37 protein-coding genes, 1 tRNA gene and 1 rRNA gene (1 of these 39 cut by a window edge) are annotated in these 41,102 nt (G+C 64.6%); 8 read left to right on the top strand and 31 right to left on the bottom strand.

Annotated elements, in window-relative coordinates; all coding sequences use genetic code 11:
* The 12 genes from QUW00_RS05310 to recJ form a co-directional block, all read right to left on the bottom strand.
* A 16S ribosomal RNA gene (locus QUW00_RS05310) occupies positions 1-74 on the bottom strand; the annotation flags it as partial.
* Positions 75-607: 533 nt separating this feature from the next.
* Positions 608-967, bottom strand: coding sequence for a 50S ribosomal protein L20 (gene rplT, locus QUW00_RS05305; protein WP_289613347.1), 360 nt, complete (start codon positions 965-967; stop codon positions 608-610).
* Between the two features lie 55 nt (positions 968-1,022).
* Positions 1,023-1,220, bottom strand: a complete 198-nt coding sequence (rpmI, locus tag QUW00_RS05300; RefSeq protein ID WP_085830656.1) for a 50S ribosomal protein L35 — start codon at positions 1,218-1,220, stop codon at positions 1,023-1,025.
* A gap of 29 nt (positions 1,221-1,249) precedes the next feature.
* A complete protein-coding gene (gene infC, locus QUW00_RS05295) occupies positions 1,250-1,840 on the bottom strand; it encodes a translation initiation factor IF-3 (protein WP_289613346.1) in 591 nt (196 codons plus the stop codon).
* Positions 1,841-2,086: 246 nt separating this feature from the next.
* The gene (locus tag QUW00_RS05290; protein ID WP_289613345.1) at positions 2,087-2,428 is read right to left on the bottom strand and encodes an arsenate reductase family protein; all 342 of its coding nucleotides are present in this window, start codon (positions 2,426-2,428) and stop codon (positions 2,087-2,089) included.
* Positions 2,429-2,863: 435 nt separating this feature from the next.
* Positions 2,864-2,950, bottom strand: a tRNA-Leu gene (locus QUW00_RS05285).
* Positions 2,951-2,986: 36 nt separating this feature from the next.
* Positions 2,987-4,411 (bottom strand): transglutaminase-like domain-containing protein, encoded by a 1,425-nt coding sequence (locus tag QUW00_RS05280; protein WP_289613344.1) that lies wholly within the window; start codon positions 4,409-4,411, stop codon positions 2,987-2,989.
* A 282-nt stretch (positions 4,412-4,693) separates the two neighbouring features.
* On the bottom strand, positions 4,694-5,560 hold the full coding sequence (fba, locus tag QUW00_RS05275) for a class II fructose-1,6-bisphosphate aldolase (protein WP_289613343.1): 867 nt from the start codon (positions 5,558-5,560) through the stop codon (positions 4,694-4,696).
* A 149-nt stretch (positions 5,561-5,709) separates the two neighbouring features.
* The gene (locus QUW00_RS05270) at positions 5,710-6,390 is read right to left on the bottom strand and encodes a hypothetical protein (RefSeq protein ID WP_289613342.1); all 681 of its coding nucleotides are present in this window, start codon (positions 6,388-6,390) and stop codon (positions 5,710-5,712) included.
* Between the two features lie 304 nt (positions 6,391-6,694).
* Positions 6,695-7,402, bottom strand: coding sequence for an MBL fold metallo-hydrolase (locus QUW00_RS05265; protein ID WP_289613341.1), 708 nt, complete (start codon positions 7,400-7,402; stop codon positions 6,695-6,697).
* 489 nt (positions 7,403-7,891) lie between these two features.
* Positions 7,892-10,189: a RelA/SpoT family protein gene (locus QUW00_RS05260; protein WP_436232156.1), complete on the bottom strand. Its 2,298-nt coding sequence runs from the start codon at positions 10,187-10,189 to the stop codon at positions 7,892-7,894.
* A 98-nt stretch (positions 10,190-10,287) separates the two neighbouring features.
* The gene (gene recJ / locus QUW00_RS05255) at positions 10,288-13,611 is read right to left on the bottom strand and encodes a single-stranded-DNA-specific exonuclease RecJ (protein WP_289613339.1); all 3,324 of its coding nucleotides are present in this window, start codon (positions 13,609-13,611) and stop codon (positions 10,288-10,290) included.
* A 422-nt stretch (positions 13,612-14,033) separates the two neighbouring features.
* Here recJ and QUW00_RS05250 point away from each other — a divergent pair, with 422 nt between their 5' ends.
* Positions 14,034-15,050, top strand: coding sequence for a bile acid:sodium symporter family protein (locus QUW00_RS05250; protein WP_289613338.1), 1,017 nt, complete (start codon positions 14,034-14,036; stop codon positions 15,048-15,050).
* A gap of 46 nt (positions 15,051-15,096) precedes the next feature.
* On the opposite strand, the gene QUW00_RS05245 is transcribed toward QUW00_RS05250, so the two are convergent.
* The 7 genes from QUW00_RS05245 to QUW00_RS05215 all read right to left on the bottom strand — a co-directional run bounded on the left by QUW00_RS05245 (position 15,097) and on the right by QUW00_RS05215 (position 22,249).
* The gene (locus tag QUW00_RS05245) at positions 15,097-15,939 is read right to left on the bottom strand and encodes a Cof-type HAD-IIB family hydrolase (protein WP_289613337.1); all 843 of its coding nucleotides are present in this window, start codon (positions 15,937-15,939) and stop codon (positions 15,097-15,099) included.
* A 17-nt stretch (positions 15,940-15,956) separates the two neighbouring features.
* Complete coding sequence (locus tag QUW00_RS05240; protein ID WP_289613336.1) at positions 15,957-16,649, bottom strand: copper homeostasis protein CutC; 693 nt, start codon at positions 16,647-16,649, stop codon at positions 15,957-15,959.
* A gap of 587 nt (positions 16,650-17,236) precedes the next feature.
* A complete protein-coding gene (locus tag QUW00_RS05235) occupies positions 17,237-17,938 on the bottom strand; it encodes an ABC transporter ATP-binding protein (RefSeq protein ID WP_289613335.1) in 702 nt (233 codons plus the stop codon).
* A complete protein-coding gene (locus tag QUW00_RS05230; RefSeq protein ID WP_289613334.1) occupies positions 17,939-18,814 on the bottom strand; it encodes an ABC transporter ATP-binding protein in 876 nt (291 codons plus the stop codon). It abuts the gene before it with no gap.
* Positions 18,807-19,895 carry a branched-chain amino acid ABC transporter permease gene (locus tag QUW00_RS05225; protein WP_289613333.1) on the bottom strand — a complete coding sequence of 363 codons (1,089 nt, stop codon included), beginning with the start codon at positions 19,893-19,895 and terminating at the stop codon, positions 18,807-18,809. The genes QUW00_RS05230 and QUW00_RS05225 overlap by 8 nt, the downstream gene beginning before the upstream one ends.
* A gap of 9 nt (positions 19,896-19,904) precedes the next feature.
* Positions 19,905-20,786: a branched-chain amino acid ABC transporter permease gene (locus QUW00_RS05220; protein ID WP_289613332.1), complete on the bottom strand. Its 882-nt coding sequence runs from the start codon at positions 20,784-20,786 to the stop codon at positions 19,905-19,907.
* Positions 20,787-20,971: 185 nt separating this feature from the next.
* The gene (locus QUW00_RS05215) at positions 20,972-22,249 is read right to left on the bottom strand and encodes an ABC transporter substrate-binding protein (protein ID WP_289613331.1); all 1,278 of its coding nucleotides are present in this window, start codon (positions 22,247-22,249) and stop codon (positions 20,972-20,974) included.
* 429 nt (positions 22,250-22,678) lie between these two features.
* Between QUW00_RS05215 and QUW00_RS05210 the strand changes: the two genes are divergently transcribed.
* A complete protein-coding gene (locus tag QUW00_RS05210; RefSeq protein ID WP_289613330.1) occupies positions 22,679-24,016 on the top strand; it encodes a homoserine dehydrogenase in 1,338 nt (445 codons plus the stop codon).
* Positions 24,017-24,201: 185 nt separating this feature from the next.
* Positions 24,202-24,579, top strand: coding sequence for a hypothetical protein (locus QUW00_RS05205; RefSeq protein WP_289613329.1), 378 nt, complete (start codon positions 24,202-24,204; stop codon positions 24,577-24,579).
* Between the two features lie 42 nt (positions 24,580-24,621).
* On the opposite strand, the gene QUW00_RS05200 is transcribed toward QUW00_RS05205, so the two are convergent.
* Positions 24,622-25,059, bottom strand: a complete 438-nt coding sequence (locus QUW00_RS05200) for a metallopeptidase family protein (RefSeq protein WP_289613328.1) — start codon at positions 25,057-25,059, stop codon at positions 24,622-24,624.
* A 21-nt stretch (positions 25,060-25,080) separates the two neighbouring features.
* Positions 25,081-25,905: an alpha/beta hydrolase gene (locus tag QUW00_RS05195; RefSeq protein ID WP_289613327.1), complete on the bottom strand. Its 825-nt coding sequence runs from the start codon at positions 25,903-25,905 to the stop codon at positions 25,081-25,083.
* Positions 25,906-26,129: 224 nt separating this feature from the next.
* Here QUW00_RS05195 and QUW00_RS05190 point away from each other — a divergent pair, with 224 nt between their 5' ends.
* Positions 26,130-29,873 (top strand): phosphoribosylformylglycinamidine synthase, encoded by a 3,744-nt coding sequence (locus QUW00_RS05190; protein ID WP_289613326.1) that lies wholly within the window; start codon positions 26,130-26,132, stop codon positions 29,871-29,873.
* 145 nt (positions 29,874-30,018) lie between these two features.
* On the opposite strand, the gene QUW00_RS05185 is transcribed toward QUW00_RS05190, so the two are convergent.
* From QUW00_RS05185 to QUW00_RS05155, 7 genes are all read right to left on the bottom strand, one after another.
* Positions 30,019-30,279: a hypothetical protein gene (locus QUW00_RS05185; RefSeq protein ID WP_289613325.1), complete on the bottom strand. Its 261-nt coding sequence runs from the start codon at positions 30,277-30,279 to the stop codon at positions 30,019-30,021.
* 1 nt (position 30,280) lies between these two features.
* Positions 30,281-30,571: a hypothetical protein gene (locus QUW00_RS05180; RefSeq protein ID WP_289613324.1), complete on the bottom strand. Its 291-nt coding sequence runs from the start codon at positions 30,569-30,571 to the stop codon at positions 30,281-30,283.
* Between the two features lie 256 nt (positions 30,572-30,827).
* Positions 30,828-32,849 carry a PTS fructose transporter subunit IIABC gene (locus QUW00_RS05175; RefSeq protein WP_289613323.1) on the bottom strand — a complete coding sequence of 674 codons (2,022 nt, stop codon included), beginning with the start codon at positions 32,847-32,849 and terminating at the stop codon, positions 30,828-30,830.
* Positions 32,850-32,957: 108 nt separating this feature from the next.
* Positions 32,958-33,869, bottom strand: coding sequence for a 1-phosphofructokinase (gene pfkB, locus QUW00_RS05170; RefSeq protein ID WP_289613322.1), 912 nt, complete (start codon positions 33,867-33,869; stop codon positions 32,958-32,960).
* A gap of 39 nt (positions 33,870-33,908) precedes the next feature.
* Positions 33,909-34,661: a DeoR/GlpR family DNA-binding transcription regulator gene (locus QUW00_RS05165; RefSeq protein WP_289613321.1), complete on the bottom strand. Its 753-nt coding sequence runs from the start codon at positions 34,659-34,661 to the stop codon at positions 33,909-33,911.
* A 290-nt stretch (positions 34,662-34,951) separates the two neighbouring features.
* Complete coding sequence (locus tag QUW00_RS05160) at positions 34,952-35,476, bottom strand: hypothetical protein (protein ID WP_289613320.1); 525 nt, start codon at positions 35,474-35,476, stop codon at positions 34,952-34,954.
* A 5-nt stretch (positions 35,477-35,481) separates the two neighbouring features.
* The gene (locus QUW00_RS05155) at positions 35,482-36,027 is read right to left on the bottom strand and encodes a DUF6036 family nucleotidyltransferase (RefSeq protein ID WP_289613319.1); all 546 of its coding nucleotides are present in this window, start codon (positions 36,025-36,027) and stop codon (positions 35,482-35,484) included.
* A gap of 200 nt (positions 36,028-36,227) precedes the next feature.
* Here QUW00_RS05155 and QUW00_RS05150 point away from each other — a divergent pair, with 200 nt between their 5' ends.
* The 4 genes from QUW00_RS05150 to QUW00_RS05135 all read left to right on the top strand — a co-directional run bounded on the left by QUW00_RS05150 (position 36,228) and on the right by QUW00_RS05135 (position 38,846).
* On the top strand, positions 36,228-36,983 hold the full coding sequence (locus QUW00_RS05150; RefSeq protein WP_289613318.1) for a cyclase family protein: 756 nt from the start codon (positions 36,228-36,230) through the stop codon (positions 36,981-36,983).
* Positions 36,984-37,160: 177 nt separating this feature from the next.
* Entirely contained in the window at positions 37,161-37,889 is a 729-nt protein-coding gene (locus tag QUW00_RS05145) for an AzlC family ABC transporter permease (protein ID WP_289613317.1), read from the top strand.
* A complete protein-coding gene (locus tag QUW00_RS05140; RefSeq protein WP_289613316.1) occupies positions 37,886-38,206 on the top strand; it encodes a branched-chain amino acid transporter permease in 321 nt (106 codons plus the stop codon). Before QUW00_RS05145 ends, QUW00_RS05140 begins: the two co-directional genes overlap by 4 nt.
* A gap of 343 nt (positions 38,207-38,549) precedes the next feature.
* Complete coding sequence (locus QUW00_RS05135) at positions 38,550-38,846, top strand: hypothetical protein (protein ID WP_289613315.1); 297 nt, start codon at positions 38,550-38,552, stop codon at positions 38,844-38,846.
* A gap of 23 nt (positions 38,847-38,869) precedes the next feature.
* Here the strand turns inward: QUW00_RS05135 and QUW00_RS05130 are convergent, their stop codons facing one another.
* The 3 genes in view from QUW00_RS05130 to QUW00_RS05120 are tightly spaced (each overlapping or abutting the next) and all read right to left on the bottom strand, a layout consistent with a single transcriptional unit that may run on beyond the window.
* On the bottom strand, positions 38,870-40,063 hold the full coding sequence (locus QUW00_RS05130) for an FAD-binding protein (protein ID WP_289613314.1): 1,194 nt from the start codon (positions 40,061-40,063) through the stop codon (positions 38,870-38,872).
* Positions 40,060-40,857 (bottom strand): electron transfer flavoprotein subunit beta/FixA family protein, encoded by a 798-nt coding sequence (locus tag QUW00_RS05125; RefSeq protein ID WP_289613313.1) that lies wholly within the window; start codon positions 40,855-40,857, stop codon positions 40,060-40,062. Before QUW00_RS05125 ends, QUW00_RS05130 begins: the two co-directional genes overlap by 4 nt.
* Positions 40,854-41,102: the 3' end of an FAD-binding oxidoreductase gene (locus tag QUW00_RS05120; protein ID WP_289613312.1), read on the bottom strand. Its footprint extends 1,356 nt past the window's final position; 249 of the gene's 1,605 nt are visible here — the last part of the coding sequence; its start codon lies off the right edge, out of view; its stop codon occupies positions 40,854-40,856. The genes QUW00_RS05125 and QUW00_RS05120 overlap by 4 nt, the downstream gene beginning before the upstream one ends.

Below are 41,102 nucleotides of genomic sequence, written 5' to 3'. Positions count from 1 at the left end.
GGGTGCCGTTCGACTTGCATGTGTTAGGCGCGCCGCCAGCGTTCATCCTGAGCCAGGATCGAACTCTCCGTCCAATTGAAGACCCGCGCGAGCGGGTCTGATCGGTCGCAGTGCCCGTCCGGCCGGCGTGACGCCGATCGGATCCATCTGATTCGCGTTCGTTCGTACTGGAAAGTGATGTGGAATCGCGGGGCCTGGCGCTCAAGCCAGACCTCACTTCTTCGCTCATCTGCTTGGTACACGATCGCACCTCGATGGGTGCTCGTCTTCCCTAAGTTCCTCGCAGTATCCGGTTCTCAAGGTGCCCGCCGGCGCGGACCCGGCCGCGCGGCAAGGAGATATATTGCCAGACGCGGGGGCCGGCGGGGGCGGGAATCCAGACATACACATTTCCTCCACATTTAACTCAACTATATAATTAGTTGCGCGCGTGAGAACGGTCTCCCGTTTTGCAATGCGGACGTTCTGCGTAAGCAAGCTCCGGGGCTCCCCACCCCATTTGCATTCTTTGCACTCCCCTGGCGAAAGCCCTCATCGTGCACAGCTCGCTATACAAAACGGGGCGCCCGCAGGCGCCCCGTGATGCAATGCTTTTCAGCTTGAGACCTTACGCCTCGAGCGCCTTCTTGGCGATGGCGGCGAGCTCGTTGAAGGACTCGATGTCCTCGTAGGCCATCTGAGCGAGGACCTTGCGGTCCAGGTCGATGCCGGCGACCTTCAGGCCGTGCATGAACTGGGAGTAGGAAAGGTCGTTCATGCGGGCGGCAGCGTTGATGCGGGTGATCCACAGGCTGCGGATCTCGCGCTTCTTGTTGCGACGGTCACGGTACTGGTACTGCAGGGAGTGCTGGACCTGCTCTTTAGCGTGCTTGTAGGTACGCGAAGCGGCACCGTAGTAACCCTTCGCGCGGCTCATTACGGTGCGGCGCTTCTTCCTGGCGTTCACAGAGCGCTTGACTCGTGCCATATCTGATCAACTCCTCGTCGTAAGTGTTCTTAGGAAAACGGATGGTGCTCGTCGATTAACGACCAGCGAGGCGTGCGGTAACGACCTTCTTGTCGGCAGCGGCGATCTCGCCCTCCTGGCGGAAGTTGCGCTTGCGCTTGGTCGTCTTCTTGGTCAGGATGTGGCTCTTGAACGCCTTGGCGCGCATGAGCTTGCCCGTACCGGTGCGGCGGAAACGCTTCTTGGTGCCGCTGTGGGACTTCATCTTAGGCATGTGCTTCTCCTTAATCGGTTCCTACAACACTAGTTCTTAGCTGCGTCCTCTTTGCCCTCTTCGTTATCGAAGGCGCCCTTGATGGGGGCAAGGAGCATAAGCATGTTTCGTCCTTCGAGCTTGGGAGCGGACTCGACCGTCGCGTACGGCTTCAGGTCCTGAGCGAGGCGCTCCAAAACGTTGAGACCCTGCTCGGGGTGGGCCATCTCGCGTCCACGGAACATGATGGTGATCTTGACGCGCGCGCCCTTCTTAAGGAAGCGCAGAACGTGGCCCTTCTTGGTCTCGTAGTCGCCCACGTCGATCTTGGGACGGAACTTCATCTCCTTGACCTCGACGCGAGACTGGTTCTTACGAGCCTGCTTGGCCTTCATGGCCTGCTGGTACTTGAACTTGCCGTAGTCCATGACCCTGCACACGGGGGGCTCAGCGTTGGGCGCGATCTCCACCAGGTCAAGACCCTGCTCATCGGCGACGCGCTGGGCATCGCGAATGCCGAACAGACCCAGCTGGGAACCGTCGACACCGATCAGGCGGCACGTGGTCGCGGTGATCTCCCCGTTGATACGGGTATCGTCATGATGCTTAGCTATTGTCCCAACCTCCTTCGTAGCGGACAAAACAAAAACCCGAATGCCTACAGGAAGCATCCGGGTACACGGTTCGGATCCACAGGGGCATACGCCCCCAGGCGATACGTTGTACGACCAGACAGCAACCCATGGGCGCCGAAAGGTGGGGGCCATATGCCCCACTTTCAGGCGCTGCTCATCACAGCGCAGCGGCTATAGTACCACAACTCCTCCGCATTCGATTCGCTTCACGGTTTCACCATGATGGTTGTATGGGGGTGCTCGTCACCGTCGCTATTCCCACGACTTCCAGACATCCGGCTCGTAACCGACGGTCGCCCGGCTGCCGTTCCGCACGATCGGCTCGCGAAGCACCTGCTGGTTCTCGAGCAGCTTATCGAACTTCTGGCTCTCGGCGAGATAGGTGATGAGGGCGACGGTATCTTGATCTTTTGCCTTGGGATCAACAGCGGCATCGATGCCTCCGACCGCGCGCAGCACGCTTTGGAGCTCACCTTTGCTCATCTCTTTCTCTTTCAGGTCGATGAACTGGAACTTGATGCGACGCTCCTTGAAGTAGCGCTGCGCCTTTTTGGTGTCAAAACTCTTCTTGGTGCCGAAGATCTGGATATTCATGGGCCCTCACCTGCCATCGGTCGATGCTGTTCAATCGAGACCCAAGCTTATCTGCTGCATGGCGCGATTGCTGCCTCGAAATCCATCTACCGGATAAGAGGATACCGCCGGCAGGGTTCTTTGCCCCGAAAAAGCCCCGAGGCGAGACTCGAAGCGTGCGCCTGCGGCGCCCGCATGCTCCGGGCGCCTACGGCGCGGACCCCCGGGCGCGGGGACGGATGGGCGCATCGCCGACATGGCAGAGAAGCCCGAGGCGAGACTCGAAGCGTGCGCCTGCGGCGCCCGCATGCTCCGGGTGCCTACGGCACCCTTCGCCGCTCGCTGGGAAATGCTCACGCATTTCCACAGTCTCGCGCGCTCTCGCGAGTTCGAGTCTCGCCTGTATAGCGCATCAAAACGAAAGGGCCCCATCGCTGGAGCCCTCACTGTTCTCTATGGTGCCCGAGGCGAGACTCGAACTCGCACGATGTCGCCACCGGTGGATTTTGAGTCCACTGCGTCTGCCAATTCCGCCACTCGGGCACAGCACGCGGACTATAGTAGCATACGGCGCCGCGCTTACACCTCGTGCATTTCGATAAGCTCGATACTGCGGAGCATTTCGTTCTCATCGCACCCGCGGCCCTCTACGCTTGACTCGCCCATCTGGTTGTCGAAGGGGTCGCAGCGCACACCGTTGCAGGCGGGCGTCAATTCAGCCTGATAGCGAGAGTTCGCCACCATGCGCCATGGATCGAGATTGCCGAAGTAGTGCAGGCGGCGTGCCTCGTTGCCCTCACGCCGTGCCGAAGAGCCGAACGAGCAATCCGCCCACAGCCAGCCGAACTCGTCGGTATAAAACATCGCCCAGTCATGCGGGCCGACGTAATCGGGAGACACGTACAAGCCGGACTGCCAGCGCGCGGGAATGCCCGCGATACGGCACATGGTGATAAACGTGAGCGCCATGACGCCGCAATCGCCGCGCAGCGACTTCGCGCAATGGTCCGGGATGCAGTCGAGCTGCGCATAGGAAGGCTGATAGCGGTAGTCCACATTTTGGGTGATGTAGTCGTAGATGGCACGCGCCTGGTCGATCGGGCGCTCGATGTCGCCGACGACGCGCGCGGTCAGCGTGCACAGATACGGCGTAAACACGATATGGGGCGCAAGCTCAGCGAGGTCGTCATCGACAACCGCATCGTCTGCCACGACATGTTCCGCGGGAGCCGGCGCGCAGGTGTCAACATACGGTGCGTGGATGCGGTAGCGGTAGCTCGCCTCAAAGGCGTGAGATTCCCTCGAGCCCCAAAACGCCGTGCGCGCGGGCGCGTCCTCTTTGGCGACGAGCACGCCGGGAGTCCAATCGTAGACGTCGATAGCGGACTGCTGGGGACAGGCCGCCGGCACCGGCAGCCACGCGCGCAGCATCTCGCCCGGCGTCGCCCCAGGGATATCGATGGACGCCTTCAGCGAAATCTCGCAGGTCAGGCCACCCTGCTCATGCATGCGCGCAAGCATGGCGTCACGAAGCTCGAGATCGCGAGACTCGTCCTTCTTGAGTCCGGGCACCTCAGACGGATACACGCGCAGCGAATCGAGGAAGTTGTCGAGGAAGCGCTGCTCGCTCTCGATGAAGCGCCAATCGATACGCTTGCGCGCAATGAGGTCGTCGAGCTGCTCCTCGGTAAACTCCGGCCACTCGGTGCGGATGGCAGCAAGCGCCTCGGCGCGCGTCACGCAAAACTGCTGAGCCAACCTGCCCATGCGATGACGCTCGACACGCAGGCACGCCGCAAGCTCCGGCGTAACGTCGCCCTTCAGCAACTCGTCGCACGCACGAATCGCCTCGCCGAGGTACCCCGCCTGCTTGAGCCGTTCAATCTCGGCAGGCAAGCCCACGACCAGAAAGCGATAATCGTCGTTGGAAACCTCGTCGGCGCACCCGACCGGCCCTTCCACAACAAGCTTGCCTTCCTCAGGCAACGTGGTCTTAACCGTCATCTCTCCCCCTTGTATCCATTGCCGATGGGCCAGGGTCGACAACCCCGAACCATCCCGATTCTACCCCCAACACTCCTGGGCGCGAAGCGCAGCGCAGCGTCAACGACCCCGATTCCCGCCCAGCTTCGCCCGCTCTTCCATCAAGTCGAAACGCCCGGCCCCGTAAACGCAGGAAAGCCCCGGAGGGCTTCCCTAAGCGCGCAATCCCGCAGCCGCGAAGCGGCGAGGACGCGCGCGTGGGAACCCTCCGGGGCTTTCCGAACAGGCACGGGAGAGCAGGCGTTACGCCTTGTTCACAGAGCCGAACTCCTCCATGAGCTCCTTGGTGCGCTCGACGATGGCGTCGCGGCCGGGCTTCAGCAGCTTGCGGGGGTCATAGCCCTTGCCCTGCTGATCCTTGCCGGCCTCGATGTAACCGCGCGTGGCAGCGGCGAAGACGAGCTGCAGGTCGGTGTTGACGTTGATCTTGGAGACGCCCATGGAGATGGCCTTCTGGATCTGGTCGACGGGGATGCCGGTGCCGCCGTGGAGCACGAGCGGCAGGTCGCCGACCTCGGCCTTGATCTCGGCGAGGCGATCGAAGGACAGGCCAGCCCAGTCAGCCGGATACACGCCGTGGATGTTGCCGATGCCGCAGGCGAGGAAGTCGACGCCCAGGTCGGCAATCTGCTTGCACTCAGCAGGATCAGCCAGCTCGCCGTTGGAGGCGACGCCGTCCTCAACGCCGCCGATGCCGCCGACCTCGGCCTCGATGGAGATGCCCTTGGAGTGGGCGAGCTCCACAAGCTCCTTGGTGCGGTCGAGGTTGATCTGGAAGGTCTCCTCGTGGGAGCCGTCGTACATGATGGAGGTGAAGCCGGCCTCGATGCACTTGAAGCAGTCCTCATACGAACCGTGATCGAGATGCAGGGCGACCGGAACGGTGATGTTCAGGGCCTCGACAGCCGCCTTGACCATGTCGGCGCAGACCTTGTAGCCGCCCATCCACTTGGCGGCACCGCCGGTGCACTGCATGATGAGCGGGGACTTGGCCTCTTCGGCGGCCTGAAGGATGGAAAGGGTCCACTCGAGATTGTTGGTGTTGAAGGCGCCGAGCGCGTAGTGACCAGCCTCGGCGTTCTTGAGCATCTCTGCTGCGTTGACGAGCATGGAAAACCTCCCTGTAGGTTTGCTCTGATACTTCGCCATAGTCTACCACTCGATGGACAGGCATCAGCCACCAAATGCACGGATGAGCCATGGAGGTAACAAACCGGGGCGAGGATGTCGCACACGGCATATATGCACCGACCCGACCGTCAGGCTGCACGCCCCCGCACGCGAGCGCTCTTGTGATAGCGTCCATCGATTCCCAGAATATCGCGTAGCAGCCTCAGATAGAAACTCGCATGCTCCGCCTCCGGCTTGCACAGGTAATCCTCCGGATGCATCTCCCCCGGACCATCGATGGCGTTTTCCTGGGCGGGCACGTGATCATAGAGGTACACCTGCCCCACCGGCTGCCACGTGCCCCGCACGCGTGCGATCCTCACGGCAACGGTCCCTGCGCCCCAATGCTCCATCGCGCAGATGTGGGGATCGAGTACGTCGTATCTGCAGTCGGTCCGCACATCCCGCAGGACCGTCATGCCGCTCGCCACATCCTTGTCGCATATCGCGAAACGCGAGAACACCTGGCTCGCAACGACGGCGCGCAGGATATCCGCGAGCCCCTCTGGAGCATCCTGCGGCGGGTCGTCGCGCAGGATCTGCAAGGGCGTCTTCCCTCGACGAAGCGGTCGCTCGAACAGCACCCACTCGGTAAAGCACATGCTGACCGAGGCGACCTCGTCGGGCGTCAGGCATTCCTGGTAGTAGAACGCCGGATCGACGAAGGCGACAAACTCCTCGTTCGCCTCGTTCAGAAACGTCCACTTCCGTTTGATCCAGTAGTCCGCGACATAGCGCATCGCCTGCTGAACATCCTCGAACCCATCCATGACGCCACCTTTCGCATCGATCCGGCTTCATCCCAAGGCTATCGTCCAGCTGGCTTTCAGCGCGTCTGATGAGAAAGATTTTTGCAGGTCGTCCGACATATATCGCATAAAACCCGACGGCCGTCCAACACGGCTCCCTTGCACTTCCGACATCTGCTGGCAGCGACCGTCGGCGCGCAGCGGCACGGCGCCGCGGCACGCACGGCGACCCTAAAAACAACACGGGGCATCGCCTTGAAACGGCAATGCCCCTTCACAACGCGTCCATGATGGCGGAAGCTCGCCTGCTTTGGCAGCAACCCCGTCAGTACCCCAAGCTGAGCGCGCGGCGAACGAACTCGTTGTTCTCGAGCTCGACGGCAACCGTCGTGGAACCGTTGTGCCCGGGAAGACAGCGCGTGTCGTCGGGGAGAATCCTGAACATGTGGGCGAGCGAGTGCATGATCGTCCGCTCGTCGCCCCCCTCGAGATCCGTGCGCCCGTGGCTGCCCGGAAACAGCGTGTCGCCGCAGAAGGCGATGTCCCCGCCCTCGGTGGCGGCAAACAGCACGATGCCTCCCGGCGTATGGCCCGGCGTTGCGATGACCTGGAGGCAGACATCGCCGAACTCCACCGTATCGCCCTCATGGAGGAGGCGATCGGGCTCGGGCGGCGCCGGGGTGTCGATCCCCCAGTTTGCCCGCAGCCATCCCACATGGCGGCGCGCCGTGTCGGCATCCGCCTCGGCGATAACAAAGGGAACCTCATCGCCCAGCACGCGACGAAGGCCCGCCACGCCACCGGTATGATCGGCATGCCCATGCGTGCACACGAGCGCGGTGACGCGCACGCCGGGATGGTATGCAGTGAAATGGCGCGCGAGCTCCTCGCCATCCCACGCCGGATCGATAATCACCGCCTCATCGCCCGAGGCGACGAAGTAGGTGTTCGTCTGAATGGGACCGTTGACCACGCATTCGACAGACAGCGATCCGCGTGCCGTAAGGTCAAGGGAAAACTCGCTGTTCTCCATACCGTTCCTTTCCGACGGGCGCACGAGACGGTGCGCCCAGCAATTGAGCAGTAGCCATCAGATGCTCCGCCGCCCGCAGACATCCCCGGCGTCCGCGGGCGCCTGAAAGCCGAGGGCGCACGCCTTGGCGCAACGCCAGACAATTATAGGACGAGACCGGGTGCCCCCATCGACCTCAGGCCTTCCCAGATGCCCCAGATCGCCGCGAAAGCCGAGGGCGCACGCCTAACACGCGGCGCCGAAGACTCGAGGAGCAAGTTGGATACCCCCATCCCTTCCAGGCCTCCCCAGGTGCCTGAGGTTGCCCCGAAAGCCGAGGGCGCACGCCTAGCGTGCGGCGCCCGAAGGCTTGAGCGGCGAGGTGGGGTGCCTCATCCCCTTCAGGCCTCCCCAGGCGCCCGAGGTTGCCCCGAAAGCCGAGGGCGCACGCCTAGCGTGCGGCGCCCGAAGGCTTGAGGGGCAAGATCGGGTGCCTGGGGAGGCCTGAGGCTAGGCGCGGCGCTTCATGGTGATATTCCCCTCGCCCGGCATGAGGCGGCGCACATCGTAGACGCTCTCCACCGACGAGATCGCGGAGAACAGCGGCTCCAGACCGCTTGCATCGGAGATCTCGACCAGGAAGCGCAAGGTCGCGCCGCCCTCGCGATCGGTCGCGGTCGCAGCGGACAGGATGTTGCCGCCCGCGTCGCCGATGGCGATGGTCACGTCCTTGAGCAGTCCCATGCGGTCCAGGCACTCGACCACGATCTCGACCTGGAACAGGGCGTCTGCGCCGCGATCCCATGCGACCTCGATCATGCGCTCGGGATGCTCCATGAGGCCTTTCACGTTGGGGCAGTTGGCACGATGCACCGACACGCCGCGGCCGCGGGTGATGAAGCCGACGATATCGTCGCCAAACACCGGGTTGCAGCAATGGGCCAGACGCACAAGCAGACCCTTGCTCGCCTCGCCCTTGACCATGACGCCCGAATTGGACTTGGACGAGGAGCGCGGACGGCGGTTCGACCCGCGCGCCGGCTGGGCCTCGTCCTCCGCCTCGGGCCTCTTGACGGGTGCCTCGGGCTTGGGGTCCAAGATCTGCTGGACCTTGTTGCCCACCATGCGCACGGCGAGCTTGCCCCCGCCGATCGCGGCGAACACGTCGTCGATCTGCTTGAAGTTGAGCTGCTCGGCCACGGTGTTGAGCGCGCGCGTCGTGCGCTGCGTGGAGATACCGTAGCCGCGCTTGCGCAGATCGCGTGCGAGCATATCGCGGCCGGCGGTCGCGTTGTCGTCCTTCGTGACCGCGGCGAAGTAGCGCTTGATCTTGGAGCGCGCCGACGGGGTGCGCACGATGTTCAGCCAGTCGTGCGAGGGCCGCGACGCCTTGTTGGTCATGATCTCGACGCGGTCGCCGGTCGCAAGCTCGTGCGTCAGCGGCGCCATGACGCCGTTGACCTTGGCGCCGACGCAGTGGTTGCCCACCTCGGTGTGAACGGCGTAGGCGAAATCGAGGGGTGTCGCCCCGGCGCGCAGGCTCATGACCTCGCCCTTGGGCGTGAACACGAAGATCTCGGTATCGTAGAGATCGGCCTTGAGGGTGTGCAGGAACTCCTTGGCATCGTCGATGTCGTCGGAGGCGGCCCAGTCCAGCGAGTGCTTGAGCATGTTGATCTGGTCGTCCAGGCGCTGCGCCTCGTTGGATTTGGCAGCCGACGAGCCGCCCGAGCGCTTGTAGAGCCAGTGCGCGGCGATACCGTACTCGGCCTGCTCGTGCATCTCGTAGGTGCGAATCTGAATCTCGAGCGGGCGCGCGGTAGGACCGATGACCGTCGTGTGCAGCGACTGGTAGTTGTTGAGCTTGGGCATGGCGATGTAGTCCTTGAAGCGCCCCGGCATGGGATGCCACAGGGTGTGCACGGCGCCGAGCGCCGAGTAGCAATCGCCCACCGAGCCGGTGATGACGCGCAGCGCCACGAGGTCGTAGATCTCGGAGAACTCCTTGCCCTTGCGCTTCATCTTCTGATAGATGGACCAATAGTGCTTGGAGCGGCCGTTGATCTGGTAGCCGGTGATTCCCACCCGCTTCAGCTCGTCGTCGAGCGTCTTGATGGTCTCGGCCAGGAAGCGCTCGCGCACCTCGCGGCTCTCGGCGACCATGCGCGCGATGCGCTGGTAGGCCTCGGGCTCGAGATAGAAAAACGAAAGGTCCTCGAGCTCCCACTTGATCGAGGAAATGCCCAGGCGGTCGGCCAGCGGCGCATAGACGTCCATGGTCTCGCGCGCCTTGAACAACCGGCGATCCTCGCGCAGCGCCGCGAGCGTCCGCATGTTGTGCAGGCGGTCGGCGAGCTTGACGATGACCACGCGGATGTCGCGGCTCATCGCAAGGAACATCTTGCGCAGGTTGAGCGCCTGTTTTTCGTCCATCGTGTCGACGTCGATGTTGGTGAGCTTGGTGACGCCGTCCACGAGCTCGGCAACCGTCTCGCCGAAGATATCCGTCACGTCGGCAAGCGAGGTCTCGGTGTCCTCAACCGTGTCGTGCAGAAGAGCCGCGCACACCACGTCGCAATCCATATTGAGCTCGGCCAAGATGATGGCGACCTCGACGGGATGGTTGATGTACATCTCGCCGCTGCGGCGCTTTTGCTTGGCGTGCTTCTCGGCGGCGAAACAGTACGCCCGCTCGACCTTGACCTGGTCGGCCTCGCCCATGTACTTGCGGCAGAGCCCGGCGAGCTTGTCGTAGTTGTCCGCCATGATCTCGTAGGGCAGATCGTCCGCATGGGTGTAATGCGCCATCGATGCGGTGGGCTGAAGCGACCCCTCCTGATTGGTGTGCACGTGCGACTGCGATCCGGTCGCCTTGTTCGACACAGCGGTATCCATGGTGTCCCCCCCTACCCGATATATGGTGCGATGGGTCTGTTCACTCGATTCAGCATATCAGAAGCCGAAGCGGTGAGCGCCCAGCCCTTGAACGCCGAAAACTCCATGCGCGCATGGATTCCCTCAAGGTAGCGCACGGAGGAAGCGAGGTCGACCTTTCCCGGATGCTCGCTCATCGCGATTCGGCGAGCGGCGCCCGTCGAGGCAACCTGAGCGAACCCGAGTTCCTCGAATACGGCCAGGCCGCAGGAGACGGCGCGCTCCTCCACGGGGCTGCGGGCATCGATCGCCAGACACATCTGCGCGATATCCAGATCGCTGGCCGAAAAACTCGTCTCGCCCGTCCGCGAGCGGTTGGCGCGCCACATGGTCTGCAGGGCCCGGTACAGCGTCACCAGCTCTTCGCGCTTCGGGGCCGACGCGTCGAGCAGGCGCTCGTTGATGCGCGCGTCGCGCGCGGAATAGAGCAGATGGATGCTCGCGGGACGGCCGTCGCGGCCGGCGCGGCCGCTCATCTGGTTGAACTCGATCGACCCGAACGGCATGTGGTACAGCACGACGTGCCTGATATCGGGCAGGTTGACGCCCTCGCCAAACGCCGATGTCGATACGATGCAGGAAAGGGAACCCGCGCGGAATGCCTCCTCCACACGGCGGCGCACGTCGCGGGTCAGACCGGCATGGTAAAACGCAATGGACGGCGCAAGCTCGGGAACGCGACGGCGCAGGACCTGCGCGAGCGAGCGCGCCTGGTCGCGCGAGTTGACGTAGACCACGCACTTCTCCCCGGTCGCCACGATGGAGACGAGGCGGTTCTCCCTGCTGGCAAGGTCGCGCTCGTCCTCGAGGGCGAGGTTCTCACGGATATGGTCATCGATCACCGTGCGGCCGATGGGCAGGATACGGCGAATCTCGGCGCATATACGCTCATCGGCGGTGGCGGTGGCGGCAAAGACGACCGGGTTTCCCAGCGCGGCAAGTATCTCGGGAAGGTCGAGATAGGCGGTGCGCTCGCCCCCGCGGGCAAGGCCCGCGTGATGGGCCTCGTCCACGACCGCGAAGCCGATTCGACCGGCGGTGGCGAAGCGCGCGCGGTTGATCGCCAGGAACTCGGGCGTGGTGAGCACGACGTCGACCCCACCCGCAGCAAGACGCGAAAACGCCGCATCGCGCTCAGGCGATGCCGTCTCGCCGGTCAGGACCGTTGCACGCAGCCCCAGGCTCGCAAAGGCCGACGCGATGTGGAACGACTGGTCGGTCACGAGCGCACGCAACGGATAGATAAACACGCTCGCGCGGTGGCGCACAAGCGCCTCGCGGGCGGCATGGACCTGGAAGATAAGCGACTTGCCGCGTCCCGTACCCATGACGGCCAGCACGCCCTCGCCCTGCGCGAGGGCCTCCAGCGCCTCGACCTGGGCGGGATGCGGGCTCGCGGCACCAATGAACGCATGGACAAGCGAGCGCGTCAGCTCATCGTAGGACAGCTGCGAGAGCAGGGAGCGGCGAGCTGCATCCGGCTGCGGCTCGTCATGGCGCCGACGGGAGACATCGGCCGCATCGGCATCATCCGCAGCATCCAGAGCGTCAAGCGGCGCGCCCTCATGCGATGCGGTGCCGTCCTCGCAGGCATGGCAGAGGATATCTTTGACCATAAGCTTGGGTTTCACCCGGCCCTGCCAGTGCTCGGCGACCGCCTCGAACACGAGGTCGACCACCGAGTCGCAGGACACCTGCCGCTCGATATCGGGTACGCGGAACATGATGGCGGCGACGCTCGATGCGCCATCGGTCGCGGTGAAGCGCATGTGCTCGCCGCACTTGCCCACCGCCGCACGGTCGCACATGGTCACGCCCGTCGCCGCGAGCAGCGGCACCTTGTTGCCCTGCCCAAACGGCTCCAAGGCGGATATCTGCTCGATCGTGTCGATATCGAGCTCGGACAGCGAGGCGATGGCGGCGACCTCACGCGTGTCCTCAAAATCTTCCTCGGGAAGCGCCGCGAGGACCTCGGCCAGGCGCGCACGCAGCGCGTCGAGCTTATCGGCCTCCACGGTGACGCCGACCGCCCCGGCGTGGCCGCCGAACCGGATGAGCAGATCGGAGCACTGCTCGACCGCATCGAAGAGGTTGACCGAACCGACCGAACGGCCCGACCCGCGCGCGATGCCGTCGGATATGGAGAATAGCAGCGTCGGAACGTGATAGCGGCCGGCAAGACGGCTTGCGACGATGCCCTTGACGCCCTCATGCCAGCCCTCGCCGCCGACGACGATCACGCGACTCCCATCGTAGGTGCGCTCGACGAGCTCCATGGCCTCCTCGGCGAGCGCCCCCTCGATATCGCGGCGCTCCTGGTTGATCCGCTCGAGCTCGGCCGCCAGGCGCCCCGCCTCGACGGGGTCGGTCTGCAGCAGCAGGTCGAGCGCGAGCGTCGGGTCCGCCATACGGCCGGCGGAGTTCAGGCGCGGGATGAGGGAGAACGACAGCGCGTCGGCGGTGATCGTGGACAGGTCGACGCGCGCGAGCGCCGCCAGGGCGACATAGCCGGGGCGTGCGCTGGAGCGCATGCAGGCGATGCCGTCAGCGACGAGCGCACGGTTCTCGGGGGTCAGCGGCATCATATCCGAAACCGTGCCGAGCGCCGCGACCTCGGTATAGGAGCGCCAGAGGTCGGGGATGCCGCGCCGCGTGCCCAGCATATGGACGAGCTTGAGGGCAACACCCGCCCCGGCGAGCTCGCGGCTGGGGCTTTCGGCGGCAAGCTTCGGGTCGGCGACCGGCACGCCCTGCGGCACGAGGTCCGCCGGCTCGTGATGGTCCGTCACGGCGACGTCTATGCCCATCGCCGTAAGCGCCGCAACCTCCTCGCGTGCGGCGATACCGTTGTCGACCGTGATGACGAGCGAAGGGCGGCACGCCTCCACCACGCGCTCGAGCGCGATCTCGCTGAGGCCGTACCCCTCGTCGAAGCGATGTGGAATGAACGGATGGACCGTCCCGCCGAGTTCGCGAAGCGCCTCGGTCAAAAGGCAGGTCGACGTGATGCCGTCGACGTCGAAATCGCCGAACACCGCGATGGACTCATGGGCGTCGAGCGCCGCCTCCACGCGGTCGGCGACGTCCGACAGGCCGGGGATGATCGCGGGATCGGCCCAGTCGCGCTCAAGCGAGGGCGTGAGGAACAGGCGACCATCCTCGACCGTCCTGATGCCGCGGGCAACCATGATGCGGGCAACGAGGGGCGCCACGCCGAGTCCGCGTGCAAGCTCCTGCTCGATTGCGGGGTCGCTCGGGGCAAGCGCCCAGCGACGCGTGGTCTTAAGCGATGCCATGGCACACCGCCTTGGCCGGAAGATGGAGCACGCTTGCGGGGCGCACGCGGCGCCAGGCGCACGCGGCGCGCACGGAGTGCATTCTATGCATAGGGCACGTCCTTGGATGTGGGTCCGCTGCGGCGGACCGTGCTGTTGAACATCTCCATTATACGCACCGTGCGGACAGAATCGACAGGCATGCGGGGAGCGGCGACGAACCCGACCGTGGGCGGATATGGCCAAAACGACGGAAAGGCGCAAGGGGGCGTCGCCCCCCTGCGCCACCTACGCCCCCCCGCCGCGCCCGCATCGCTTCCGAACGAATACGCAAGAATGTTCCGTGTGACACTTGTCCCGGTAATCTGTCGGTAACAAGCTTTCAGTAGCATGGCGAAGCGCGCAATGTGCGCGAGCAATCTGCGCATATGAGGGGGAAGAACGTGGCTGTCTTCATGGAACGCTGGAAGCGTATGGGATCGGCAATCGGCTCGCACATGGCATTCATCGTCCCGGTGTGCGTGGCGACCGGCGTCCTGCTCCCCGGCGTATTCGGCCCCCTCAAGGCAATCGTCCCGTTCATCTTCGCCATCATGACGTTCCAAGGCGCCCTGTCGAACACCTTCGGCCAGCTGCTGCAGGTGTTCAGGCACCCCGCGCGCCTGTTGGTCATCCTGGCGATCGCCGAGGTCGCCATGCCCCTGCTCGCCTACCTGATCGGGTCTGCCCTGTTCGGCGACAACGTGAACCTCGTCACCGGCGTGGTGCTCGAGTACAGCGTTCCCATCGCCGTCATCAGCTTCATGTGGGTGGGCATCTACGAGGGCGACGGGCCCCTGTGCCTGGCGGCGATCCTCGTATCCACCGTCATCTCACCCGTGACCATACCGTTCACCCTCTCCACCCTCCTCGGCGCATCGATTCATATCGACGCGATGGGAATGATGACGGACATGATCTTTATGATTGCCCTACCGGCGCTCGCGGGCATCATCGTCAACGAGCTCACGCGCGGCTGGGGCCACGACGTCCTCTCCCCGAACTTAAGCCCGCTGAGCAGGCTTATCACCATTGTGCTCATCACGGCGAACTCGACCTCGATGAGCGAATACGTGCTCAACATGACGTGGCAGCGCCTTGAGGTCGCCCTCTTCATCCTTGTCTTCGCTACGTCCGGATTCTTCTGGGGCATGCTGGCCGCCCGCATCATGCACGGCTCGCAGCCCCTGCTGGCAACGATGAGCTTCACCTGCGGGCTGCGCAATATCTCGTCGGGGGCGGTCATCGCCGCCCAGTACTTCCCGGGCGAGACGGTGTTTCCGGTCATGTGCGGAACGCTGTTCCAGCAGATTCTCGCCGCGGTGTTCGGGCACATCATCGACCGTCTATGCGCCGAGGACACCGGGGAGCGCAAACGCAAGATCTCGGCTGCCAAGGTTCTGGCCAAACGCAAGCGGTGAGGCGAGCGGGCCCGCCCCACGCTTTATCTAACATCCAAATCCTGTGCTAACCGAGCGGATCGATCAGCCCGAAGTCAGCGAGCGCACGGGCGAGACCATCCTCATCGATATCCCCGCAGACGACGTCTGCCGCGGCGCGCGCCTCGTCATCGCAGTTGCCCATAGCCACGCCCGTCCGAACGAAGCGCAGCATATCGGCGTCGTTCTCGCCGTCGCCGAACGCCATGGTCTGCTCGCGCGCGATGCCGAAGTGGTCGAGCAGCGCCTGGATGCCGGAGACCTTGCCTCCGGAGGCCGGAACGACATCGTAGGCGCCACGATGCCAGCGGGTCGCCTTGCAGCCCGGCAGGCGTGCCATGAAATCGTCCTCGCGCGTATCGTCCTCGTAGATGATCGCCTTGAGGACCGGCAGGTCCGCGCGGGGCTCGTCAATCGGTGGCACGGGAGTCGAGACCTCTTCTTCGACTCGGCGGACGTGGTCGTTGACGAAATTCGCGTACATCCGCACGGACTCGTAGAACAGGATGGGACGGCGGCAGGCCCGAAACTCCTCAAGCAGCACGTCGAGGTCGTGTCCGACGATGGGATCGGCAAAGATCACGTTGCCCTCGGCATCGCGCGCCTCCTGGCCACCCACCAAGACGTAGCCGTCGAAAGTGAGCTCGTGGAGGGGCAGGTAGGCAAACTCGGGCATGGAGCGCCCGGTTGCGACAAACACCTTGCAGCCCCGACGACGCAACTCGGCCAGGGCAGCGACCGCGCTCGGCGGCACGCGTTTGGTGCGATGCGAGACGAGCGTGCCGTCCACATCGAAGAAGATGGCGCGGGGCGAAAAACCGCCCTCGCGGACATATGCCGTCATCTCGTCATCCCGCTGCATGTTCGCCATGGTATCGCTGCGCACCATCATGCGAGCTTGACGATCTTGGTGCCGTGGGCCTCGGGTGCGCCGATACCCGCCACGACCTCGGTAACGTTTTCATACGTGATACCGGCGCCCGGCAGGATGATGAGACGCCCCGCAGCGTATTCAGTCAGCTCGCGCAGGCGCTCCAAGTTGCCCAGAATGGGAGTTCCGGCAGGCGCGCCGTGCGTGAGGATGCGCGTGACGCCCAGGTCGGCGAGGGCATCGATTGCGGGAAGCTGCGCCTCGGCGGGAAGCGCATCGAAGGCCATGTGGAAGGTGATGTCGATATGGTCGAGGCAAAACGCATCCGCCGCCGCGATCGCCGCGCCGACGATGCGCTTGCACGCGTCCAGGTCGAGCTCGTAGCCGCCCGCCTCGGTTCCCTTGAGGCAGCCGAACACCACGCCGTCGGTCTCGGCCTCGCACGCCGAGAACACGTCGGATTCCATCATGGCGAGCTCGTCATCGCTGTACACGAAGTCGCCGCCGCGCGGGCGGATCATCGTCATCACGCGGGCGCCGTGCTCGTGGGCGTAGGCGACCGTGTGCTCGATGACACCCAGCGACGGGGTCGTACCGCCGACGGCCAGGTTGTCGCACAGCTCGATACGGTTGGCGCCCGCCGTAATGGCCGCAGGCACGTCGGTGAAGTTCTCGGCGCAAAACTCGCGCACAATGGTCGTCTCGCTCACGGATTCCTCCTCGGTAGATGCAGGCATACAGGCGGGGGCACACCGATTATCGGGAGTCTCCCGATTGATCGGAGACCCAGCAGATCGCCAATGCGATGGTCACGAACAACCAGAACGGAACACCCATAGACGCACACCCGCCCTTCCCCACCAGTGTACCCCGCCGCCGCACATCCGGCACGACGGAGTTGAGGCGTACGACGGGTGAGCAAAGCTCCGGCGCGACTTCCGGCACCCCCGTCCGACGCGCGAGGCCCCAGCGCGACACGACAAACCCCCGCCTGACAAAATGAGACTCGAATGAACGCATTCTGTCAGGCGAGGGTCTCGCATGTTGCGGCGGGGTCTCGCATGTCGCGGTGGGGTCTTGCATGTCGCGGCGGGGCCGTACACGTCGCGCTGGGGCCTTGCGCGACGGAAGGGGCGCCGTTATCAGGCGAGGCGCCTCAGCTGCCGGGACAGGGCATCGGGCATCGCGCACAACCGTGAACTATCGAACAAGCCCCGCACGAAAAAGCCCGTCGGCACCCTGAGGCACCGGCGGGCTAAAGCTCGACGTATATGCTGCTCGGCAGCGCGTGAGCAGATCAGCCACCCAGGTAGGCGCGGCGCACGTTGTCGTTGTGCAACAGCTCCTCGCCCGTGCCGGAAAGCGTGACGCGTCCGGTCTCCATGACGTAGGCGCGCGTAGCGATGGAGAGGGCAGCCTGTGCGTTCTGCTCGACCAGCAGAATGGTCGTGCCCGCCTCATGCAGCGCCTGGATGATCTCGAAGATCTGCTCCACAAGAATCGGCGCCAGGCCCATCGAGGGCTCGTCAAGCATGAGCAGCTTGGGGTTGGCCATGAGACCGCGGCCCATCGCGAGCATCTGCTGCTCGCCGCCCGACAGCGTGCCGGCGATCTGGCGACGACGCTCCGCGAGGCGCGGGAAATGCTCGTAGACGCGCTCGAGGTTTCCCGCGATGGTGTCCTTGGGCTGCGTGTAGGCGCCCATGTCGAGGTTCTCCTCCACCGTCATCTGCTGGAAGATGCGGCGCCCTTCGGGCACGTGCACCAGACCGTGCTCGACGATCTTCTCGGCGGACATGTGCATGATGTCCTCGTCCATGAACTTGATGGAGCCCGAACGCGAGCGCAGCAGACCCGACAGGGTCTTCAGGGTCGTGGATTTGCCGGCGCCGTTTGCGCCGATGAGCGCTACGACCTCGCCATCGTTCACCTCGAAGGAGACGTTTTTGATGGCGTGGATCGCCCCGTACCACACGTTGATGTTGTAGACGGACAGCATTTACGCCTCCACCTCCTTCTGCTTGCCGAGATAGGCCTCGATGACCGCATCGTTTTGCTGAATCTCCTCGGGCGTGCCCTTGGCGATGATCTTGCCGAAGTTGAGCACGCAGATGCCCTCGCAGATGTTCATGACGAGATTCATGTCGTGCTCGATGAGCATGATGGCGATCTGGAAGCGGTCGCGGATCTTGACGATGTTCTCCATGAGCTCGGCGGTCTCGGACGGGTTCATGCCGGCCGCGGGCTCGTCGAGCAGCAGCAGCTTCGGGTTCGTGGCGAGCGCGCGCACGATCTCCAGGCGGCGCTGGGCGCCGTAGGGCAACGAACCCGCCTCGTGATCGGCCAAGCCGGCCATATCAAAGATGTCGAGCAGCTCGAGGGCACGGTCGTGGTAGTACTTCTCGCTCTTCCAGTGGTGCGGCAGGCGCAGGATGCTCGTCGCCATGCCGCAGTGATGCTGGTTGTGCAGGCCAACCGCCACGTTCTCCTCGACCGTCATCGAATTGAACAGGCGAATGTTCTGGAACGTACGGGCGACGCCCAGACGGTTCACGCGTGCGGGGTCCATGCCGGCGGTATCCTGGCCGTCGACCATGATCGTGCCGCGCGTGGGCTGGTACACCTTGGTGAGCAGGTTGAACACCGTGGTCTTGCCGGCGCCGTTGGGGCCGATGAGGCCGCAGATCTCGGTGCGGCCGACGGTGATGTTGAAGTCGTCGACGGCTTTGAGTCCGCCGAAATCGATGCCCAGATGCAGGCACTCGAGGGCGGGCGCCTTGCCCAGGTCGCGCTCGGGCATGATGGAGACGCTCGGCACCGGCACCATCTTGGTGCCCTCGCGGCGTGCCTTCGCGAAGTCGGTGAACTTACTCATCGCCCTCACCTCCCTCGGCGGCCACGGCGGCATCGGCGGGCGCCTTGCGCAGGCGGCCGCGGAGCGTCTCGGCGACGCGCTGGTAGATACGCGTGTGCGGAACGACCATCACGAGGATGAGCACGATCGCGTAGAGCAGCATGCGGTACTGGTTGATCGGGCGCAAGATCTCGGGCAGCACGGTAAGGAAGGCGGCCGAGACGATGGAGCCCGAGATGTTGCCCATGCCTCCGAGCACCACGTACACCAGGATGAGGATCGACTGGTTGAAGTCGAACTGGGACGGCGTGATGGTCGAGTAGTTCATGGCGTACAGCACGCCGGCGGCACCGGCGAGCGCAGAGGCGACCGTGAAGGCCATAAGGCGGTACTTGGTCACGTTGATGCCGACGCTCTCGGCAGCGATGCGATTGTCGCGCACGGCCATGATGGCACGGCCGTCGCGGCTGTGCATCAGGTTCAAGACCACGGCGACCGTGATGAGCACGAGCACGATACCGAGCACGAACGTCGAGATCTTGTCGATGCCGACCGCACCCTTGGGCCCGTTGATGAGGATCGTGCCCTGGTTCATGCCGAGCGACGCGGTGTCCTTCATCGAGAAATGCAGGCCGGCGTCATCGATACCGATATAGAAGTTGTTGAGCAGGTTCTTGATGATCTCGCCGAACGCCAACGTCACGATGGCGAGGTAGTCGCCGCGCAGGCGCATGACGGGGATGCCCACCAAAAAGCCGATGATGCCCGCCGCGATGGCACCGACCACCGCCGCGCCCACGAAGAGCACGAGTTCGGACTCGATGCCCATGCGGGCAAGGCAGCCCGCCACGACGACACCGGTGAAGGCGCCGACGCTCATGAAGCCCGCGTGGCCGAGCGACAGCTCGCCCGACACGCCGACCACGAGGTTGAGCGACACGGCGAGCGACACGTACGCGCAGATGGGCACGAGCTGACCGGACAGCGAATTGGAGATAAGGCCCATGCCGTCAAGCAGGGTGACGGCCACGAACGCCACGATCACGATCGCATAGGTGATGATCGTGGAGCGGGTCTGCGGGCTCAGCACTTTGATTCCCATACCGCTCACCTACACCTTCTCGTTCACGGGCTTGCCCAGCAGGCCGGCCGGACGGATGAGGAGCATGACGATCAGCACGGCGAACACCACGGCGTCAGCGAGCTGCGTGGAGATGTAGGCGCGCGCCAGGATCTCGATGATGCCCAGCAGGATGCCGCCGAGCGCAGCGCCGGGGATGGAGCCGATGCCGCCGAGCACCGCAGCGGTGAACGCCTTGATGCCGGGCATGGAGCCGGTCGTGGGCATGAGGGTGGGGTACGCGGAGCACATGAGCACGCCGGCGATAGCCGCAAGGCCGGACCCGATCGCAAACACCATGGAGATCGTCGAATTGACGTTGATACCCATGAGCTGCGCGGCGTCACGGTCCTCGGAGCAGGCGCGCATGGCCTTGCCCATCTTGGTCTTACCCGTGAACATGGTGAGCGCCACCATGATGACGACGCAGGCCAAGATGGTGATGACCGCCGTGGCGCTGATGGTCAGCTTGCCGTCGAACAGCTGCAGCGCCGGCAGGCTGATGATGGACGAGAACGACTTGGGGTCGGAGCCCATGATGAGCAGCGCGGCGTTCTGCAGGAAGTAGCTGACGCCGATGGCGGTGATGAGAACGTTCAGCGACGGGGCGTTGCGCAGGGGCTTGTAGGCCAAGCGCTCCACCACGATACCCAGAACCGTGCAGGCCACGACCGAGAGCAACACGCCCGCGAGCGCGGGAAGCCCCAGGTAGCTCACGGCGCAGAAGCACACGTACGCACCGACCATGATCACGTCGCCGTGGGCGAAGTTGAGCATCTTGGCGATGCCGTACACCATGGTGTAGCCGAGGGCGATGATGGCGTACACGCTGCCCAGGCTCGCGCCGTTGATGATGTTCGCGAGGATCTCCATGGCCCCTCCTTTCTTCTATCAACAAACCGAAAGCGGAGACCGCCTTGCGCGAGGCGGCCTCCGCGTGTGCGTGTAAAAATACCCCAGGGGTTTATTTACACGGCACGAATCACGTATCCAGCTTGAGAACCACGGCGTGTAAATAAACCCCTGGGGTATTTTTACACGCTGCAGCCTTTGAGCCCTTACGCGTCGAGCGGCATGTACACGCCGTCCTGGATGACCATGCCCATGGGTTGCTTGGAGATCTCGCCGGTATCCGACCAGGTGGCCGCCTCGCCAGCGGTGGTCAGACCGGTGAAGGAGAAGTCCGCGGAGGTGAAGGTCTCGACGAGCGCGTCGCAGATGGACGAGGCGTCCATGTCGGCGGTGATGCCGGCGGTCTCGATAGCCTGCCTGAGCGCATAGACGCAGTCGTAGGCGTCGGCGGCGAACTGGTTGGGGGTCTCGCCCTTGCCGTACTCGTCGCTCTTGTAGGTCTCGACGAAGGCCTGCGTGGCCTCGTCCTCGGCGGTGGCGACGAACGGGGTCAGCAGCATGCAGCCCTCGGCGAGCGAGGTGTCGAAGCCCTCGACCGTGAGCAGGCCGTCCATGCCGTCGACGCCGAACCACTTGGGCGCATAGCCCATCTGGTCGGCCTGGGTGAGGATCAGCGAGATCGGGGTGTAGTAGATCGGCAGGAAGACCAGGTCGGCGCCGGCGTTCTTGGCGTCATTGAGCTGGACGGAGAAGTCGGTGGCGGAGTCGTCGGTGAAGGTGGTCTCGGAGACGACCTCGAGGCCGAGGGTGTTCGCCTCGCTCATGAAGCTCTGGTAGATGCCGGTGGAGTAGGTGTCGGCGTTGTTGTAGATAACGGCGATCTTGGTGGCCAGACCCTGCTCGGAGATGTACTGCGCGGAAGCCGCGCCCTGGTTGGGGTCGGTGAAGCACATCTGGAAGACGTTCTCCTTGCGCGGCGTGGAGATGTTGCCCTCGGCGTCGGGCTGGCCGCCGATGACGTCGGTCGACGAGCCGGACGGGGTGATCTGGAACATGTTGTCGGCGTTGGTCTCAGCGGACACGGCGACGCACGGCGTGGTGGTGACGGTGCCCACGAGGATCTGCATACCCCAGTCCTTGAGGTTGTTGTAGGCGTTGACCGACTTCTCGGCGTCGTTCTCGTCGTCCTGGAAGTTGAGCTCGAACTGGATGTCGCCACCCTCGGCGTTGATCTCGTCGACGGCGATCTGGGCGCCGTTCATGACGGCGTTGCCGTAGATGGCAGCGGCGCCGGTGGTGGGGCCGATGCCACCGATCTTGATGGTGGCGCCGGACGCGGAGCCCGCAGAGGAGCTGCCCTCGGATGCAGCGTCGTCGCCGTTGGAGCAACCGGCGATGATGCCTGCCGCCCCCAGACCCGCTAGACCTGCAACAACGCTCCTGCGGCTGACGACAGGATTGAATTTACCGGTGAGGCTCGACATGCGGCTCTCCTCTCACGTGCGGCCAGGCGTATTCGCTGGCGATATATGGAATGACCACCGTACGGATATGCGCGCTTCCCCCGCGGATCCGTAGCAGGTGGGTCGTTTTACCTTAACCGTTTTATGGAAAAAAGGTAAGGTGGCAATTGGCGTAAGACGGCTCTTCCGCAGGTCGGCACTCATGCTTACTAAAGTCGACCTGCAGTTTTGTTTATGCATCGTCTCCTCGACGAACGTGTTACATCTCTGTTACGCACAACGACGCCCCGCGCAGGTCAGGCGGGATACCATGCATGCTGGCATACAGCGGGATGGCCCCGCTGTCTTATGCATCGACCGGCACCCCAGGACGGTCCATCCGTGCGACCCGCGCACGCTGCCCGCGTGCCGGCGACGGACACGCGGCACACGACTCGAGAGGAGCACCCTATGACCAGCTCAGCACGCACCGTGAACGTCGGCCTCATCGGCTTGGGAACCGTGGGCGGAGGCGTTGCGCGCGTCATCGGCCGCCATCGCGAGGAGTACCTGTCCGCCTACGGCATCGACCTGCGCATCAAGCGCGCCTGCGCCCTCGAACCCGAGCGTGCGCGCGAGCTGGGGCTGCCCGACGAGGCCTTCACCCCTGACTGGCATGACGTGGTCGCCGACCCCGATATCGACATCGTCATCGAGCTCATCGGCGGCGAGCATCCCGCCACCGAGATCTTCGAGGCGGCGCTCACGAGCGGCAAGCACGTGGTGTCGGCCAACAAGGCCCTGCTCGGCCGGCACGTGGAGCGCTTGGGCCGCCTCGCCTCCGAACACCACGTCCAGATCCGCTGCGAAGCGGCGGCGGGCGGCGGTATCCCCATCGTCAACGCGCTCGAGCACGCGCTGGTGGGCAATGAGATCCTCACCGTCGCCGGCATCCTGAACGGCACCACCAACTACATCCTGTCCCGCATGGCCAGCGAGGGCCTCGACTTCGCCGAGGTGCTCGCCGACGCGCAGCGCCTGGGCTACGCCGAGGCGGACCCCACCGCCGACGTGGACGGCTTCGACGCGGCGAGCAAGGTGGCCATCCTCTCGTCCATCGCCTTCCACACGCGCGTCACCACCGATGACGTGTTCCAGGAGGGCATCCGCAACGTATCCGCAGCCGACATCGAGCAGGCCGCCAGCCTCGGCTACACGGTCAAGCTGCTCGGCATCGCGCGCAACACGGCCGACGGCGTGGACGTGCGCGTGCATCCCACGATGATTCCGTCCAGCCACATGCTCGCCGGCGTGAACGGCGCCATGAACGCCGTCTACGTGGTGGGCGACGCCGTGGGCGAGACCATGTTCTACGGTGCCGGCGCGGGCTCCTTCCCCACCGCGAGCGCCGTGGTGGGCGATGTGCTCGAGCTCGCCGACGCCATCAGCCATACGCCCGGCCCCAAGGCCGAGATCGAGCCCTTCGGACGCGTGCTGCCGCTGCGTTCCATCGACGAGCTCGCCACGCGCTACTACATCCGCCTGGTCGTCGTCGACCGCGTGGGCACGCTCCTGCCGATCATGGACGTCTTCGCGCGGCACAACATCTCGATCTCGCAGATCAACCAGCTTCAGGACGGCGACGGATCCCGCTGCTCCGTGGTACTGCTCACCCACACGGCCTCCGAGCGCGACATGGCCGCCGCCCGTGCCGAGCTCGAAGCGCTCGACGCCGTGGCGTCGGTGGCGAGCATCATCCGCATCGAGGATGTCGACGCATGGGCTGAAGGCGCCGAGGCAAACGAGTAGACAAGGGCACTCGGCATAGAGAACACAAGGAGGGCGTCGTTCATCGGCGCTCTCTTTTTGGCGCCGGCGGACCTGAGGGCTGGTACGCAGAACAGTTCCCCCGCGGCGCGGCGCGCGTAGAATAAGTCGCTGATCTACCCGCCTCGTTACCGCCGGCGCCCGCGTCGGCGTGCCCAGGGAGCACCATGGTCTGGATACTCACCGTCGTCTATGCGCTGGTCGCTGCCGCCGCCGCGTTCGCCTATGTCTCGGGAACACCGTTCACCTTGGTGACGTTCGGCGCAGCCTGCCTGTCGGCCGGCCTCAGGACCGCGTTCATGATGCACGTCTACCGCGAGCTCGGAAAGCTGCCCTCCCGGCATCCCTTCCTGTCACCCAACGTGCTCGTTGCGGGCGTATGGATCTTCGTCGAGACGGCGCTCGCCTGCGTGCTGGCGGTCTACGGCCTGCACCAGGTCTGCCTTCATGAAAGCGAGGGCGCCACGGCGATCGGCATCGCGTTTGCCGCCTTCCCCGCGGGCATCATCCAGCCCTGGGCGGCGCCCCGTGACGCCGAGAGCTGACGCGCGCAGCGCCGACCTCGGCTCCCGCGCGGGCGGCATGCATCAGTACCCCATGGCGCGCAGGGTCTCCTCGTCGTTGCCGAAATAGTGCCCCACCTCGTGCACCACGGTCTTGCGTATCTGCTCGACAAGCCCCTCGCGCGTCGCGAAGCACCGCTCGTGGGGTCCCTTGAAGATCGAGATGACGTCGGGCACTTCCCCATCGCCGTACCCGAACCCGCGCTCGGTCAAAGGCACCCCCTCGTAGAGGCCGAGAAGCTCCGAGCCCCTTGACTCCGCCTCGGTCCGACCGATCGAGCGAAGCTGGTGCGGGGTCGGCTCGTCTGCGACGACGATCGCCACGTTCTCAAACGCCTCGATGAACCGGTCGGGAAACGCCGCGAGCGCGTCCTCCACCACACGGTCGAATTCCTCATCGGTCAGCTGGTACACGTGTCTCGCCTCCCCGCTCGCCAGCGACAAGATTGTACCTGGCACCATCTTGTCGCTGTCCTCGTCACGTCAGGCACGGGACAGCCACTCGATCGCCAGATCGAGCCAGTGGGCGACATGCTCGTCGCGGTGCTCGTCGTCGACGCCGGTCTGGTCGGTGGCAAGCGAGAGACCGTGTTTGCCCCGATGGAAGATATGGCAATCGAAGTCGACGCCAGCCCCTGCGAGCGCTTCCGCATAGCGAAGGGTGTTGATAACCGGAACGAACCCGTCTTCGGCCGTATGCCAGATGAACGTCCGCGGCGTATCGTCGTCCACCATCCCCTGCACCGCCGTCAGCTCGCCCGGCTCGCACAGGGCGCGCTCGTAGACGTCGTCGCCCGGCCAACCGCAGGAGAAATCGATGACGGGGTAGCCGAGCACCTGAGCGGACACGGACAGATCGCGGCACGAAAGGCCGAGGTCCCACGCAAAGGACCGGCGGCGCGATAGCGAGGAGTACGCCGCGCAGAGGTGCCCGCCCGCCGAGAACCCGAACAAGACGATACGATCCTCGTCCACCGACCACGCTTCCGCCCGGTCGCGCACGAGCGCCACGGCGTGCGCCAGGTCGTACAGCGGATACGGCATCAGCGTACGGCCCGACGCGGCATCGGACTCGTCGAGCACGGTGTAATCGAGCGTGAAGACCTGAAAGCCGCGGGACGCGAGCTCGAGGGCGACAGGCTCCCCTTCGCGCGGCGAACACATGTGATACCCGCCTCCCGGGCAGACGATCGCGGCGGGGCGCAGGCGGCCGGCCTGCGCGGGAATGTTGTCCTGCAGATACGCCGTGAGCGCAGGGGTCTTGTCGCCGTAGCCCGATTCCGGCAGCTCGATGGTCTCGATACGCATGCTGGTCCTTTCGTCGCGCGCAGATGCTCCTAGTGTACCCGGTGGCACGTAAGCGTCGCCCGCGATTGTCCGCAGTCCGATGTCGACTTCGTACCCTCGCGGTCGCAGGCAGAAATTCGTACGCAGCTGTCGTATCATGGTGGGGTTAGCACCGCGGGCTGAAGGCGCACGACCGCTGCCCGCGAAACCCTTGTGACCGCGTCTGCACAGGAAGGCAGGAACCCATGGTCTTACGCATCTACGTGGAGAAGAAGCCCGGATTTGACGTCGAGGCGTCCCAGCTCAAAAGCGAGCTGACCGGTATCCTTGGCATCTCCGGCCTCGAGGGCCTGCGCCTTCTCAACCGCTACGACGTCGAGGGCGCCGACCAGGAGCTCTTCGACCGCTGCCGGCCCGTCGTGTTCTCCGAGCCGCAGGTCGACCTCACCTATGACGAGCTGCCCGACGTGCCCGGCGCCGCCGTGTTCGCCGTCGAGTTCCTGCCCGGCCAGTTCGACCAGCGCGCCGACTCCGCGAGCGAGTGCATCCAGCTCATCTCCTGCGGTGAGCGTCCCGTCGTGCGCTCGGCGAAGGTGTACATCCTCACCGGCGACCTGAGCGATGCGGATGTGGAAGCCATCAAGAACTACGTGGTGAACCCGGTCGAGGCGCGCATCGCCAGCCTCGACAAGCCCGAGACCCTCGCCGCCGACATCCCCGAGCCCGAGCCCGTCGCGATCCTGACCGGCTTCCGCGAGCTCGACGGGGCGGGCCTTGCCGCCATGATCGCCGACCTGGGCCTTGCCATGGACGAGGCGGACATCGCGTTTTGCCAGCAGTACTTCCTCGACGAGGGCCGCGACCCGACCATCACCGAGATCCGCGTGATCGACACCTACTGGTCCGACCACTGCCGCCACACCACCTTCGGCACCGTGCTCGACGACGTCACGATCGACGACGAGGTCGTCCAGGCCGCTTTCGACCGCTACATGGAGATCCGTCACGAGCTCGGCCGCGACGAGAAGCCCGTCTGCCTCATGGACATGGGCACCATCGGCGCCAAGTACCTCAAGAAGACCGGCCAGCTGAAGAACCTCGACGAGTCCGAGGAGATCAACGCCTGCACCGTGCGCGTGACCGTCGATGTCGACGGCGAGGACCAGGACTGGCTGTTCCTCTTCAAGAACGAGACCCACAACCACCCGACCGAGATCGAGCCCTTCGGCGGCGCGGCGACCTGCATCGGCGGCGCCATCCGCGACCCGCTCTCGGGCCGCAGCTACGTCTACCAGGCGATGCGCGTCACGGGTGCCGCCGACCCGACCGTGCCGGTGTCCGAGACGCTTGCCGGCAAGCTGCCGCAGCGCAAGCTCGTGACCACCGCCGCAGCCGGCTATTCCAGCTACGGCAACCAGATCGGCCTTGCCACCGGCCAGGTCTCCGAGCTCTACCACCCCGGTTACGTGGCCAAGCGCATGGAAATCGGCGCCGTCGTGGGCGCCACGCCGGCCGACCACGTGCGCCGCGAGTGCCCCGCTCCCGGCGACAAGATCATTCTGCTCGGCGGCCGCACCGGCCGTGACGGCATCGGCGGCGCCACCGGTTCGTCCAAGGCGCACAACGTCGAATCCATCGAGAAGGACGGCGCCGAGGTCCAGAAGGGCAACGCCCCCATGGAGCGCAAGCTGCAGCGCCTGTTCCGTCGCGGCGATGCCTGCCGCCTCATCAAGCGCTGCAACGACTTCGGCGCGGGCGGCGTCTCCGTCGCCGTGGGCGAGCTCGCCGACGGCCTGTACATCGATCTTGACCAGGTGACCAAGAAGTACGAGGGTCTCGACGGCACCGAGCTCGCCATCTCCGAGTCCCAGGAGCGCATGGCCGTGGCCGTGGCCGAGGACGACGTCGACGAGTTCATGGGCTATGCCGCCGAGGAGAACCTCGAGGCGACCGTCATCGCCGAGGTCACCTGCGAGCCGCGCGTCCGCATGGCATGGCAGGGCGTGGCCATCGTCGACCTCACCCGCGAGTTCCTCGCGTCCAACGGCGCGCCCAAGCACCAGGCGGCGCACGTGGAGGCCCGTTCCGTGTGGCAGCCCGCATGGGGCGGTTCCACGCTGGCCGAGCGCATGCGCTCCCTCGTCACCGATCTGAACGTGTGCTCCAACAAGGGCCTGGCCGAGCGCTTCGACTCCACCATCGGCGCGGCGACCGTGCTCATGCCCTTCGGAGGCGCCACGCAGCTCACGCCCGCCCAGGCCATGGTCGCCAAGTTCCCCGTGGACGGCGAGACCACGACGGCCTCCGCGATGGCATGGGGCTTCAACCCGTTCCTCATGGAGGCTGACCAGTTCGCAGGCGCCTACCTGTCCGTCGTGGAGTCCGTGGCCAAGCTCGTGGCGGCAGGCTTCGCGCATGAGAGCGCCTACCTCACCTTCCAGGAGTACTTCGAGCGCCTGCGCCAAGAGCCCGAGCGCTGGGGCAAGCCCGTCGCCGCCGTGCTGGGCGCGCTGATGGCCCAGGTCGACCTCGGCGTCGGCGCCATCGGCGGCAAGGACTCCATGTCCGGCTCCTTCGAGGACCTGGACGTGCCGCCCACCCTCGTCTCCTTCGCCGTCGCCGTGGGCCGTGCCGCCGGCGCCGTATCGCCCGAGTTCAAGGGCATCACGCACCGCGTCGTGCGCATCGCCCCGTCCGTCTACGGCGAGGACTGGCGCCCCGACGCCGCCCAGCTGCTCGACGCGTTCGCGCTCGTGGAGAAGCTCGCTGCCGCCGGCGTGGCGCCCGCCATCTCCACGCCCGGCTACGGTGGCACCGCCGAGGCCCTGTTCAAGATGTGCCTGGGCAACCGCATCGGTCTGGAGCTCGCCGAGGACGTCGATGTCGACAGCCTGTTCGAGCCCATGTACGGCAGCTTCATCGTGGAGCTGACCGATGACGCCGACGGCGTGCTCGCCGACGCGCCTGAGGGCCTTGTCATCGAACCGCTCGGCACCACCGTGGAGGCCTACGTGCTCGATTCTGCCGAGGGCGCCATCGATCTCGACGAGCTGCAGGAGGCCTGGGAGGGCGCGCTGGAGGGCGTCTTCCCCTACCGCACGCCTGCCGCCGAGGCCGCCAAGCTCCCCGCTGTGGAGCCGGTCACCTTCGCGTGCGAGGCCCCGCACGTGTACGCCGGCGAGAAGTTCGCGCGCCCGCGCGTGATCATCCCCGTGTTCCCGGGCAACAACTGCGAGTACGACACCGCCCGCGCCTTCACGGCCGCGGGTGCGGTGGCCGACACCTTCGTGATCAACAACCTCACACCCGAGGCCGTCGCCGAGAGCACGAGCGAGCTGGCGCGCCGCATCCGCGCCAGCCAGATCGTCATGATCCCCGGCGGCTTCTCCGGCGGCGACGAGCCCGACGGCTCCGCCAAGTTCATCACGGCGTTCTTCCGCGCACCCGAGGTCACCGAGGCCGTGCGCGAGCTGCTGCAGAAGCGCGATGGCCTCATGCTCGGCATCTGCAACGGCTTCCAGGCGCTCGTGAAGCTCGGCCTGGTGCCCTACGGCGACATCGTCGACGCCACCGCCGACGCGCCCACGCTGACGTTCAACACCATCGGCCGCCATCAGAGCCGCCTGGTGCGCACGCGCGTGGCGTCCAACCTGTCCCCGTGGCTCGCCTCCTGCACGCCGGGCGACACCTACACCGTGGCCATCTCCCACGGCGAGGGCCGCTTCGTGGCCAACGACGACGTGCTCGCCAAGCTCGTTGCCGGCGGCCAGGTCGCCACGCAGTACGTGGATGCGGCCGGCGTGCCGTCCATGGACCTCGACGTGAACCCCAACGGCTCGGTCGCCGCCATCGAGGGCATCACCTCCCCCGACGGCCGCGTCTTCGGCAAGATGGGCCATGTGGAGCGCCGCGGCGAGGGCCTGTACGCCAACGTCCCGGGCGACAAGTTCATGCCGATCTTCGAGAACGGCGTCGCCTACTTCGCGTAAACAAGCGCTCGCAAACCGTCTGCAAAGGGCCTCCCGCAGGAGGCCCTTTTCGTGCGATAAGGCGACAAGATGGTGCCAGCTACAAACTTGTCGGCCCACCTTGTGTAAAAATCAAATCCGATTTCGCGCGCCCCGAATTCAAGCTCTACGGCGCCGCACGGAACGGAACAAGACCGTACACAATGACGGTATCGGTATCGGGGTGGTATTCATAGATGAGGTCGAATGGCTCGACGACAGCCTTCCGAACACCGATTCCATATACCGCCCGAATCGACGCAGGAATATCGGGCGAGCCAATCTCCGGAAACGCCTCTATGGCACTCAGCATGCGCCCCAGGCAACCCTGGACGCGATCCGACCATATCGCGGCGGCATCGTCCAGAAAGCCATCCGTGTAGACCATCCTAGGCACGACAAGCCGCCCTTCGCGCGATCTCGGCGAGCGCGGCATCGGTCCCCTCGACGGTATTGCCGGCTATGACGTCCGCGCGTCCGCGCTCCAGCACCGCACGCATGCGCTCCTCATAGGCTGCCGTCTCACGGGCACGACGCAGCTCGTTTTCGAAAACCTCCTCAGAGCAGAAGACAAAGGCAGCGTTTCCGTTCTCGGTGATGTGAACGACCTGCTTCATCGCTTCGTCCTTGATCTCGCGCTGACGGGTCTTGAGTGCCGCAGAAGAATAGATGGCTGCCACGGTGTCCTCCAAATACAGAATCATGTATCTGATTAAGTACTATATCAGATACCCATTCGCGAAAGACTTCAGCCTCAATTCTGCGGCCAGCAGCGACAAGCTGGCAAGTTGGTGCCAGGTTCAATCTTGTCGGTCAACCATCCTGTCGGTTCTGCCCTGGCGACAAGTTTGTACCTGGCACCATCTTGTCATCAAAGAAGGGCTCCATCCATGCGATGAAGCCCTTCAGGATGAAATCAGATGTTGCGCGGAACGGCTACTTGGCCAGACCGGTCTCCTCTGCCGAGAGCGGCTTTTTGAGGAACGACAGGATCAGGCATGCGACCACGGCGCCGATCACGAGTGCCACAAGGTACATGAGCGGATTGCCGATAACCGGCGTCACCCAGGCGCCGCCGTGGGGCGCGGGGCTCGTGCAGCCAAAGCCCGCGGAGAGCGCGCCGGCGATCGCCGAGCCGATGATGCAGGAGGGCAGCACGCGACCGGGGTCTGCGGCGGCATAGGGAATCGCGCCCTCGGTGATGAACGACAGGCCCATGATGTAGTTCACGATGCCCGCCTTGCGGTCGGCCGCGGACCAGCGATTCTTGAAGAACGTGGTGGACAGGGCGATGGCGATGGGCGGAACCATGCCGCCGACCATGACGGAAGCCATGACGATCTGCGCGGAGGTGGTGCCTGCGGACAGCATGCCGGTGCCGAAGACGTACGCCGCCTTGTTGAACGGGCCGCCCATGTCGACGGACATCATGCCGCCGACCACGGCGCCGAGCAGCACGAGGTTTCCGGTGCCAAGGCTGTTCAGAGCGCCCGTCAGCCACGAGTTGATGGCAGCGAAGATCGGGTTCAGCGCGAGCATCACGAAGCCGATCAGGAAGATGCAGACGAGCGGGTACAGCAGCACGGGCTTGATGCCTTCAAGCGATTCGGGCAGATGGTCGCACAGCCTTTCGAACCCGAGGGTCAGATAGCCGGCCGCAAAGCCCGCGAACAGCGCCGCGATGAAGCCGCCCGAGATGAGCGCCCCCTGCGCTTCGGCATCCATGGCCGTTGCAAGATATCCGAGCGTGAAGCCCTGCTTGGCGAGCCAGCCTCCCACGAAACCAGGGGCAAGGCCGGGGCGATCGGCGATGGACATGGCGATGTAGGCGGCAAGGATGGGCAGCATGAAGTCGAACGCCGTGCCGCCGACCAGGTTGAAAAACGCTGCCAGCGGCGTGGAGCTGCCGTATGCCGCCGTACCCATGCCCTGCGTGTCGAGCAGGAAGGCGATGGCCTTGAGGATGCCGCCGCCCACGACGAACGGCAGCATGTGCGAAACGCCGTTCATCAGGTGCTTGTAGATGGTCGAGCCCATGCCCTCGGTCGAACCGGACGCCGCCGGAGCGGACGCTCCGCCCTCGGCGTGGCAGATGGGCGCCTCGCCGTTCATGATGATGTTGATGAGGCGCTCGGCATCGTTGATGCCGGCGGACACGTTGGTGGAGTACAGCGGCTTGCCGTTGAAGCGGCTGAGTTCGATGCCCTTGTCGGCCGCGATGATGATGCCACGGCAAGCGGCGATTTCCTCGGCGGTAAGGGCGTTCTTGGTGCCGACGGAGCCCTGGGTCTCGACCTTGATGGTCACGCCCATCTGCTCAGCGACCTTCTCGAGGTTCTCAGCGGCCATATAGGTGTGCGCGATGCCCGTGGGGCATGCGGTGATGGCGAGCACCTGCGGCAGGGCCGAATCGGCGGCAGGCGCGGCAGCGGCTGCGGCAGCCTCGCGAGCGGCCTTGGCCTCGGCGGCCTTCCTCTCCTTCTCCGCCTGCTCGGCATCGTGGGCCGCTTCGGCGTCATCGATCACCTTGAGGAACTCGTCGACCGTCTTGGCGGCACGAAGGGCGGCTCCGAAATCCTCATGCATGAGCAGCATCGAGAGCTTGGCGAGCACCTCGAGGTGCACGTTGGCCTGACCCTCGGGCGCAGCGATCATGAAGATCAGATCGGACGGCTTGCCATCGGGTGCATTCCAGTCCACGCCCGCGGGCACGGTGATTGCCGCGAGGCCCGGACGCACGACGGCGTCGGTCTTCGCGTGCGGGATGGCGACGCCGTCGCCCACCGCGGTGCTGAACTGGGCCTCGCGGTCGAGTACCGCCTGACGGTACTTATCGCGGTCGCTGATGTTGCCGCTCGCATCGTGCAGATCGACCAGCACGTCGATGGCTTCGGCCTGCGTTGCCGCCTCGACTCCCAGCTTCACCCCGCTTTTACTGAACAGCTCGGTGATTTTCATGGTGGTAACCCCCTTCCCCGGCATAAGCCGGTCCAACCGCCGAGATTCGACGGATTGTCAACGTATGGATTGATACGAGCGCGACACGTCGCGCAAACGGGCGATGCGTTACTGGCAGATGGTCGTCAGCAGCTCCTCGACCTGGTCGCGCTCGGCCAAGCCCAGCGAGAACGCGCTGGCGGACCCCGTGCACACGCCCATACGGAACGCCTGCTCGTAGCTGCCACCGCTTTCCAGATAGCCGGCGATAAAGCCTGCGACCATCGAGTCGCCCGCACCGACCGAGTTCACCACGGTGCCCTGAGGCGAAGGGCTCTCGATCACGTCTCCGTTCTCGGCGACGAGCACCGCGCCCTCCCCCGCCATGGAGACGAGCACGTTGCGCGCGCCGAGCTCCTGCAGCTTTCTGGCGTATGGGACCACATCCTCGCGCGCCTTCAGCTCGACATCGAAAATATCACCCAGCTCATGGTTGTTGGGCTTGATGAGGAACGGGTGGAACGCCAGCACGTTCATCAGCAGGTCGCGCGTGGCATCGACGACGATGCGGATACCGCGGCCCTCAAGACGCTCCATGATGCGCTCGTAGATGTCACCGGGCAGAGCCGTCGGCACGCTGCCGGAAATGACCAGGATGTCACCGGAGGTCAGGGCGTCGAGTTTCGTGTAGAGCGCCTCGATGTCGGACGGGGCGATATCGGGTCCGATGCCGTTGATCTCGGTCTCCTCGTTCGACTTGACCTTGACGTTGATACGACTCATGCCGTGGCTGACCTCGATGAAGTCGGTGTCGACTCCCTGCAGCTGAAGCCTGTGCGCGATCTCGTCGCCGGTGAATCCGGCAAGAAAGCCGAGCGCGCAGCTCGGGTGTCCCAGGTTCTTCAGGACGATGGACACGTTGATGCCCTTGCCTCCCGCCATGACGGCCTCGGTCGACACGCGGTTGACCGCGCCGAGCGTCAGGTTGTCGACGCCCACGACGTAGTCGAGGCAGGGATTGAACGTCACGGTGTAGATCATGGGGCAACTCCTTTGCATGGGACGGATTCCGCTGGCAGATTACTCGGCGGTAGACACCACGATGATGTTCGCGTATTCCTCGAGGCCGGACGGCAACGCATCGGTCACGACGGTCGCGTCGTCGAAATCGGCGAACGTGACCGGCGAGACCATGGAGAACTTACTGGAATCGCACAGCACGTACGGGCGGAGCGTCTGGGCGAGTGCGGTCGACTTGACGAGCGCCTCCCCCGTCTCGGGCGTGGTAAAGCCCTCGTCGGGCGTCGCGCCGTTGGCGCCGAAGAACCCGACGGTGAAGTGATAGCGCCGCAGGGTCTCCACCGTCTGCTCGCCCACCAGCGCCTCGGTAACGGGCTTGAGCTCGCCTGCGGGCACGAGCACCCGGCAACCTTTGGACAGCAGGGTATGGGCAACCGAGATGGAGTTGGTGAAGTAGGTGGCGCGCGTCTCGGTGATGAAGTCGACGAGACGCTCGGTCGTGGAACCGGCGTCGATGTAGACAAAGTCGTCAGGCCCGATGAACGCGGCGGCGAAACGGGCGATGGCCGTCTTTTCCTCCAGATGCACGCTGTACTTCTCGTAGACGGTCTGATCGGCGGAGACGACCGTGCGGTTGACCGCCGTGGCGCCGCCGTGAACCTTCACGATACGGCCCAGCTGCGCCAGACGTGTCAGGTCGCGGCGAATGGTGGACTCGGAGGCGTCCAGCAGCTGCATGAGATCGGTCGCGGTGATCGATCCGTGCTCGTTGACCAGGGCAACGATCTTCTCAAGGCGGTCTTCTGCAAGCATCTGCGCTCCTCTCGTCGTATCCTTTGGACGGAATCTGTCAAAACCATCCAAAACCATTCTAATTCGTTCACAACGAGAGAATAGCACCAGAATCGGTCACGTTCGGTCATTATCGCCCATCCTGGATAAACGGTCGGTCTGCACCGGTGAGCGGTATTGCCCGTTTTTGATTGATTATGACTTGGCGCGCGACAACATGGGAGCGACAAGCTTGTACCTGGCAGCAACTTGTCGCTATACCCGCCAGACGTGACATGAGGCCAGGCGTTTTTCACGCCCTCGGCATCATGTCATGCCACGATGTATTCGTAGATCTTTCGCGCCGTCTCTCGGCTCACCTTTGCATCATCACCGCCATGAAGATACGCATATACGTTCCCTTTGTTCAGGCCGAGATCTTTGCAGACGCGGTAGCAAGTGATGCCCTTTCGCTCCATGGCTTCGACGGACTTCCGTCGCATGAGCCCGTTGACCCTGCGGTCGGCATCGACGGCACGCTTCCGTGCTTGATACGCTCGCCACACATTTTGATATCGCCGCGGCATCGCCCCGTTTTCGAGAGCATCCTCGAGCGACCCGCCGGCAGCTTCCAGCGTCTCGCATGCCGAATCGTACTCGATCGAAAGCGAGGAACCACTCACAAGGCTCCTCAGATAATCCGCCTTCCCGCGCTCGAGGGCAAGCAAAAGGAGCGGCTCAGCAACACGTGGAGCATCGGTCAGCGCGAAATGCGCAAGCTTCTTGAGGTTTTCCGTTTTCTGCTCAACAAGCTCCTGACAATACAGCTTAAGAAACCCCCTGAACGTAAGGTTCATATCACTCACCTCCGTGCTCGCCACGTTCGCGCATACTGCCGATAGGTCGCAACCATCTCGAGATATCGTCGCTCGGATAGGCACGATGCCTTGGCTTCGTGATCGTTGAAAACCAAGTGCTCCAACATATCCCAATCAATCTGTTGCAAAAACGACGGGTTGGTAAGATCGGCAATGTCGTTCGGCCTCCATGCATAGAGCTTCATGACGGCCAGGTCTTCGAGCGACGGGACGTAGTATCCGATTGCCCTTGTTACGATATCGAGAGCTACGAGGCGATTCTCATAGTTATAGGGAATCGCATCGCAAAACGCCGCAATGTCACCGTTGAGCTCCGGGTAATTCCGAATAATCCCTTTTAGCCGCGAGTCAGCATTCAGAATGTCGACATCATGCGTGACCGGTCGGTTTGTCACCTCGTGAAGAATAAACGCGCTGCCACCCGCAATCACAAGAGGCATCTTTTCTTCCGAGGCGCCAAGCGCGAAATATGCCTCTTCGTCGAGATCGGTCAGCAGCTCTTTAAGACGCGTGCTGTTTAGGTCCCACATCGTCGCCCTCCTAGTATTATTCTTGTTCAATAATACTATAGTCTGAACAATCCAGCGAAGACAGGCCGCACGTTAAATGAGACCAAATGCGGTATCGCCTCTCCTGCGTGTAAAAACATCCGACCTGATTTCGTGCTTGGCGACCGAGCGGGTACCATCTTCGGTAAGTGCACGCGCCGTCGCGAAGGAGCGGATGTCCTATGAGCCTGTGGCCCGATCTTGCCAAGCTGAAGTCCTGCATATGGGTAGATCTCACCCATCCCCTCACCGATGACAGTCCCTACTGGGCGGGCATCCCGAAAGGCTCGGTCGAGCTGTGCCGCACGGTGTTTGACTACGAGGAGGAGATGCTCTCCTGCCGCATCCAGACCTACAAGTTCCCAGGGCAGTTCGGCACGCACGTCGACTTCCCCAGCCACTTCACCCCGGGTGCCGTCGGCTCCGAGGCCTATGGCGTGGCCGACATGGCCATGCCGCTTTGTGTGATCGACCTCACGCCCAAGATCGCCGCGCAGGGCCCTGACGTCGCCATCACGGTCGAGGATATCGAAGCATGGGAGGCCGAGCACGGGCGCATCCCCGAGGGCGCGTTCGTGGCGCTGCGCACCGATTGGTATCTGCGTTGGCCGGATAACGACGCGCTCAACAACTTCGACGAGGACGGCGGCGAGCACTGCCCTGGCTGGTCAATGCCCGCGCTACGGTTCCTGTACGAGGAGCGCGGTATCGCCATGAACGGCCATGAGACCTTCGACACCGACGCGTCCTATCTGGCGGTCGAAGCTGACGACCTGGCCTGCGAGCGCTGGGTGCTCGACCACGGCCACCTGCAGGTAGAGCTCATGGCGAACCTCGATCAGGTGCCCGAGACGGGTGCCATCGCGTTTGTGAGCTGGCCGCATATCGAGGCGGCAACCGGCCTTCCGGCACGCGTGGCAGCGGTCTTCGAGCAGTAACGTCGACAACCGCATGCGATAACGCCCCCGGGCCCTTCTCGCGTCGGCGTGGGAAGAACCCGGGGGTGTTTTTATATACTCCCGCACCGGCACAAGAAGATCCCCGGGACGTCTTTACATGGTGTTGCGCTATCCTTGTGGCTTGTCTGCAGGTATCCGGTTGCAAGGAGGCGGCTCATGGCGCATGGAGGCACCAAGACTGCCGCGTTCCGCGCGGCGGCGCCGCTGTCCCTTCCCATCATGGCGGGCTTCGTATTCCTCGGCATCACCTGCGGCATGTACTCGAGCTCGCTCGGACTGCCCTGGTGGATGTCCACGCTCATGTCTATCGCCATCTTCGGAGGCTCGGCGGAATTCATCGTCGCCTCCATGCTCCCCGGCGCATTCGACCCGCTCACCACGTTTGTCGTCATCCTCGTCGTGCAGGCGCGGCATCTGTTCTATGGTCTGTCCATGCTGGAACCCTTCCGTGGCATGGGAAAGAAGAAGCCCTACCTCATCTACGCCATGTGCGACGAATCGTTTTCCATCAACTACTCCGCGCATGTGCCCGCAGGCGTCGATCGCGGCTGGTTTATGGTCTTCGTGAGCCTGCTCAACCAGTCATCCTGGGTTGTCGGCTGCACGCTCGGCGGCATCTTCGGCAGCATGATTCCCTTGGCCGTGGAGGGCATATCCTTTGCCATGACGGCGCTGTTCGTCGTCATCTTCCTCGATCAGTGGCTGACCGAGCCCAGCCACGCAAGCTCGATCACCGGCCTTGTCGCGTCTGCCGCGGCACTGGCGCTGTTCGGCGCGGACGGTTTCTTGATCCCCGCCATGATCGCCATCCTCGCGGTCGTCACGGCGCTGCGACCCCGTCTGCAGCCGGTATATGGCGCCCGTAAGGAGGATGAGGAGGCATGACGCTCGTCCAGCAGGTTGTCACCGTCTTGATCGCGGGTGCCGCGACGGTCCTCACGCGCTTTCTGCCCTTTGCCGCCTTCCGCAAGGGAGCGCCCGCCTACATTCGATACCTGGGCAGCGCGCTGCCGGGGGCGGTCTTCGGATTGCTTGTGATCTACTGCCTGAAAGATATCAACGTAACGGCGGGAGCCCACGGGGCGCCTGAAGCCCTCGGCATCCTTGCCACTGCGGCGGTATATCTCTGGCGTCGCGACATGCTCTGGGCGATTCTGGCCGGGACCCTCTCCTACATGGCCCTCGTGAACCTCGTGTTCTGACGGGGGCCGTTTTGCCCCACGGCGCCCGAAAGCGATGCCGGCAATCATGTTGAGCACTTTATCAGACTAAAGTATCCGTCCTGTAACCCCTCGCCTTTTGCGAGGTCAAACCGCTGATTCCTTTGAATATGGAGACGATGTGCGCGAGCACCTGAGGACGTCTGGAGCGATTTTTCCTTGCGCGCGCACCGTCCTGCCTGCGCTTGTCGGGGTGCGGTCGGGCGTGCCGAACCGGATGGAAAGAACGCGGGTCTAGGATATGCGGCACGACGGCGCGCCTGCAAGTCCGATGGATCGGGCGACCTCGTCGCGAACGTATCGCCATCGTCCACGGGAGGAACCTATGGCCCTGTATCTGCCGCGCGAACGCCTTGCCTTCGAGATCGTCGACGACCCCTGCAGCGCGCCCGTCGACCGCGAGGCGTTTCCAGATGCGACGGTCATTCCCATCACCTGCGAGCAGATCGCCGATCCCGACGCCATGGCGCGCGTCGCCGATGCGATCGCCGCGCGCGCCCGCGCGTCCCATGGCGGAATCCGCAAACGCCATACCAGCCATCGTGCGCGCGCCGCCGTCCCCGCCCCTGCGAGCTTTACCCTTGTCGCTCAGACGGGGCCGACGGGCGACGAGGCCGCATGATGCGGCCTCGCGGCGGGATGGCCCTATCCGAGCAGCGCGGACGCGAACTCCACGCAGTCGGCGACGACGCGGTAGTGCGCCACGCCGAAGATCGGCGCGTCGGGATCCTCGTTGACCGCGATAATGGTCTGCGCACCGGAGATACCCGCAAGGTGCTGGATGGCACCCGACACCCCGAGGCTCAACAGGACGCGCGGGGCCACCGAGACGCCGGTCTGTCCCACCTGATGGGCGTAGTCGAGCCATCCCGCCTCGACGAGCGGGCGGGTGCAGCCGAGCTCGGCACCGAGATGCTCGGCGAGCTTGCGCATCAGCGGCACGTGCTTTTTGCTGCCGATGCCGCGCCCGATGACCAGCAGGCAATCCGCATCGGCAAGCGATAGGTCGGAATGGAGGGGCTTCGTCTCGAGCACGCGCACGCGCGGCTCAATCGTCGCATCGAGGGTAACATCGCTCACCGTGCCCCGTCTTGCCCAATCGGGCTCGGGTGCGGCGAAGATACCCGGGCGCACGCTTGCCATCTGGGGACGGTGGTCGGGGCACACGATGGTGGCCATGAGGTTGCCGCCGAACGCCGGGCGCGTCTGCTGCAACAGCCCCGTCTTCTCGTCGAGCTCCAAGACGGTGCAATCGGCGGTCAGACCCGTCTGAATCCTGACCGCGACGGCTGGTGCCAGCTCGCGACCGAACGCCGTCGCCCCGAACAGCACGGCCTCGGGGCGCGCCGCATCGATGAGCTGGCAGATCCAGCGTGCGTACACCTCGGCGTCCAAGTGGTTCAAACGCTCGTCGCAACAGCGCAGCACCTCGTCCGCACCGGCAGCGATAAGCTGCCCGGCGCCGTCCGCGCCCGCCGCCCCCGCACGCTGCCCCAGTACAACGGCTACGCGGCATCCGCGGATATCGGCAAGCTCACGCGCGCGCCCGACCAGCTCGAACGTCACCGGGAGGACAGCGCCATCCGCCCCGCATTGCGCGACCACCAAGATGTCGTGGAACGACGACAGATCGCATGCGTCGGCGGACACGTCCTTGTGGATAGAGATCGCATCGACCGGGCAGGCATCGATGCACGAGGCGCACAGCACGCACGCATCGGTCGCGCACGCGAATTTGCGCGGTCCGTCCCACACGAGCTCGATGCCTGCGTGCACGCAGGCGCGCACGCAGCGCCCGCAGCCGATGCACGCCGCGCGATCGACCGTAAGTCCGCTCATCGCATCGCCTCCTCGATCAGGGCGGCGACGCGCGTCGCCTGCTCACCGACAGTGCCCGAGATCTCACAGGCCTCGACCGCTCGCTCGGGCACAAACGAACGCACGACCTGGGTCGGCGATCCTGCAAGGCCGATACGAGAAACATCGACCCCGGCATCGGCCGCCGTCATCACCGCGATGTGCGCCTGCTCCGCATGAAGCACGCCCTCGATACTCGGCATGCGCAGGGACGCCGCGTCTTTCGAGATCGTCAGCACCGCAGGCAGCCCGACCTCGACCAGCTCGCGCCCCTCGTCCGTGGCATGCCAGGCGGCGATGCGCTCCTCATCGACACGCACGAGCTCACCCACGTCGGCGACGCAGGGCACATCGAGCGCGCCGGCGAGTTCCGGTCCGATCTGCGCCGTATCGCCATCGACGGCCATCTTGCCGCACAGGACAAGGCCGACGTCGCCGATCTTGCGAAGCCCGCAGAACAGGGCATGCGTCGTAGCCAGCGTATCGGCACCCGCGAACGCCCGGTCAGACAGCAGCAGCGCGCCGTCCGCACCCCGTGCGATGCAGTCGCGCAGCAAATCCTGGGTAGCGGGAATGCCCATGGACAGCACCGTGACGGTCGTCGGATCGCCCTTTTGCGCCCGCATCTTCTTGATGCGCAGGGCGAGCTCGAGCGCGGTGGCGTCAAACGGGTTGACGACCGCCGCGCGCCCGTCGCGCACGATGGTGTTGGTCTGCGGATCCATCTTGACTTCCGTCGACGAGGGAACCGCCTTTGCGCACACGACGATGTTCATGCCCGATCGCCTCCCCTCGCGAGCTCGACATCGAACAGATTGCCCTGTCCCAGCTGACACCACGGATCGAGCTGCCGTTTGAGCTGCGCCATCTCGCGCACATGTTCCTCGCCGTACATGGTCGCAAGAAAATCGCGCTTGAGCTTGCCGACGCCGTGCTCTGCCGAGACGGCACCCCCCATCCGCGAGACCTCGGCGGCCCAGCGCGCGAAGAGACGCTTGCCCGCCGCATAGTCCTCCATCGA

The organism is Collinsella tanakaei (genome assembly GCF_030373545.1).
Taxonomy (GTDB): Bacteria; Actinomycetota; Coriobacteriia; order Coriobacteriales; family Coriobacteriaceae; genus Collinsella; species Collinsella tanakaei_C.
The sequence above is the reverse complement of the archived record's forward strand: the minus strand, read 5'-3'. Positions and strand labels throughout refer to the sequence as shown.

What these genes read in the sequence shown, in the direction of transcription:
- QUW00_RS05150 (WP_289613318.1), top strand. Translation starts at nt 36,228, where the DNA reads ATGAGCCTGTGGCCCGATCTTGCCAAGCTGAAGTCCTGCATATGGGTA.
- rpmI (WP_085830656.1), bottom strand. Translation starts at nt 1,220, where the DNA reads ATGCCTAAGATGAAGTCCCACAGCGGCACCAAGAAGCGTTTCCGCCGC.
- QUW00_RS05245 (WP_289613337.1), bottom strand. Translation starts at nt 15,939, where the DNA reads ATGGCGAACATGCAGCGGGATGACGAGATGACGGCATATGTCCGCGAG.
- QUW00_RS05280 (WP_289613344.1), bottom strand. Translation starts at nt 4,411, where the DNA reads ATGACGGTTAAGACCACGTTGCCTGAGGAAGGCAAGCTTGTTGTGGAA.
- QUW00_RS05145 (WP_289613317.1), top strand. Translation starts at nt 37,161, where the DNA reads ATGGCGCATGGAGGCACCAAGACTGCCGCGTTCCGCGCGGCGGCGCCG.
- QUW00_RS05270 (WP_289613342.1), bottom strand. Translation starts at nt 6,390, where the DNA reads ATGGATGGGTTCGAGGATGTTCAGCAGGCGATGCGCTATGTCGCGGAC.
- QUW00_RS05195 (WP_289613327.1), bottom strand. Translation starts at nt 25,905, where the DNA reads ATGCGTATCGAGACCATCGAGCTGCCGGAATCGGGCTACGGCGACAAG.
- QUW00_RS05265 (WP_289613341.1), bottom strand. Translation starts at nt 7,402, where the DNA reads ATGGAGAACAGCGAGTTTTCCCTTGACCTTACGGCACGCGGATCGCTG.
- fba (WP_289613343.1), bottom strand. Translation starts at nt 5,560, where the DNA reads ATGCTCGTCAACGCAGCAGAGATGCTCAAGAACGCCGAGGCTGGTCAC.
- QUW00_RS05130 (WP_289613314.1), bottom strand. Translation starts at nt 40,063, where the DNA reads ATGAGCGGACTTACGGTCGATCGCGCGGCGTGCATCGGCTGCGGGCGC.
- QUW00_RS05185 (WP_289613325.1), bottom strand. Translation starts at nt 30,279, where the DNA reads ATGGTCTACACGGATGGCTTTCTGGACGATGCCGCCGCGATATGGTCG.
- QUW00_RS05235 (WP_289613335.1), bottom strand. Translation starts at nt 17,938, where the DNA reads ATGCTGTCCGTCTACAACATCAACGTGTGGTACGGGGCGATCCACGCC.
- QUW00_RS05215 (WP_289613331.1), bottom strand. Translation starts at nt 22,249, where the DNA reads ATGTCGAGCCTCACCGGTAAATTCAATCCTGTCGTCAGCCGCAGGAGC.
- QUW00_RS05260 (WP_436232156.1), bottom strand. Translation starts at nt 10,189, where the DNA reads ATGGCGCATTACACCCATGCGGACGATCTGCCCTACGAGATCATGGCG.
- QUW00_RS05160 (WP_289613320.1), bottom strand. Translation starts at nt 35,476, where the DNA reads ATGAACCTTACGTTCAGGGGGTTTCTTAAGCTGTATTGTCAGGAGCTT.
- pfkB (WP_289613322.1), bottom strand. Translation starts at nt 33,869, where the DNA reads ATGATCTACACCGTGACGTTCAATCCCTGCCTCGACTACGTCGTGGGC.
- QUW00_RS05220 (WP_289613332.1), bottom strand. Translation starts at nt 20,786, where the DNA reads ATGGAGATCCTCGCGAACATCATCAACGGCGCGAGCCTGGGCAGCGTG.
- QUW00_RS05175 (WP_289613323.1), bottom strand. Translation starts at nt 32,849, where the DNA reads ATGAAAATCACCGAGCTGTTCAGTAAAAGCGGGGTGAAGCTGGGAGTC.
- QUW00_RS05290 (WP_289613345.1), bottom strand. Translation starts at nt 2,428, where the DNA reads ATGAATATCCAGATCTTCGGCACCAAGAAGAGTTTTGACACCAAAAAG.
- QUW00_RS05225 (WP_289613333.1), bottom strand. Translation starts at nt 19,895, where the DNA reads ATGGGAATCAAAGTGCTGAGCCCGCAGACCCGCTCCACGATCATCACC.
- QUW00_RS05190 (WP_289613326.1), top strand. Translation starts at nt 26,130, where the DNA reads ATGGTCTTACGCATCTACGTGGAGAAGAAGCCCGGATTTGACGTCGAG.
- QUW00_RS05230 (WP_289613334.1), bottom strand. Translation starts at nt 18,814, where the DNA reads ATGAGTAAGTTCACCGACTTCGCGAAGGCACGCCGCGAGGGCACCAAG.
- QUW00_RS05155 (WP_289613319.1), bottom strand. Translation starts at nt 36,027, where the DNA reads ATGTGGGACCTAAACAGCACGCGTCTTAAAGAGCTGCTGACCGATCTC.
- QUW00_RS05165 (WP_289613321.1), bottom strand. Translation starts at nt 34,661, where the DNA reads ATGCTTGCAGAAGACCGCCTTGAGAAGATCGTTGCCCTGGTCAACGAG.
- QUW00_RS05140 (WP_289613316.1), top strand. Translation starts at nt 37,886, where the DNA reads ATGACGCTCGTCCAGCAGGTTGTCACCGTCTTGATCGCGGGTGCCGCG.
- QUW00_RS05200 (WP_289613328.1), bottom strand. Translation starts at nt 25,059, where the DNA reads ATGGTGCCAGGTACAATCTTGTCGCTGGCGAGCGGGGAGGCGAGACAC.
- QUW00_RS05210 (WP_289613330.1), top strand. Translation starts at nt 22,679, where the DNA reads ATGACCAGCTCAGCACGCACCGTGAACGTCGGCCTCATCGGCTTGGGA.
- QUW00_RS05205 (WP_289613329.1), top strand. Translation starts at nt 24,202, where the DNA reads ATGGTCTGGATACTCACCGTCGTCTATGCGCTGGTCGCTGCCGCCGCC.
- rplT (WP_289613347.1), bottom strand. Translation starts at nt 967, where the DNA reads ATGGCACGAGTCAAGCGCTCTGTGAACGCCAGGAAGAAGCGCCGCACC.
- recJ (WP_289613339.1), bottom strand. Translation starts at nt 13,611, where the DNA reads ATGGCATCGCTTAAGACCACGCGTCGCTGGGCGCTTGCCCCGAGCGAC.
- QUW00_RS05135 (WP_289613315.1), top strand. Translation starts at nt 38,550, where the DNA reads ATGGCCCTGTATCTGCCGCGCGAACGCCTTGCCTTCGAGATCGTCGAC.
- QUW00_RS05125 (WP_289613313.1), bottom strand. Translation starts at nt 40,857, where the DNA reads ATGAACATCGTCGTGTGCGCAAAGGCGGTTCCCTCGTCGACGGAAGTC.